The organism is Stenotrophomonas sp. YJH_SMC_6 (assembly GCF_059371335.1).
On record NZ_JCAFUM010000018.1, the window covers coordinates 56,982 to 109,319 of the forward strand.

47 protein-coding genes and 1 riboswitch (1 of these 48 cut by a window edge) are annotated in these 52,338 nt (G+C 67.1%); of the genes, 19 read left to right on the plus strand and 28 right to left on the minus strand.

Translation table 11 applies throughout. The features are described from left to right. Nucleotides 1-90, plus strand: the final stretch of a protein-coding gene (locus tag AC5P9N_RS19520; RefSeq protein ID WP_005410621.1) for a M2 family metallopeptidase. Its footprint begins 1,875 nt before the window's first position; 90 of the gene's 1,965 nt are visible here — the last part of the coding sequence; its start codon lies beyond the left edge, outside the window; it ends in the stop codon at nt 88-90. Between the two features lie 119 nt (nt 91-209). Here the strand turns inward: AC5P9N_RS19520 and AC5P9N_RS19525 are convergent, their stop codons facing one another. From AC5P9N_RS19525 to AC5P9N_RS19535, 3 genes are all read right to left on the minus strand, one after another. Further along, a complete protein-coding gene (locus AC5P9N_RS19525) occupies nt 210-602 on the minus strand; it encodes a hypothetical protein (RefSeq protein ID WP_005410623.1) in 393 nt (130 codons plus the stop codon). A gap of 68 nt (nt 603-670) precedes the next feature. Further along, nucleotides 671-1,567 (minus strand): siderophore-interacting protein, encoded by an 897-nt coding sequence (locus tag AC5P9N_RS19530; protein WP_099484591.1) that lies wholly within the window; start codon nt 1,565-1,567, stop codon nt 671-673. Nucleotides 1,568-1,707: 140 nt separating this feature from the next. Continuing rightward, the gene (locus AC5P9N_RS19535; RefSeq protein WP_060381217.1) at nt 1,708-2,934 is read right to left on the minus strand and encodes a multidrug effflux MFS transporter; all 1,227 of its coding nucleotides are present in this window, start codon (nt 2,932-2,934) and stop codon (nt 1,708-1,710) included. Between the two features lie 299 nt (nt 2,935-3,233). Further along, nucleotides 3,234-3,336, plus strand: a riboswitch (glycine riboswitch). Between the two features lie 62 nt (nt 3,337-3,398). Here AC5P9N_RS19535 and gcvP point away from each other — a divergent pair. Next, on the plus strand, nt 3,399-6,266 hold the full coding sequence (gcvP, locus tag AC5P9N_RS19540) for an aminomethyl-transferring glycine dehydrogenase (protein WP_024956945.1): 2,868 nt from the start codon (nt 3,399-3,401) through the stop codon (nt 6,264-6,266). Between the two features lie 93 nt (nt 6,267-6,359). Here gcvP and AC5P9N_RS19545 read toward each other — a convergent pair whose 3' ends face one another. The 3 genes from AC5P9N_RS19545 to AC5P9N_RS19555 all read right to left on the minus strand — a co-directional run bounded on the left by AC5P9N_RS19545 (nt 6,360) and on the right by AC5P9N_RS19555 (nt 9,046). Continuing rightward, the gene (locus AC5P9N_RS19545; RefSeq protein WP_005410627.1) at nt 6,360-6,770 is read right to left on the minus strand and encodes a VOC family protein; all 411 of its coding nucleotides are present in this window, start codon (nt 6,768-6,770) and stop codon (nt 6,360-6,362) included. 103 nt (nt 6,771-6,873) lie between these two features. Beyond that, nucleotides 6,874-8,241, minus strand: coding sequence for an amino acid permease (locus AC5P9N_RS19550; protein ID WP_005410628.1), 1,368 nt, complete (start codon nt 8,239-8,241; stop codon nt 6,874-6,876). 82 nt (nt 8,242-8,323) lie between these two features. Beyond that, nucleotides 8,324-9,046, minus strand: coding sequence for a helix-turn-helix transcriptional regulator (locus tag AC5P9N_RS19555; RefSeq protein WP_005410629.1), 723 nt, complete (start codon nt 9,044-9,046; stop codon nt 8,324-8,326). Between the two features lie 114 nt (nt 9,047-9,160). Here AC5P9N_RS19555 and AC5P9N_RS19560 point away from each other — a divergent pair, with 114 nt between their 5' ends. Then, complete coding sequence (locus AC5P9N_RS19560; protein ID WP_005414177.1) at nt 9,161-11,251, plus strand: catalase; 2,091 nt, start codon at nt 9,161-9,163, stop codon at nt 11,249-11,251. Nucleotides 11,252-11,273: 22 nt separating this feature from the next. Next, on the plus strand, nt 11,274-11,765 hold the full coding sequence (locus tag AC5P9N_RS19565) for a hypothetical protein (RefSeq protein WP_012480990.1): 492 nt from the start codon (nt 11,274-11,276) through the stop codon (nt 11,763-11,765). A 9-nt stretch (nt 11,766-11,774) separates the two neighbouring features. Here AC5P9N_RS19565 and AC5P9N_RS19570 read toward each other — a convergent pair whose 3' ends face one another. Beyond that, nucleotides 11,775-12,515 carry an alpha/beta fold hydrolase gene (locus AC5P9N_RS19570; protein ID WP_005414175.1) on the minus strand — a complete coding sequence of 247 codons (741 nt, stop codon included), beginning with the start codon at nt 12,513-12,515 and terminating at the stop codon, nt 11,775-11,777. A 140-nt stretch (nt 12,516-12,655) separates the two neighbouring features. Between AC5P9N_RS19570 and AC5P9N_RS19575 the strand changes: the two genes are divergently transcribed. Together AC5P9N_RS19575 and AC5P9N_RS19580 are read left to right on the plus strand one after the other, a co-directional pair. Beyond that, nucleotides 12,656-13,195 (plus strand): hypothetical protein, encoded by a 540-nt coding sequence (locus tag AC5P9N_RS19575; protein ID WP_099484592.1) that lies wholly within the window; start codon nt 12,656-12,658, stop codon nt 13,193-13,195. Between the two features lie 14 nt (nt 13,196-13,209). After that, entirely contained in the window at nt 13,210-13,500 is a 291-nt protein-coding gene (locus AC5P9N_RS19580; RefSeq protein ID WP_044570698.1) for a hypothetical protein, read from the plus strand. Between the two features lie 88 nt (nt 13,501-13,588). On the opposite strand, the gene AC5P9N_RS19585 is transcribed toward AC5P9N_RS19580, so the two are convergent. Continuing rightward, nucleotides 13,589-15,715 (minus strand): methyl-accepting chemotaxis protein, encoded by a 2,127-nt coding sequence (locus tag AC5P9N_RS19585; protein WP_005410635.1) that lies wholly within the window; start codon nt 15,713-15,715, stop codon nt 13,589-13,591. 232 nt (nt 15,716-15,947) lie between these two features. On the opposite strand from AC5P9N_RS19585, the gene AC5P9N_RS19590 reads away from it, so the two are divergent. Beyond that, the gene (locus AC5P9N_RS19590; protein WP_087802785.1) at nt 15,948-16,910 is read left to right on the plus strand and encodes a L,D-transpeptidase family protein; all 963 of its coding nucleotides are present in this window, start codon (nt 15,948-15,950) and stop codon (nt 16,908-16,910) included. A gap of 4 nt (nt 16,911-16,914) precedes the next feature. After that, the gene (locus AC5P9N_RS19595) at nt 16,915-17,592 is read left to right on the plus strand and encodes a M23 family metallopeptidase (RefSeq protein WP_099484593.1); all 678 of its coding nucleotides are present in this window, start codon (nt 16,915-16,917) and stop codon (nt 17,590-17,592) included. Here the strand turns inward: AC5P9N_RS19595 and AC5P9N_RS19600 are convergent. From AC5P9N_RS19600 to hflK, 5 genes are all read right to left on the minus strand, one after another. Then, complete coding sequence (locus tag AC5P9N_RS19600; RefSeq protein WP_099484594.1) at nt 17,528-18,190, minus strand: hypothetical protein; 663 nt, start codon at nt 18,188-18,190, stop codon at nt 17,528-17,530. The two genes, AC5P9N_RS19595 and AC5P9N_RS19600, sit on opposite strands and share 65 nt — an antisense overlap. A gap of 117 nt (nt 18,191-18,307) precedes the next feature. After that, nucleotides 18,308-19,600 (minus strand): adenylosuccinate synthase, encoded by a 1,293-nt coding sequence (locus tag AC5P9N_RS19605; RefSeq protein WP_005410639.1) that lies wholly within the window; start codon nt 19,598-19,600, stop codon nt 18,308-18,310. A 371-nt stretch (nt 19,601-19,971) separates the two neighbouring features. Next, the gene (locus AC5P9N_RS19610; RefSeq protein ID WP_005414170.1) at nt 19,972-20,157 is read right to left on the minus strand and encodes a DUF2065 domain-containing protein; all 186 of its coding nucleotides are present in this window, start codon (nt 20,155-20,157) and stop codon (nt 19,972-19,974) included. Between the two features lie 67 nt (nt 20,158-20,224). Then, entirely contained in the window at nt 20,225-21,088 is an 864-nt protein-coding gene (gene hflC / locus AC5P9N_RS19615; protein ID WP_005414169.1) for a protease modulator HflC, read from the minus strand. Continuing rightward, nucleotides 21,085-22,218 (minus strand): FtsH protease activity modulator HflK, encoded by a 1,134-nt coding sequence (gene hflK, locus AC5P9N_RS19620; RefSeq protein WP_005414168.1) that lies wholly within the window; start codon nt 22,216-22,218, stop codon nt 21,085-21,087. Before hflK ends, hflC begins: the two co-directional genes overlap by 4 nt. Before the next feature lie 153 nt (nt 22,219-22,371). Between hflK and AC5P9N_RS19625 the strand changes: the two genes are divergently transcribed. Together AC5P9N_RS19625 and pilH are read left to right on the plus strand one after the other, a co-directional pair. Continuing rightward, nucleotides 22,372-23,367, plus strand: coding sequence for a YhdH/YhfP family quinone oxidoreductase (locus AC5P9N_RS19625; RefSeq protein ID WP_005410643.1), 996 nt, complete (start codon nt 22,372-22,374; stop codon nt 23,365-23,367). Nucleotides 23,368-23,455: 88 nt separating this feature from the next. Continuing rightward, nucleotides 23,456-23,827, plus strand: coding sequence for a twitching motility response regulator PilH (gene pilH, locus AC5P9N_RS19630; RefSeq protein WP_005410644.1), 372 nt, complete (start codon nt 23,456-23,458; stop codon nt 23,825-23,827). 88 nt (nt 23,828-23,915) lie between these two features. Here the strand turns inward: pilH and AC5P9N_RS19635 are convergent, their stop codons facing one another. Continuing rightward, nucleotides 23,916-24,809, minus strand: a complete 894-nt coding sequence (locus tag AC5P9N_RS19635) for a DnaJ C-terminal domain-containing protein (RefSeq protein ID WP_005410645.1) — start codon at nt 24,807-24,809, stop codon at nt 23,916-23,918. A gap of 260 nt (nt 24,810-25,069) precedes the next feature. On the opposite strand from AC5P9N_RS19635, the gene AC5P9N_RS19640 reads away from it, so the two are divergent. Together AC5P9N_RS19640 and AC5P9N_RS19645 are read left to right on the plus strand one after the other, a co-directional pair. Next, nucleotides 25,070-25,552 (plus strand): peroxiredoxin, encoded by a 483-nt coding sequence (locus AC5P9N_RS19640; protein ID WP_005410646.1) that lies wholly within the window; start codon nt 25,070-25,072, stop codon nt 25,550-25,552. Between the two features lie 29 nt (nt 25,553-25,581). Next, on the plus strand, nt 25,582-26,157 hold the full coding sequence (locus tag AC5P9N_RS19645) for a ferritin-like domain-containing protein (protein WP_005410647.1): 576 nt from the start codon (nt 25,582-25,584) through the stop codon (nt 26,155-26,157). Nucleotides 26,158-26,229: 72 nt separating this feature from the next. Here AC5P9N_RS19645 and pbpC read toward each other — a convergent pair whose 3' ends face one another. The 9 genes from pbpC to prpB form a co-directional block, all read right to left on the minus strand. Then, nucleotides 26,230-28,611 carry a penicillin-binding protein 1C gene (pbpC, locus tag AC5P9N_RS19650; protein WP_495223877.1) on the minus strand — a complete coding sequence of 794 codons (2,382 nt, stop codon included), beginning with the start codon at nt 28,609-28,611 and terminating at the stop codon, nt 26,230-26,232. A gap of 64 nt (nt 28,612-28,675) precedes the next feature. Continuing rightward, nucleotides 28,676-33,583 carry an alpha-2-macroglobulin family protein gene (locus tag AC5P9N_RS19655; RefSeq protein ID WP_208180502.1) on the minus strand — a complete coding sequence of 1,636 codons (4,908 nt, stop codon included), beginning with the start codon at nt 33,581-33,583 and terminating at the stop codon, nt 28,676-28,678. A gap of 162 nt (nt 33,584-33,745) precedes the next feature. Beyond that, the gene (locus tag AC5P9N_RS19660) at nt 33,746-35,206 is read right to left on the minus strand and encodes a bifunctional 2-methylcitrate dehydratase/aconitate hydratase (RefSeq protein WP_099484597.1); all 1,461 of its coding nucleotides are present in this window, start codon (nt 35,204-35,206) and stop codon (nt 33,746-33,748) included. Nucleotides 35,207-35,356: 150 nt separating this feature from the next. Further along, entirely contained in the window at nt 35,357-36,535 is a 1,179-nt protein-coding gene (gene prpF, locus AC5P9N_RS19665) for a 2-methylaconitate cis-trans isomerase PrpF (RefSeq protein ID WP_099484598.1), read from the minus strand. 3 nt (nt 36,536-36,538) lie between these two features. After that, nucleotides 36,539-36,901 carry a type II toxin-antitoxin system RelE/ParE family toxin gene (locus tag AC5P9N_RS19670; protein WP_005414161.1) on the minus strand — a complete coding sequence of 121 codons (363 nt, stop codon included), beginning with the start codon at nt 36,899-36,901 and terminating at the stop codon, nt 36,539-36,541. Continuing rightward, on the minus strand, nt 36,898-37,140 hold the full coding sequence (locus AC5P9N_RS19675) for a type II toxin-antitoxin system ParD family antitoxin (protein WP_005410653.1): 243 nt from the start codon (nt 37,138-37,140) through the stop codon (nt 36,898-36,900). The genes AC5P9N_RS19670 and AC5P9N_RS19675 overlap by 4 nt, the downstream gene beginning before the upstream one ends. Before the next feature lie 100 nt (nt 37,141-37,240). Further along, nucleotides 37,241-39,859: a Fe/S-dependent 2-methylisocitrate dehydratase AcnD gene (acnD, locus tag AC5P9N_RS19680; protein WP_099484599.1), complete on the minus strand. Its 2,619-nt coding sequence runs from the start codon at nt 39,857-39,859 to the stop codon at nt 37,241-37,243. 97 nt (nt 39,860-39,956) lie between these two features. Continuing rightward, a complete protein-coding gene (gene prpC / locus AC5P9N_RS19685; RefSeq protein ID WP_005410655.1) occupies nt 39,957-41,114 on the minus strand; it encodes a bifunctional 2-methylcitrate synthase/citrate synthase in 1,158 nt (385 codons plus the stop codon). 36 nt (nt 41,115-41,150) lie between these two features. After that, the gene (prpB, locus tag AC5P9N_RS19690; protein WP_010482769.1) at nt 41,151-42,044 is read right to left on the minus strand and encodes a methylisocitrate lyase; all 894 of its coding nucleotides are present in this window, start codon (nt 42,042-42,044) and stop codon (nt 41,151-41,153) included. Between the two features lie 154 nt (nt 42,045-42,198). On the opposite strand from prpB, the gene prpR reads away from it, so the two are divergent. Then, complete coding sequence (prpR, locus tag AC5P9N_RS19695) at nt 42,199-43,782, plus strand: propionate catabolism operon regulatory protein PrpR (protein ID WP_088436312.1); 1,584 nt, start codon at nt 42,199-42,201, stop codon at nt 43,780-43,782. 225 nt (nt 43,783-44,007) lie between these two features. Here the strand turns inward: prpR and AC5P9N_RS19700 are convergent, their stop codons facing one another. The 4 genes from AC5P9N_RS19700 to pdxH form a co-directional block, all read right to left on the minus strand. After that, complete coding sequence (locus tag AC5P9N_RS19700) at nt 44,008-44,469, minus strand: DoxX family protein (RefSeq protein ID WP_099484600.1); 462 nt, start codon at nt 44,467-44,469, stop codon at nt 44,008-44,010. A gap of 158 nt (nt 44,470-44,627) precedes the next feature. Beyond that, nucleotides 44,628-44,987: a YqfO family protein gene (locus AC5P9N_RS19705; RefSeq protein ID WP_059035121.1), complete on the minus strand. Its 360-nt coding sequence runs from the start codon at nt 44,985-44,987 to the stop codon at nt 44,628-44,630. Then, a complete protein-coding gene (aac(6')-Iz, locus tag AC5P9N_RS19710) occupies nt 44,984-45,445 on the minus strand; it encodes an aminoglycoside N-acetyltransferase AAC(6')-Iz (protein ID WP_099480907.1) in 462 nt (153 codons plus the stop codon). Before aac(6')-Iz ends, AC5P9N_RS19705 begins: the two co-directional genes overlap by 4 nt. Further along, nucleotides 45,442-46,041, minus strand: a complete 600-nt coding sequence (gene pdxH, locus AC5P9N_RS19715) for a pyridoxamine 5'-phosphate oxidase (protein WP_005414153.1) — start codon at nt 46,039-46,041, stop codon at nt 45,442-45,444. Before pdxH ends, aac(6')-Iz begins: the two co-directional genes overlap by 4 nt. A gap of 40 nt (nt 46,042-46,081) precedes the next feature. On the opposite strand from pdxH, the gene AC5P9N_RS19720 reads away from it, so the two are divergent. Next, the gene (locus AC5P9N_RS19720; protein ID WP_005410662.1) at nt 46,082-46,909 is read left to right on the plus strand and encodes a hypothetical protein; all 828 of its coding nucleotides are present in this window, start codon (nt 46,082-46,084) and stop codon (nt 46,907-46,909) included. A 6-nt stretch (nt 46,910-46,915) separates the two neighbouring features. On the opposite strand, the gene AC5P9N_RS19725 is transcribed toward AC5P9N_RS19720, so the two are convergent. Next, a complete protein-coding gene (locus AC5P9N_RS19725; protein ID WP_005410663.1) occupies nt 46,916-47,119 on the minus strand; it encodes a dodecin family protein in 204 nt (67 codons plus the stop codon). Nucleotides 47,120-47,217: 98 nt separating this feature from the next. Between AC5P9N_RS19725 and AC5P9N_RS19730 the strand changes: the two genes are divergently transcribed. From AC5P9N_RS19730 to mdtD, 5 genes are all read left to right on the plus strand, one after another. Continuing rightward, nucleotides 47,218-47,760 (plus strand): shikimate kinase, encoded by a 543-nt coding sequence (locus AC5P9N_RS19730; protein WP_012481014.1) that lies wholly within the window; start codon nt 47,218-47,220, stop codon nt 47,758-47,760. Next, the gene (gene aroB, locus AC5P9N_RS19735; protein WP_043034513.1) at nt 47,757-48,869 is read left to right on the plus strand and encodes a 3-dehydroquinate synthase; all 1,113 of its coding nucleotides are present in this window, start codon (nt 47,757-47,759) and stop codon (nt 48,867-48,869) included. The genes AC5P9N_RS19730 and aroB overlap by 4 nt, the downstream gene beginning before the upstream one ends. A 101-nt stretch (nt 48,870-48,970) precedes the next feature. Then, nucleotides 48,971-49,210, plus strand: coding sequence for a WGR domain-containing protein (locus AC5P9N_RS19740; protein WP_005410666.1), 240 nt, complete (start codon nt 48,971-48,973; stop codon nt 49,208-49,210). A gap of 26 nt (nt 49,211-49,236) precedes the next feature. After that, nucleotides 49,237-50,319, plus strand: coding sequence for a uroporphyrinogen decarboxylase (gene hemE, locus AC5P9N_RS19745; RefSeq protein WP_012481016.1), 1,083 nt, complete (start codon nt 49,237-49,239; stop codon nt 50,317-50,319). Nucleotides 50,320-50,411: 92 nt separating this feature from the next. Next, complete coding sequence (mdtD, locus tag AC5P9N_RS19750) at nt 50,412-51,821, plus strand: multidrug transporter subunit MdtD (protein ID WP_495223878.1); 1,410 nt, start codon at nt 50,412-50,414, stop codon at nt 51,819-51,821. Nucleotides 51,822-52,338 lie beyond the last annotated feature (517 nt).

The window sequence follows — 52,338 nt, forward strand, 5'->3', positions numbered from 1 at the left end:
TACTTCACCCCGGTCAACGAGTGGCTGAAGCAGCAGAACGAAGGCCAGATGTGCGGCTGGCAGGCCAACGCGGCCCCGGCGGCGAAATGAAAAAAGGGGCGGGTCCGAAAGGATCCGCCCCTTTCCGGTAGTGCCGGCCGCCGGCCGGCAACTGCACGGTGAAAATCCGTCTGGCAGCCAGCCAGCGGCCGGCTCTACCGCAACAGCGGTCAGCTGTTCTTCTTCGCGGCCATCGCTGCGGCCAGCTCGGCCTTGAATTCCTCGAAGGTCTGGCCCTTCTCCCTGGCTTCGGCCTGTGCGGCATCGCGCAGCGCGTCGGAGTACATCAGGCGCACCGGCGTGCCATTGCGTTCGTGCAACTCACCGGCCTGCATGATCAGCGCCAGCACCTGTGCGGCGCTTTCGCTGTGGCCGGCAATGCGGCCATCCATGCCCAGCACCCATTCGCCGTCGCGGCGCACGACACCGGCCAGCAGGGTGCGCTGTGCATCGCGCAGTTCCGCATGCGGCTCCACCGGCGAGGCCTGCGCGGCGGCCTTGTTGGCGGCCTGCTTTTCCTGGCGACGGCGCTGGTCGCGGCGGGTCTTGGAGCTGGTGGACATGGTGCGGTACCGCTGCGAAGGGGGGCGCAAGGATAGCGCACCCCGCCCGCAGCAACGCTTCACACCCCTCAGTCCAGCACTTTGCCGTGCCGCCAGTAGCCCATGAAGGTGATCGCGCGGCGGTCCAGCCCGCAATCACGCACCAGGTGGCGGCGGATCGCCATCACCGCCCCCGCCTCGCCCGCCACCCAGGCATACAGCGGCCCGGCCACACCGGTTTCGGCCTGCTCCCAGAGGATCTGCGTATCGACGTCGATCTCCTCCAGCGCATCGCCGGCAGTCACGCCCGAGGTCGCTGCCAACCGCGCCTGGACCGCCTGCAGCAACCGCTGTCCGTAGGCGGCCTGCCCGCGCGGCAGCCAGACCAGCTCGGCGCTGGAGGGCGCCTTCAGGTGCACCGCATCACCGGCCTGCGCCACCTCCAGCAGCGCCAGCGTGCGCGGTGGGTCGACCATGGCCGCCAGTTCCTCGAGGATGCCGGCCACCGCAGGCAACGCGGTTTCATCGGCCACCAGCAGCACCTGGCCGACACCGGCCGGTGGCTTCCACTCCCAGCCCTCGCTGCTCTCGGCACAGTCGGCGTCCGGGGCCAGCAGCACCACGCGGTCGCCTGGGCGGGCGTGCATGGCCCAGCGCGAGGCGGGGCCGGTTTCGCCATGGATGACGAAATCGACGTCGACCTCGCCCTGCTCCGCGCGCAACTGGCGGATGGTGTAGGTACGCATCGGCGGGCGCTTGTCGTCCGGCAGGGCCCGGTAGCGTGGGTACCAGTCTTCACCGCTGGGGACCTGCGGCACCTCCTGGCCGGGCAAGGGGAAGAACACCTTGATGCGCTGGTCAGGGCCTTCGGTCTTCATCCGCGCCACGTCGGCACCGGTGAACACCATGCGGTCCAGGGAAGGGGAAAGAACGCGGCGCTCCTTCAGCGCCACCTCGAACAGGCGGTAGGTCTGCTGCGCAGCCATGGGGAACCTCATGCAACGACCTCGGATTGGCTGGCTGTCGTGCATCCACGCACCGGCTGGCTGGAGTGCCCAGCCTAGTCCGGTCGTTCCTCTTCGCAAGCGTTGCGGGCAAAGCGGCCGGCCCTACCCCTGCGCGCTGCTCAATGGCCCGTGCAGGCCGCCTGTACCGCGCGTTCACGCTGGTGTTCCCAGTACCAGAACACGAAGCCGGCGGCGAAGAACGCGGCCTGCCCCAGCGCCAGGTGCAGCGGGCTGGCGCTGAGCAGCGGCGACACCACGCCGGCCACCACCGTGCTGATCATCAGCTGCACGAAGGCCTGCAGCGACGAGGCCAGGCCGCGCTGATGCGGGTACATGTCCAGCACCGCCAGCGCCAGGATCGGGAAGATCAATGCCATGCCCATGCCGCCCAGGAAGATCGGCAGCACCGCCCACGGCAGCACGAACTGCGGCGACAGCGCCACGTAGCCGACATTCAGCAGCACCGACAGCGCACACAGGCCGAAACCAATGGACACCTGGCGGGTGGGCGTGGTGTGCCCGGCCATGCGCCCCGACAGGAACGAGCCGGTGGTCATGCCGCCGATGGTGGGGATGAACAGCCAGGCAAAACCACCCTCGCCCAGATGCAGGTGCTGCATCACGAACACCGGCGCCGAGGAGATGTACAGGAAAATGCCGCCGAAACCGATGCTGCCGGCCAGCGCCAGGCGCAGGAACCGCGGGTTGAAACCGATGCGCACGTAATCACGCAGCAGCACGCGCGGCGACAACGGCACCCGTGCCTCCACCGGGTGGGTTTCCGGCAGGTAGCGTGCAGTGGCCGCCAGCAGGAGCAGCGCAAACACCACCAGGAACCAGAAAATCAGTGGCCAGCCGGCGCCGCTGAGCAGGATCCAGCCGCCGATGATCGGTGCGATGGCCGGAGCGATGCCGAACAGCATCGATACCTGGCTCATCAGGCGCTGCGCGTCGTGTCCGTGGTACAGGTCGCGGATCACCGCGCGGCCGACGATCATGCCGACGCCTGCTGACAGGCCCTGCAGCGCACGGAACGCCAGCAGCGTGGTCAGGTCGGTGGACAGCGCGCAGCCGACCGAAGCGCCGACGAACACCACCAGGCCACCGAGGATCACCCGCTTGCGGCCCCAGGCATCGGACAGCGGGCCGTGCGCAAGGCTCATCAGGCCGTAGAACAGCAGGTACACGCTGATGGTCTGCTGCACCGCCACCTCGTCCACCGCCAGGCGCTGGGCCAGCTGCGGGAACGCCGGGAAGATGGTGTCGATCGAGAACGGACCGAACATGGCCAGGCCGGCGAGCAGCAGGGCCATGCGGCGGGTGGAGGGAGCAACAGCGGCGGTCATGGGAAAGGCGTCCGGCAGGGCCATGCGCGGCACGCACGGCGGGCGCCGGTCCCCTGCAGCAGGGACGGCGCCAGATGAATTCGGGTATCCGCCCATCATAGGTGGGGATTGCGCCTGATGCCATGCATCAGTGCACAAAACGCACGGACGGGCCATCGGCCATTCAGGCGCGGCCTCCAGGACCGAAGGCGGCCGCCGCGCCCGCAACGGGCTATAATCGGCGGGCAACACGGTGGGAGAAGCGGAATACCGCTGCCGAAGGCGCAACGCCCGTAATCGCTCAGGCCCGATACCACCCGTAACACAACTCTGGAGAGACCGGTTCGATCCGGCGCCGAAGGGGCACGAAGCTGCGGTCCGCCGCGCTTTTAAACTCTCAGGCAAAAGGACAGAGGGGCGCCCCGCAGACCGCCGACCGGCGGCTTGTGCCCGTGCGTGTGCCCTTTCCTGACGGATCCTTCGCCATGTCCCAGAACACCCCTTCCCTGCGTGAGCTCGAGCACCACAACGCGTTCGTCGAGCGCCACATCGGCCCCAACGACGCCGAGATCGCGCAGATGCTCGACGTCGTCGGCCACGCGTCGCTGGATGCGATGACCGACGCCATCGTGCCGGCCAAGATCAAGTCGCCGGCACCGCTGGCACTGCCGGAGTCGATGACCGAAGTGCAGGCACTGGCGAAGATCCGTGCGATCGCCGACAAGAACACCGTGCTGCGCAGCTTCATCGGCCAGGGTTACTACGGTACCCACACGCCGAACGTGATCCTGCGCAACATCCTGGAAAACCCGGCGTGGTACACCGCCTACACCCCGTACCAGGCGGAAATCTCGCAGGGCCGCATGGAAGCGCTGATCAACTTCCAGACCCTGTGCGCCGACCTGACCGGCATGGAAATCGCCAACGCCTCGCTGCTGGACGAAGCAACCGCCGCCGCCGAAGCGATGACCCTGGCCAAGCGTTCGGCCAAGTCGAAGTCGGACACCTTCTTCGTGCACGACGCCGTGCACCCGCAGACCCTGGAACTGCTGCGTACCCGCGCCGAGCCCATGGGCATCGTGCTGCGCGTCGGCACCCCGGCCGAAGCGCTGGAAGCAGAAGCCTTCGGCCTGCTGCTGCAGTATCCGGACACCTTCGGCCAGGTCGGCGACTACAAGGCGCTGGTCGATGCCGTGCACGCACGCGGCGGCCTGGTGGCCGTGGCCACCGACCTGCTGGCCTTGACCCTGCTGGCTGCCCCGGGCGAATGGGGCGCGGACATCGTGGTCGGCAACAGCCAGCGTTTCGGCGTGCCGTTCGGCTTCGGTGGCCCGCACGCCGCCTTCATGGCCTGCCGTGACGCCTACAAGCGCTCGATGCCGGGCCGCCTGATCGGCGTTTCGATCGATGCCCAGGGCAACCCGGCCTACCGCCTGACCCTGCAGACCCGCGAACAGCACATCCGCCGCGAGAAGGCCACCTCCAACATCTGTACCGCGCAGGTGCTGCTGGCGGTGATGGCCTCGATGTACGCCGTTTACCACGGCCCGGAAGGCCTCACCCGCATTGCCCGCCGCACCCATCGACTGGCCTCGATCCTGGCCGCAGCGCTGCGCAATGCCGGCGTGCAGGTCGGTGGCGACTTCTTCGACACCCTGCACGTCACCGGCGTGCATGCCGATGAAATCCATGCCAAGGCACGCGCCGCCGGTTACAACCTGCGCGCGATCGACAGCGACTCGGTCGGCATCAGCCTGGACGAGACCACCACCCGCGCCGACATCGTCGCCGTGGCTGCGGTGTTCGGTGCCTCGCTGGACGTCGACGCGCTGGATGCCAGCACCGCCGACGCGCTGCCGGCCGGCCTGCTGCGCCAGTCCGCGTTCCTGACCCACCCGGTGTTCAACACCCACCACAGCGAGCACGAGCTGCTGCGCTACCTGCGTTCGCTGGCCGACAAGGACCTGGCGATGGACCGCACGATGATCCCGCTGGGTTCGTGCACCATGAAGCTCAACGCCACCGCCGAGATGATCCCGGTGACCTGGCCGGAGTTCTCGCAGATCCACCCGCTGGTGCCGGCCGACCAGGCGCTGGGCTACAAGGAACTGATCGACACGCTGGAAGCGATGCTGGTCGAATGCACCGGCTACGACGCGGTCAGCCTGCAGCCGAACTCCGGTGCACAGGGCGAGTACGCCGGCCTGCTGGCGATCCGCGCCTACCACCGCTCGCGCGGCGAAGGCCACCGCGACATCTGCCTGATCCCGGATTCGGCGCACGGCACCAACCCGGCCTCGGCGCAGATGTGCGGCATGAAGGTGGTGGTCACCAAGACCGATGCCAACGGCAATGTCGATGTTGAAGACATCCGCCTCAACGCCGAGAAGTACAGCGACCGCCTGGCCGCGATCATGATGACCTACCCGTCCACGCACGGCGTGTTCGAGGAAGAGGTGGTCGAGATCTGCGAGATCATCCACCAGCACGGCGGCCAGGTGTACACCGACGGCGCCAACATGAACGCCCTGGTCGGCGTGGCCAAGCCCGGCAAGTGGGGTTCGGACGTTTCGCACCTGAACCTGCACAAGACCTTCTGCATCCCGCACGGCGGCGGCGGCCCGGGCGTCGGCCCGTGCGCGGTCAAGGAACACCTGGCCCCGTTCCTGCCGGGCAAGCTGGGTGACAACGGCCCGGTCGGCATGGTCAGCGCCGCCAGCTTCGGCAGCGCCTCGATCCTGCCGATCAGCTGGATGTACATCGCGATGATGGGCCGCGAAGGCCTGCGTAAGGCCACCCAGGTCGCGCAGCTCAACGCCAACTACATCGCCAAGCGCCTGGCCCCGCACTTCAAGACCCTGTACACCGGCCGCAACGGCCTGGTGGCACACGAGTGCATCCTAGACGTACGCCCGCTGGAGAAGACCAGCGGCATCGGCGCCGAGGACGTCGCCAAGCGCCTGATCGACTTCGGCTTCCACGCCCCGACCCTGAGCTTCCCGGTGGCCGGCACGCTGATGGTCGAACCGACCGAGAGCGAATCGCTGCACGAGCTGGACCGCTTCATCGACGCGATGATCCAGATCCGCGAGGAGATCACCGCGATCGAAGACGGCCGTCTGGACCGCGAGGACAACCCGCTGAAGAACGCGCCGCACACCGCCACCGCGGTGACCGCCAGCGAGTGGACCCACGCCTACCCGCGCGAACTGGCTGCCTTCCCGCTGGCCAGCCTGAAGCAGAGCAAGTACTGGCCGCCGGTGGCGCGCGTCGACAACGTGTACGGCGACAAGAACGTGATGTGCGCCTGCATCCCGGTCGATGCCTACAAGGATGATGAAGTCGAGGCTTGATTCCTCGCGGCATCGGTAAAGAGAACGGCCCGCGCAAGCGGGCCGTTTTCATGAGGGCGGGTGGACCAGGGTCCACATCCACGGTAATCCCGATCACGGGTCCGGCATCTGCCCCAGGCTCAACTGCCACGACACGCCGAAGCGATCCTGTACCCAGCCGTAGCGGTTGCTGAAGTCATAGTCGCCCACCGGCATCAGCCAGTGGCCGCCCTCGCCCAGCACGCGCGCGGCGCGCTCGAACTGCTCGGCGCCGGAGCACTCGACGAACAGCGAGATCGACGGGCTGAAGGTGAAATCGTGCACGTCCAGGCTGTCAAAGCACAGGTAGTGGGTGCCACCGAGCAGGAAGATGGCCTGTCGGACCTGCCCGGGCACGCCGGCACCGGCGCCGTCCGGATGGCGCTGCATTGCCAGCAGGCGGAAATCGGCGAAGGCCTCGGCGTACAGGGCCAGGGCGGCCTCGGCCTGGCCGGTAAACATCAGGAAGGGGCGACTGCGCAGCATGCGGTACTCCCGGTCGACGGGCCGATGACGGCCCACACGATCAGGATGGCACGGCGGATGTGCAGCCCCCGTGGTAGTGCCGGCCGCTGGCCGGCAGCTTCAGTCACGCCTCGCGCATGCGCCGCGCGATGGCGCTGCCGGCGGCGATCGTGGCGGTCAGCGCCACCATCGACAGGAACTGCAGGCGGGTGTGCGACTCGCTCAGCAGCAGGCCGAAGATCAGCGCCAGGATCGCCAGCGCGCAGCAGGTCAGCCACGGGAAGCCCGCCATGCGGAACGGCAGCCGGGTACCCAGGCGATCCGCGCGGCGCCGCAACACCAGTTGCGAGACCAGCGACAGCGTCCACACCAGCAGGCAGGTGGAACCGACGATGTTCAGCAGCACCGGCAGCACCCGGTCCGGGAACAGCAGTTCCATCACCGTGGCGGCGAAACCGAACAGCACGCTGGCCAGCACGGCAATCACCGGCACCTGGCGCGGATCGGTCCAGCCCAGCACCGCCGGCGCTTCGCGGCGCTGCGCCAGTGAATACATCATGCGCGAGGCGCCGTAGAGGTTGGCATTGAGTGCCGACAGCAGCGCGATCACCGCGATCAGGGTGATGGCGGTGCCGGCGCCCGGAATACGGGCAATGTCCAGCACGGCGGCGAACGGCGACTTCAACGCTTCGCTGGTCCACGGCACGACGGCGATGATCACGCTCAGCGAGCCGATGTAGAACACCAGGATGCGCCACGCCACGGTGCGGATGGCACGGGCGATGCTGCGCTCCGGATCTTCAGTCTCTGCCGCCGCAACGGCGACGATCTCGGTGCCACCGAAGGCAAAAACGACAACCAGCAGTGCAGCGCCAATACCGGCCAGGCCCTTCGGTGCGAAGCCACCATGCTCGGTGAAGTTGCTCAGGCCCGGCGAGGTCACCTGCGGCAGCCAGCCCATCAGCAGCGCCACGCCGATGGCGATGAAGGCCAGGATCGCCGCCACCTTGAGGATGGCGAACCAGAATTCGAACTCGCCGAAGTTCTTCACCCCGAGCAGGTTGATCGCGGTGAAGAACAGCATGAAGGCCAGCGCCGCCATTGGTACAGGTACTGCTGGCCAGACGGTGGCCAGCAGCCCGGCCGCTCCCACCGCCTCGGCGGCGATCACGATCACCAGCTGCACCCACCACAACCAGCCGACGGTGGCACCGGCGGTGGCGCCCATGGCATCGGCGGCATAGACCGAGAACGCGCCGCTGGTCGGTTTGGCCGCCGCCATTTCGCCCAGAGCGTTCATCACGATGATCACCAGCGCGCCGGCGACCAGATACGACACCAGGACCGCCGGACCGGCCGCCTGCACACCCACGCCCGAGCCGAGGAACAGGCCAGCGCCGATGGCGCTGCCCAGGCCCATCATGATCAGCTGGCGGGGCTTGAGCGAATGTCCGAGGCGGGACGGCGAAGCGGTCGGAATCGAGTTGGGCATCGGCAGGGCTGGCGGCGGGCTACAGGGGCGACACCTTACCCTGTCCCATGCCCGCGGGGATAGGCACAGCGCAGCAGGCGGCTCAGGCCAGTGCCGGCTCTCCGACACTGCCACCAATACGGGCGCGGTAGGCACGCGGCGAGAAACCGGTTTCAGCCTTGAACTTGCGGGTAAAGGCGCTCTGGTCGCTGAAACCGCAGGCCTGGCCGATGCTGGCGATGCTCTCGTCACCGTGCAGCAGGTGCATGGCCATCTGGATCCGCAGCCGGGTCAGCACCTGCTGCGGGGTCATCTGGAACACCTTGCGGAAGCTGCGCTCCAGCTTGGACAGCGAGAAGCCGGTGATGTCCAGCAGGGTCTGCATGCGCACGTTCTCGGCGTAGTGCGCGTTGAGGTGGGCCAGCGCCAGCCGCAGCTGCTCGTACTGGGTACCCAGGCTGTCCTTCTGGCCAAGGTCGCGGGAAATGCCGATCAGGCCCTCGATGGCCCCATCGACCACCAGCGGGCGCTTGCAGGTCAGGCACCAGCCCGGTTCGCGGTTGGCGAACAGGTGCAGCTCCATCAGGTTCTCGATCACCTCACCGGCCAGCACGCGGGCGTCCTGGTCCACGTAGTCGGCGCTCAGCCCGGTCGGGTAGATCTCCGCCGCGGTACGCCCGATCACGTCCTTGCGGGCGCGCAGGCCCAGCCGCCGCAGCATGGTCTGGTTGACGTGGGTGTAACGCCCCTGAAGGTCCTTGATGAAGAACAGCACATCCGGGATGGCGTCGAACAGGGCTTCGATGTCGGCGGGCTCGACTCGCATGGAGCAAGCATACCCGAGCCTGCTTTTGCCTGTACGTTCACCTTTGCCGGACCTCGGTTTAACGGGCCCGGTTCCAGTGTCGTGGTTCTCTTTGAGCATCCGGAGCCAACGTCAATGGCCGCCAGCAAGCCGACCGGCAAGCGCGCAACCACCCACGCCGAGAACCACCACCGCGGCAACGGCGATGAACTGCACCAGCAGGCCGGGGGCAGTCATCCGGCGATGACCACCGATCAGGGCATCCCGGTGGCAGACAACCAGAACTCCCTGCGGCAGGGACCTCGGGGGCCTACGCTGCTGGAGGACTTCATCCTGCGCGAGAAGATCACCCACTTCGACCATGAGCGCATTCCCGAGCGCATCGTGCACGCCCGCGGCAGCGCTGCGCATGGCTACTTCGAGTTGACCCGATCACTGAAGGCGCATACCCGCGCGCGCATCCTGACCGAGGTTGGCGTGAAGACACCCGTGTTCACCCGCTTCTCGACCGTGGCCGGTGGCGCAGGTTCGGTGGACACCCCGCGCGACGTGCGCGGCTTCGCGGTGAAGTTCTATACCAGGGAGGGCAACTGGGACCTGGTCGGCAACAACATCCCGGTGTTCTTCATCCAGGACGCCATGAAATTCCCGGACCTGGTGCACGCGGTGAAGATGGAACCGGACCGTGCCTTCCCGCAGGCCGCGTCGGCCCATGACACGTTCTGGGACTTCATTTCGCTGATGCCCGAATCGATGCACATGATCATGTGGGCGATGAGCGACCGCGCCATACCGCGTTCGCTGCGGATGATCGAAGGCTTCGGTGTGCACAGCTTCCGCCTGCTGAACGAGGCCGGCGAGTCAACGTTCGTCAAGTTCCACTGGCGGCCCAAGCTGGGTATCCAGTCCACGGTCTGGGACGAAGCATTGAAACTGCAATCGGCCGACAATGACTTCCATCGCCGCGACCTGTTCGAGGCCATCCAGCGCGGCGACTTCCCGGAATGGGAACTGGCGGTGCAGTTGTTCACCGAAGAAGACGCCGACGCATTCCCGTTCGATCATCTGGACCCCACCAAGATCATTCCCGAATCGCTGGTGCCGTTGCAGGTCATCGGGCGCATGGTGCTGGACCGCTGGCCGGACAACTTCTTCGCCGAGACCGAGCAGGTGGCTTTCTGCCCGGCCAACGTGCCACCGGGCATCGACTTCAGCAACGACCCGCTGCTGCAGGGGCGCCTGTTCTCCTACCTGGACACCCAGCTGCTGCGCCTGGGCGGCCCGAACTTCCACCAGATCCCGGTGAATGCGCCCAAGTGCCCGTTTGCCAATCATCAGCGCGACGGCCACATGCAGATGCAGGTTCCCAAGGGTCGGGTGGCCTACGATCCCAGTTCGCTGCAGGAGGACACCCCGCGCGAGACGCCTGCCGGATTCCGCAGCCATGCCAGCGCCGACGATGGCCGCAAGGGTCGCACCCGCGCGGAGAGTTTCGCCGACCACTACAGCCAGGCCCGCATGTTCTTCCGCAGCCTCGAAAAGCCGGAGCAGGCGCACTTGGCATCGGCGCTGGTGTTCGAGTTGTCCAAGGTGGAAACGCTGAAGGTGCGGGTACGCACCGTCAGCCACCTGCGCAACATCGATGACTCACTGGCGCAGCGCGTGGCCGATGGTCTGGCGTTGCCTGCACTGCCCGACCCGGCGCCGACCGCTACCCCAGTGCGGGACATGCCCCCCGCCCCCGAAGTGCGGGTGATCGGTCGCAACAAACCCACCCTGCAAGGGCGCTGCATCGGCATCCTGTTCGATGAGGGTTCTGATGCCCGGATCATTGCCAGCCTGAGCAAGGCAGCCAGGAAAGCAGGTGCGGATGTGAAGCTGGTCGCCCCCAGAGTGGGTGGCGCCACGCTCAGCGATGGCGCGCTGCAGGCGGCGGATGGGCAACTGGCGGGCACCCCGTCGGCCGTGTTCGATGCAGTAGCCGTGGTGCTCAGCCCGGAAGCGGCGAAGGCCTTGTCGAAAGAGAGTGCAGCCATCGAATTCGTCAGCCAGGCGTGGGCGCACCTGAAGGCCATCGCCAGCGATGCGGGCGGCCAGACGCTGCTGAAGGCGGCAAGGGTCGGCAACGACGCCGGCATCGTCGAAGCGGAAGACGCCAAGGCATTCCTGGCGGCGGCCGCCACCCGCCAGTGGGCGCGCGAACCCAAGCTGCGCCTGCTGGCCTGACTACAACAACAGGAGAACTGTCATGCCCCGTGGTGACAAATCCGCATACTCCGATAAACAGAAGCGCCAGGCCGAGCACATCGAGGAAAGCGAGCGCGAGCGCGGTGCCAGCGAAGGCACGGCCGAGCGCATTGCCTGGGCGACCGTGAACAAGCAGGATGGTGGTGGCAAGCGTAGCGGCAGCGCGCGCAAGGGTACGAAGAAGGCGACCAGCAAGAAGGCTGCCAAGAAGGCGCCTGCCAGGAAGTCGGGCACAAAGAAGGCCACGACCAAGACGACGGCGGCGAAGAAGGCACCTGCGAAGAAGACGACAGCCAGGAAGGCGGCGGCAAAGAAGGCACCGGCTCGCAAGACAGCCACAAAGAAAACCGCAAAGAAGACAGCGGCCAAGAAGGCCGGTACAGCCGCCTCGCGCAGTGCTGCAGCGAAGAAGGCGGCGAAGACACGTGCGGCGAAGAAGACCGTGCGCAAGGTGGCGGCGAAGAAGGCCGCGCGTACCCGCGCGCGCGGCTGAGTCCTTCGATCAGGGCGACAGCGTCCTCATCCACGCGGCAACTTCGGCTGCGGCTGCGTCAGCGCGTGCCTGCAGCAGCAGATGCGGCCCTTCCAGCGAAACATGCCGGGCATCCGGCAAAAGGGCCTGCAGTTCTGCCACGCTGGGCGGCCACAGCAGGCGGTCATGGCACGCGTGCAGGCACAGCGTCGGCACGTCGATTGCCGGCAGCAATGCGCGTACGTCGACGCGCAGGGTCGCTGCGGCGCGTTGCCGCAGTGTGGCCGCCGGAATCCGGGCCAGCGCATCGCGCAGCATCGACAGGTGCTCGCGGGTGCGCCACCGCCCCAGCAGAAGGCGCGCCAGCAACGCCACGGGAGGCAGAGGCCAGGCCGGCGTCAGCAGGGCTGCGCTGGCTGCCGGCAATGGCACCGGCCGACACGCAAAGGTCGCGGCAAGCACCAGTCCGCGCAGCCCGGCGGGCTGTCGCGTGGCCAGTTCAACCGCCAACGGGCCCGAGAAGGACTCGGCAAGCAGGATGAAGGGATGGCCGGGCAGCTGCGACCACAGCCGTTGGGCCAGCGTGGCGTGATCCTGCCCTCCCTGCGCAGGCAGCGTAATCGCCTGCGTCGTCAGCCCATGAGCCTGGAGTGCTGACAGAAACGGGATCGACAGCCTGCCGGAGCCATCCAGCCCGGGCAGCATCAGCACGTGCTGCGGCGTGGGTGATGCTGAATCACAGCCCGGCTTTTCCTCGCTCCCGATTCCCATGTCACCTCCTTTGCTGGCAAGCATCGCCCACATCGGCAGGCAGCGGAACCTCCGCTCCGGCTCTCCTGCTGCTTTGCCGGTCAAGGTTGAGCGATACTGCCCGCTCTGCCGCGGGACGCGGCTGCCAAGGAGAGCCTCTGATGCGATGGACCTACGCGCTGGCCATGATGGCCATGATGCTGCCACTGAACAGTTCCGCCAACGATGGCTGGATAAACGGGGCAGGCAAGGCGATGTCGGAGACCGATGCCATGAAATCCAGCGGTGGCTTTGCGGCATCGCTGCTGGTCACCTCCGATGCCGACTGGCAGGCCAAGTGGGAGACCCCGCCAGAGACCACTCCCGGTTTTACCCAGGCCGACGAAGTCCACCCGGGCGGTGAATTGTTCCTGCTGACATTCCTGTCCAACCCGCAACTGGATGAGAACCGCGTACCCAAGGTGCACTGCGATCTGCGCATGCTGCGCCCGGACGGCACTACCAGCATCGACGAACGCGATGTTCCCTGTTTCACCGCTGCCCTGCCCGGCCCGCCAACCCTGTTGTACATGACCAACCTGCACCTGAAGTTCGTGGCCGAGGCCAGTGATCCGAAAGGCACGTGGACTGCGCAGGTGGTGGTCAGGGATCTGCTGCGGAATGTGAGCCTGCCTCTGCAGGCTCACTTCGACGTCCGTTGAACGGAGGCATGCGGATGAAGATGCGGCGATTACTGAGCTGGACCGGTCTTGCGCTTTGCGTGGTCTACCTGCTGTTGACCGCATGGCTGGTTCACGGCGCGCAGTCGGATGCGGACCCGAAGGGCGCCTATATCCTGATGTCGCTCCCCATCACCCTGCAGTCTGCTGCACTCGATGCCATCGGCGCAGGCAGCCTCCTGTACGGCAAACCCTGGTCGACCGCGTATGCAGTACTGGTTCCGCCAACACTGCTGTTGCTGTACGCAGCTGGCTGGCTGATCGAACGCGCCGCGGGCGGCCGCTAGCCAGCGGCACCGACCGGTTGCGTGCATGCGGTGCCTGCATGCGGGGCATCGCATGCAGGGCGTCATCCAACATCCAGTCGCAGGTTGCTTACGCCGCCTGCGCAGGCACGATGGGCATGCGCGCGCCCTGCTCCACCTTGAACACCGCCACCGACGTGGTCAGCGCATGCGCCTGTTCTTCCAGCGCGCGGCTGGCGGCAGTGGCTTCTTCCACCAGCGCAGCGTTCTGCTGGGTCACCTGGTCCATCTGCACCACCACCTGGTTGACCTGCTCGATACCGGCGGCCTGTTCCTTGCTGGCCGCTGCGATGTCGCTCATCAGCTGCGTGGTGCGCGAGCTGGCCTGGGCCACGCGGGCGATCGCGGCTTCCGATTCAACGGTCACCGCCAGGCCACTCTTCACCTTGGCAGCGGCGTCTTCGATCAGCTCCTTGATTTCCTTGGCGGCGACACCGGCACGCTGTGCGAGCGTGCGTACCTCGCTGGCGACCACGGCAAAACCACGGCCCTGCTCACCTGCACGCGCGGCTTCAACCGCAGCATTCAGCGCCAGGATGTTGGTCTGGAACGCGATGCCGTCGATCACGGTGGAGATTTCCGAGATGCGTGCCGAGGACTGATCGATCTCACCCATCACCGACGCCATCTGCGCCATCGCCTGCTCGGTTTCGCGTACGGCGGCACCGGCGGCATGCGCTTCACTGTCGGCCTGACGAGCGAGCTCGGCATTCTGGCGCACAGTCGAGGTCAGTTCCTCCATCGATGCGGCGGCTTCTTCCAGGTTGGCGGCCTGCTGCTCGGTGCGGCGCGACAGGTCGTTGTTGCCGGCAGCCAGTTCCTGCGCCGCGTTGTTGATGCTGTCGGCGGCCACCTGGATGCCACGCACGATGCCGGTCAGCTGCGCGGTGGTGGTGTTGGCGTCGTCACGCATGCGGGCGAATACACCGTCGTACTCGCCGTCCATGCGTGCAGTCAGGTCGCCGTGCGAGATCGCACGCAGCACATCGGAGACATCAGCGATGCTGGCCTGCGAACTGGCCATCATGCCGTTGAGGTGCTCGACCATCGCCTTGAACTGGAACTGGAACGCAGCGGCATCGCCACGCATGCTGAAATCACCGGCGCGCGCGGCCCGGGCCAGTGCATCGATCTGCGCGTTGATCGCCATCAGGCTCTGCTTCACTGCGGCCAGAGTACGGGTCAGCGTACCCTTCTCGCCCGGGTAGTCCGGCAGGTCGCGGCTGAGGTCACCGATGGCGTAGCGCTGCATCACTTCGGCCATCAGCAGTTCCACCTGCACGTGCGATTCGACCAGGCTGTTGGTGGCCTGCACCATGCGGCCGAAATCGCCGGGGAAGGCGCTGGCGTCCATGCGGTAGCGGATCGCACCGGCCTCGTGCTGTTCGGCCATCTGCAGCTGCGCGCCGATCGCCGCCTGCACACTCTGGCGCACGCTGGCCATCGCCTCACCCAACTGGGTCAGTTCGTCACGGCCGCCGAGGCGGAACTCCTGATCCAGCTGGCCCCTGGACAAGCGCTCGGCCAGGTTCACCGCGCGGGCCAGCGGGCCGGTCAGGCTGCGCCCGATCATCACCGAGGCGGCGATGCCGACCAGCAGTGCAACGCCGCCCAGCACCAGCAACTGCAGCAGGCTACGCTCGCCCAGGCGGATTGCCTCGGCAGCAGCCTCACGGCTTTCCTTCTCCTCGAAGTCCACGCCATCGGACAGCGCCTTGTTCCAGCCGTTGGCGGCTTCCTGCACCGGGCCCAGGGTCAGCGCCACGGCGCCCGGGTAGTCGCCCTGCTCCATCAGTTCGCTGGTCTGCTTGTTGAGCGGACGCGCGATGGCACGCTTGGCGGCGATGGTTTCGGCAATGGCCTTGCCCTCGGCGTCGCTGGGCAGCGCCTGGTAGGCCGTCCAACTGGCCTCATAGCGCTTGACCAGATCGGCGATGCGCTGCTCATCATGGCCACGGTCATCGCCCTGGCGGATCAGCATCTCGCGGCGAACGACCATCATCTGGTTGTTGGCATCGAGCATCTGCGAGAGCAGGCGCACTTTGGCCACGCTGACATCGACCACCTGCTGCATCGCGCGCTTCTGCACGACACTGGCGGTGGCGCCGGTGGCCACCACGGCCGCAACCAACAGCAGCAACAGGCCAAAGCCCAGCCCAAGACGCCAGGCAACCCTGACATTCCTCAAGTAGTTCATCGGTACATCCAAAACGGGGGGATGTGGCGTTATCGGCGGCCCGCCAGGCAATCTTGATCGCCAACCGCCAATGGCGTGGGGCACCATTCACCTTGGTGAGCCCTTGGCCGGCGGCACCCGCGCGGGGACGGTGGCGCAACGACCCGACTGCTCATGCAGACGTCAGATCTCTTTCACGGTGGCTCGGCGCGGCCTGCAGGCAAGGTGGTGGCGTCATCTGCTGGAGTTCCCAATGCCATTACCCGTGTACCGATCCACCCTGCTCGCTCTCTCGCTGCTGGCATCGCCGGCGTTCGCGCAGGCACCGCCCCCTGGACTGCCCGCCCCCATTGCCGAGAAGGCCGGACCGGACACCGCAGCACGTTCCGCCCTGCATGCCCAGGTGCTGCTGGATCGTGCGAATTTCTCGCCCGGCCAGATCGACGGTGAAGTGGGCAGCAACCAGCGGCGCGCGGTGTCGGGTTTCCAGGCGGCGCACGGCCTGACCGTCACCGGTGAACTGGACGACGCGACCTGGCAGGCCCTGCGGGCCGATACGGTCCCCCCCCTGGCCAGCTACACGCTGACCGGCGAGGATGTCGCCGGGCCGTTCCAGGCGGTGCCAAAGGGCCCCGCCGCACAGGCCAAACTGAAATCGCTGGGCTTCAACAACGTCGAAGAGTCGCTGGGCGAACGCTTCCACGCATCCCCTGAGCTGTTGAAGCTGCTCAATCCGGGCGTGGATCTGAGCAAGGCGGGCAACCGCATCCAGGTGCCCAATGTCGCACCATCGCCGCTGCCGAAGGCGGCCAAGGTGGTCGTCGACAAGTCCGATTCCAGCCTGCAGCTGCTGGATGCGCAGGGCAAGGTGATCGCTCAGGTGCCGGTTTCCTCCGGCAGCCAGCATGATCCGCTGCCGATTGGCGAATGGAAGATCCTGGGCGTGTATCGCGACCCGCCGTTCCACTACAACCCCAAGCTGTTCTGGGATGCGCGCAAGGGCGAAAAGAAGGCGACACTGCCGCCGGGCCCGAACAATCCGGTCGGCCGGGTCTGGATCGACCTGTCCAAGCCACACTACGGCCTGCATGGCACGCCCGAGCCCGGCCATGTCGGCAAGACCGAGTCACATGGTTGCGTGCGCATGACCAACTGGGATGCGCTGCGCGTGGCCGATGCGGTGGATACCTCCGTCCCCGTGGTGATGCAGGAGTGAGCGGATGCGTCTTTCGCAGCTGATCGTGCTGGGTGTTCTGCTGGGACTGGGGGCAGGCTGGTGGCTGCGCCGCGATGCAGGCGAGCCGGTAGCCGCCTCGCTGCCGGAAGCACAACCGGCAGCAGCTGTGTCGCCGGCCAAGGGATCCCTAGCGCCGCTCGACACGGCCCCTGCCCCCGCCGCCACCGCACCGTCAGCCGCGCGGACTGCGGATGCGCCGTCGGGTCTGCTGCTGCCGGTACAGGGCGTCCTGGCCTCCCAGCTGCGCGACACGTTCACCGATGCGCGCAGCGAAGGCCGCGTGCACGATGCCATCGACATCATGGCCGATGCCGGTACGCCGGTGCTGGCAGTGGCCGATGGCACGGTGGAAAAACTGTTCGACAGCGAGCGCGGTGGACTGACGGTCTACCAGTTCGAGCCCAGCGGACGCTGGTGCTACTACTACGCGCACCTGCAGCGCTATGCCGACGGCCTGACCGAAAAGCAGGTGATCAGGCGCGGGGAGGTGATCGGTTACGTGGGCAGTACCGGCAACGCCAACGCTGAGGCTCCGCATCTGCACTTTGAAGTGCACGTGCTGGGGCCGGAGAAGCAGTGGTGGAAGGGGGAATCGATCAATCCGTATCCACTGCTGAATCCGCCTGCTTCGAAGCCCGGTGCTGCCAGCGCCGCAAAGTGAACGTGAACACCGCCAAGGCAGCTCCTGGAATCAGCAGGAGCAGTGCCGCCACTTTCCAGAAGAAGAACGGCCACAACCAGACATAATCCAGGTCAGTCAGCTTCAACAGGTCCAGTGGCGGCTGCAGCTCGACGGTGGCCGCGCGATCGGCCAGCGCCGGGTCCACCTCCAGCACGGTTAGCCGCACCCATGAGCGGCCGCGTGGCAATGCATCGCCGCGACCATAGCCGAAGTAGGACGCCATGAGGCCGCTGGACTCAACCGAAGCCAGCCCACGATTGATGCCCTGTCCGGCCACTCCCGAACGCTCCCCTGCGCGGAAGTCTCCATGATCGGTCGGAGTTTCGATGCGCAGCAGCACCTCGGGGTCAGCGTCCGTACCGTCCGCGGCATAGCGCAGGCGCAGCCGCAGTTGATCATCGATGAGGCGGTAGACGGTGATCTGGGCGGTTGCGCCAGGGCTCAGCACCAACGGCACCGTCTGCGTGCGCGAAGCCAGGGTATTGGCTGCCGCGCCCAGCACCAGTACCAGGCAGGCGATGCCCCACAGGCTCCACAACACCCACAGGGTGATCCGCACGACCGTTTCGTCCTTCACGCTGACATCCTGGTCATCGCTTTGCTTCCTCGCCGACCCCGCTGACACAGTAACGAAAAAGCCCCGCTTGCGCGGGGCTTTTCCTGTCACCTACGCCGGGCAGCGCCCGGCGTTACCTCAGGCAAACGGATCCTGCAGGACCATGGTGTGGTCGCGGTCCGGGCCGGTGGAGACGATGCTGATCGGGCAGCCGGCCAGCTCTTCCAGCGAACGCAGGTAGGCGCGCGCAGCCGGCGGCAGGTCGTCCCAGTTGGTGATGCCGTGGGTGTTCTCGCTCCAGCCCGGGAACTCCAGGTACACCGGCGTGCACTCTTCCCAGCCCTGCGCGTCCAGCGGCGCGTACTCGGTGCGCTTGCCGTTGTATTCGTAGGCGATGCAGACCTTCAGCTTTTCCATGCCGTCCAGCACGTCCAGCTTGGTGATGCACAGGCCGCTGATGCCGTTGATGGCCACGGCACGCTTCAGCGCGACGATGTCCATCCAGCCGCAACGACGCGGACGGCCGGTCGACGCACCGTACTCGGCGCCGCGGTCACGGATGCCCTGGCCGACTTCGTCGTCCAGCTCGGTCGGGAACGGGCCACCGCCGACGCGGGTGGCGTAGGCCTTGGCGATGCCCAGCACGTAGTCGATCGAATCGGCGCCGACGCCGGAACCGGCCAGCGCGCCACCGACGGTGGTGTTGGAGCTGGTGACGTACGGGTAGGTGCCGTGGTCGATGTCCAGCAGCGCGCCCTGCGCGCCTTCGAACAGCACGCGCTTACCCTGCTTGCGCAGGTCGTGCAGGATGCCGGCCACGTCGGACTTCATCGGCTGCACGTATTCGCCGAAGGCCAGCGCTTCGTCGAAGGTCTTCTGGAAGTCGACCGCATCGGTGTTCAGATACTTGGTCAGCACGAAGTTGTGGTAATCCAGGGCGGTGCGCAGCAGCTCTTCCAGCTGCTTCGGGTAATGCAGGTCGGCGATTCGGATGCCGCGACGCGCCACCTTGTCTTCGTAGGCCGGGCCGATGCCACGGCCGGTGGTGCCGATCGCCTTGCCACCGGCAGCGCGCTCGCGCGCCTGGTCCAGGGCGATGTGGTACGGCATGATCAGCGGCGCGGCCGGGGAGATCTTCAGGCGCGACCGCACTTCGACGCCGGAGGCTTCCAGCTCGGCGATTTCCTTCTGCAGCGCGGCCGGCGAGATCACCACGCCGTTGCCGATCAGGCACAGCGCGTCGTCACGCAGGATGCCCGACGGGATCAGGTGCAGGACGGTCTTCTTGCCGTTGATGACCAGGGTGTGGCCGGCGTTGTGGCCGCCCTGGAAGCGCACGACGGCGCCGATTTCCTCAGTGAGCAGATCGACGATCTTGCCCTTGCCTTCATCGCCCCACTGGGCACCCAACACTACGACAGACTGACCCATGACGGGCTCCTCGATTTGTTGCGGCCATCGGGGCCGCGGACGGGTAAACCGTGGCGGGGCTGGCCAGCACCTGCAAGGCGGCTCCAAACGGGGAGCGGCCGGCGATGGAAGGCCCAGACACGGAAAAAGCCGAACGGGGAGGCCCGTCCGGCTTTTGTGCATTATCCGGGTTTCCGGGGTCGGGTGCCACCTTTCCGACGGGTGGCTTTACCGGCCGGTCAGCCGCCCCGCCCGGTCGTGCCGGCCACTGGCCGGCAACGCCAACCAAGGTTGGCATCCACCAGAGCCTGGCCACGCATGTGAACGCAGGCGGTAGTGCCGGCCGCTGGCCGGCAATCCCGGGTTGCCGGCCAGCGGCCGGCACTACCCTTTCAATGCCGCACCCACCACAGCAGGCTCAGGCCGGCCAGCAGCACCAGCCCGCCGAAGCTGCGCAGGGCCGGGCTGGGCAGGTCCAGCAGGCGCTCGGCCATGCGCTTCCAGGCGAACGGGGCGACGAACAGGAACAGGCCTTCCAGCACCGCGACCAGGCAGACAGCGGCAAACAGATCTTTCATGGGGGACTCCGGAAAAAGCACGGGGCCCGGCATATGGCCGGGCCCCGTGGGGTACTACCCTGCGACCTCAGCGGTCGTTCTTCAGGTACTGCAGGAACGGGTCGTTCTTGTCGAGCACGATCACGCCGTTGCCGTCGGTCATGGAGCCACGGTAGGCCTCCAGGCTGCGGTAGAACGCATAGAACGACGGATCGGCCGAACCGGCCTTGCCGTAGATGCGGGCCGCCTCGGCATCGCCTTCACCGCGCAGGCGCTGGGCATCACGCTCGGCCTCGGCGATCAGCACGGTGCTGTCACGGTCGGCCTGGGCGCGGATGGTCAGCGACTGCTCCTCGCCCTCCGCGCGCAGCTTTGCGGCTTCCTGCTTGCGCTGGGCTCGCATGCGCTCGTACACATCGTTGATCACCTGGCTGTCGGTCGGCAGGTCCACCTGCTTGATGCGCAGGTCGATCATCTGCATGCCCAGGCCGGCCACCGCTTCGTTGATCCCCTTCAGCTGCTCGGCGATCAGCTCGCTGCGGTCGCCGGAGACCAGCTGCTGCAGGGTGCGCGAGTTGATCTGGTTGCGCAGCGAGTCGGTGATGATCGGTGCCAGGCGGGCGTTGGCGATGCGCGGATCGCCGCCGGTGGCACGGAAGTAGTCACCCACGTTGGAAATGTAGCCGATGGCGAAGAAGTCGACGCTGACGTCCTTCTGCTCGGCGGTGAAGTAGCGCGCCGGCGCGGTGTCGAGCACCTGGAAGCGGCGGTCGAAGACCTTCACCGTTTCCACCACCGGCACCTTGAAGTGCAGGCCCGGCTTGATGTCCGAACGCACCACCTTGCCCAGGTTCAGCACCATGGCGGTCTGGTCCTCACGGACCACGTACACCGAGCCGAGCAGGCCCAGCACCACCGCCACGATCACGGCGATCCAGATAGGACTCTTCATCGGCTGCCCTCCTCACGGCCGCTCGGTCGCCCGGTCGGGCGGCCCACCGGCCGGCCCGGATCACGGGAAGCTTCCGTCGCTGCACCCGGCAGCGACGGCATCACCACGTCCGGGTTGGCCACTGCGGCCGGAGCCGACGTGCTCGGACGGGTATCGCCGGTCATCGGCACGTAGATCAGCTGGCGGCCATCGCCACCGATCACCTTGCGGTTCTCGCTCAGCACCTGCTGCACGGTCTCCAGCCACAGGCGCTTGCGGGTCACTTCCGGAGCGTCCTTGTACTGGGCCTGCAACAGGCTGAAGCGCTGCGCGTCACCCTCGGCCTTGGACACCACGGCCTGCTTGTAGCCTTCGGCGGTGGTACGGGCGCGCGAGGCCTGGCCCCGGGCTTCCGGCACGACCTTGGCGGCGTAGGCCTGGGCTTCGTTGATCAGGCGTTCCTTGACCTGCTGGGCACCGTTGACCTCGTCGAAAGCCGGCTTCACTTCTTCCGGCGGACGGGCATCCTGCAGGGTCAGGCCAGTCACGGTCAGGCCGGTCTTGAACGCCTTCAGCAGCGCCTGCAGGCGCTCCTCGGCGGCCACGGCCAGCGGGCCACGGTTGTTCAGCACGGCGTTGAGATCGGCGCGGCCGACTTCCTCGCGTACGGCGCTCTGCGCCGACTGCTCCAGCACCTGGTTGGCATCGACGGTGCCGAACAGGTACTGCTGCGGGTCATCGATGCGGTACTGGACGTTCAGCGAGACGTTGACGATGTTCTCGTCGCGGGTCAGCACCGGCACCTGGATCGAGAAGGTCTTGATCTCGGTGGCGTTGACCTTGGTGACCGATTCGATCGGCCACGGCAGCTTGAAGTTCGGGCCGGGCTGCAGGATGCGCGAGAACTGGCCGAAGCGCAGCACCACGCCACGCTGCTGTTCGCCGATCAGCTGGAAGCTGGAGAACAGCACCAGCAGCACCACGGCTGCCACCACCCAACGCACGATGCCGCCGTCGAACAGGTCCTTCAGCGGCCCGGGCAAACCGCCCCAGCCACCACCATTGCCACCGCCGCGTGACCCGAACGGCCCGCGTCGATTGTCCTCGGGGCCTTGTCCGCCCTTGTTGCCGCCGGGTGTATTCCAGGCCATGCACGCTCCATCAAGATTTGGGCTGCGGCGCGGGCCCTTCCCGCACCGCCAGCCGTGAAACCATCACCGATCATACAAGATGGGGCGGATCGGCAGGATCGAAAGGGGGGCAACGGGGTAAGGTGGCGTTTTCCTCGAAGTCAGGCAACGCCGATGGCCCCCACCACCCCGTTCACCGCCTTCCGCATCGAAAACGACGACGCCGGCTACCGCAGCGGCCTGGTCCGGCTCGGGGTCGACGACCTCAACCCCGGCCAGGTGCTGATCCGCGCCCACTGGTCCTCGGTCAACTACAAGGACGCGCTGGCCGGTACTGGAAAAGGGAAGATCCTGCGCCGCTTCCCGCTGGTGGGCGGCATCGATGTGGCCGGCACCGTGGTCGCCAGCACCGACCCGGACTGGCGTGAAGGCGACGCGGTGCTGGCCACCGGCTGCGGCCTCAGCGAGACCCGCGACGGCGGCTACAGCCAGTACGTGCGGCTGGAATCGCGCGCGGTGATCGCCCAGCCGGCCGGGCTGACCCCACGCGAGGCGATGGTGCTGGGCACCGCCGGCTTCACTGCGGCGCTGGCCCTGCTGCGCATGCAGGACAACCGCCAGACCCCGGAACTCGGCCCGCTGGCGGTCACCGGTGCCAGCGGCGGTGTCGGTGCGCTGGCACTGTCCATCTTCAGCCGTGCCGGCTACAGCGTGCACGCGGTCAGCGGCAAGCCGGACCAGGCAGGATTCCTGCGCAGCATCGGCGCCACCGAGGTACTGCCGCGCGACGCGCTGGCCGACACCGGCGCGCTGCAGTCGGCCCGCTTCGGGGGTGGCCTCGATAATGCCGGAGGTGACATGCTGGCCAGCCTGCTGGCGCAGACCGTGCCCTACGGCAGCGTGGTCAGTGCCGGCCTGGCAGCCAGTCCGACGCTGGACATGACGGTGATGCCGTTCATCCTGCGCGGTGTCTCGCTGCTGGGCGTGTCCTCGGCCAATGCGCCACGCGGACTGCGTGAGGAAGTGTGGTCGCGGCTGGGGAGTGACTGGAAGCCGCAGCACCTGGACCGCATCTGCACCGCCGAAGTCGGCCTCGATGGCCTTCCTGCCGTGTTCGAACGGATGCTGGCGGGCGGTTCGCTGGGTCGCACCGTGGTACGGATCGACTGAACGTCGCAGGCAGGCGACGGACGGCAGACGCGGCCCTCCCGCCGGTAATGGGCCCGCACTACACTGCGGGCATTACATGGGGAACAACATGGCACGCATTCTGATCGTCGACGACTCACCGTCGCAGCTGTTGGGGATACAGCGCATCGTCGAGAAGCTCGGGCACCAGATCCTGACCGCCACCGATGGCGCCGCCGGGGTCGAAACCGCCAAGGCCGAGCTGCCCGACCTGGTCCTGATGGACGTGGTGATGCCCAACCTCAACGGCTTCCAGGCCACCCGTACCCTCGCCCGCGACGAGGCGACCCGGCATATTCCGGTGATCCTGGTGACCACCAAGGACCAGGACACCGACCGCATGTGGGGCATGCGCCAGGGCGCCAAGGCCTACATCACCAAGCCGTTCTCGGAGGACGAGCTGTCCGAGGTGCTGGAGCGCGTGTTCGCGGGCCAGGGCTGAGACGCGCGCGGTAGTGCCGGCCGCTGGCCGGCAACCACGCATCACCGTCCAGGGCAATGAAGTTGCCGGCCAGCGGCCGGCAGTACCTTCAAATGGTCTCGCCGAACGCCTTGGCCAGATTGCGGTACGCCTTCTTCTGCGCCTCATCGGTCGCAGCCGGGGCCACGATCTCGATCTCGACGATCTGGTCGCCATCCGGGTTGCCCGGCAGGCCACGCCCGCGCAGGCGCAGCTTGCGGCCGGCATCGGAATCGGCCGGAATCTTCAGTTCCACCGCGCCGCCCAGGGTCGGCACGCTGATGCTGGTGCCCAGCGCGGCCTGCCACGGCGTGAGCGGCAGCGTATAGAGGATGTTGCGGCCATCGACCTCGAACTGCGGGTGGGCGGCGTATTCCACTTCCAGCAGCAGGTTGCCGCCATGGTTGCCCTGCCCTGCCAGGCGGATCACCTGGCCCGGGCGGATGCCCTTGGGCACGCGCACGTCCAGCTGCTTGCCGTTGACGGTGATGCGCAGGCTGTCGCCGCTGTAGGCCGCTTCCAGTGGCACCGACAGCTTGGCGCGGGTATCGCGGTTGGGCGCATGGCCCTGGCTGCTGAAGCCCGGACCGGCCCCCGCGCCCGCTCCACCGCGCTGGCGCGCGAACAGGCTTTCGAAGAAGTCGCTGAAGCCGCCGTTGGGGCCGCCGCCACCGAACACTTCCTCGAAATTGAAACCACCGGCGCCGCCGTAGTTCGGCGGCACATTGAACTCCTCGCCCGGGCGATAGCCCTGCGCGCGCAGCTGGTCGTAGGCCGCGCGCTTTTCCGGATCACGCAGCGCCTCGTAGGCCTCGTTGACCGCCTTGAACTTGTCTTCGGCCCCAGCCTCCTTGCTGACGTCCGGGTGGTACTTGCGTGCCAGCCGGCGGTAGGCGGTCTTGATCTCCGCCTCGCCCGCGCTCGGTTCCACCCCCAGGGTGGCGTAGTAATCCTTGAATTCCATCCAGCTACCTCGATTCGCTTCGGCCGCGCCGGTGGCGCCGCCCCGGGTTCATTCTACGCGCCTGCGAGGCTACGCCGCCCCTCGTGCGGCCCCGGTGAGGCCGACTGATCCTGCGCAATGCGGCTGCCATCCCCGTGCGCCACGCTGTGGCTGGAAGCCCCTGCCACAACGCCGGAAGATGGGGCCTGCACACCGGGTTTCCAATGTCTTGACGCCCCTGTCCCATCCGGCCCACTAGCCTGCCCCAGCAAGGAGTTCCCATGACCATCCATGTCGGCGACCGCATTCCGGAAGTGACCCTCAAGCGCATCCGCGAGGGCATTGAAACGCTTGATACGCATTCGTTGTTCGATGCGCGCAAGGTGGTGCTGTTCGCCGTGCCCGGCGCGTTCACCCCGACGTGCTCGGCACGTCACCTTCCCGGCTACGTCGAAAAGTTCGAGGCCTTCCGCCAGCGCGGCATCGACGTCTACTGCATGGCCGTCAACGACCCGTTCGTGATGAAGGCCTGGGCCGCCGACCAGAGCGTGCCCGACGGCCTTCTGATGCTGTCCGACGGCAATGCCGAGCTGACCCGCGCCCTGGGTCTGGAGCTTGATGCGAGCGCGTCGGGCATGGGAATCCGCTCGCGTCGTTTTGCCCTGTACGTCGACGACGGCGTAGTTCGAGAGGCCTGGGTTGAACAGCCCGGCCAGTTCGAAGTGTCTTCGGCCGAGTACGTGCTGGAGCATCTCCCCACCTGATTCCCCACCGCAGAAGGAAACGGCCAGCCATGTCCAGCAAGCCAGCCAAAGCCAGCAAGCCCGCCGCGAACGTTCCTGGCATCAGCGATCGCGCAACCCTGCGCGAGCGCGCCCGGCGCAACCTCGAAGACGGCGCGATCACAGACAGCTACAGCGCTGACCGCGAGGTGGTGATCAAGCTGCTCAACGACGCACTGGCCACCGAGTACGTCTGCGTTCTGCGCTACTACCGGCACTACTTCATGGCCAAGGGCATGCTGGCCGACGCGGTCAAGGCCGAGTTCCTGGAACATGCACAGCAGGAACAGGCGCATGCCGGCAAGCTGGCCGAGCGCATCGTCCAGCTGGGCGGCGAGCCGGATCTCAACCCGGATACGCTGACCGCGCGTTCGCACGCCGAATACAAGGAAGGCAGCGACCTGCGCGACATGGTGCGCGAGAACCTGGTGGCCGAGCGCATCGCCATCGACAGCTATCGCGAGATGATCAACTTCATCGGCGACCGCGATACCACCACCAAGCGCATCCTTGAAGAGATCCTGGCGCAGGAAGAAGAGCACGCCGACGAGTTCGCCGACCTGCTGGATGGGTGGATCGGGGAATAGCGGCCCCGCATACGCCGTGGTAGATGCCCACCCTGGTGGGCGCATGTGTCGCGTGCCAACCAAGGTTGGCACCTACCGCAGGACGTTGAACCTTACCTGTGTCCACGCGCCATCTGCCGCCAGCGCGGTCAAGGTGTGCGCGCCCGGCTCGACGAACTCGCGCTGCATCAGCTGCGCGCCGTGCGTCTGTGCGATCCAGCGTCCATCGAGCAACCAGTCCACCGCCTGCTCGCTGCCCAGCGCGCGCAGCTGCAGACGTACGCCATGTTCCGAATTCGGCGCGCGCGCCAGCGTGGCGCCATCGTTGAGCCCATCGATGTGCAGCGCAACGCTGGCCTCGCGGCCATCATCACGGCAGTCCGGCGACAGCGCCGGCAGCTGCGAGGCTTCGCGCGTGGCCTTGGACAGCCACGGCGACAGCAACGCTGGCCAGCGCGCGATCTCGCGCGCGACTTCTTCGTGCGGCAAGCGGCAATCGGCTGACACGCGCAGACCGGTACGCGCATCGGCAAGGTAGCGCTGCCGACCTGGTTGCCAGCGCCGTGCCTCGCGTTCGGGGAAGGTCGGTGGTGCTGCCCCTTCCAGCAGATAGGCTGGCATCAGCCGCTGGCAGAGCGCAGCAGGCAGGCCTTCGGCACGCTCACCGGTCGGCCAGCAGATGTCTTCCTGGCTGACGCTGGCCGGCATCGGCGCAGCGGCCGAGTCACCGCGCTGGCGCGGCAGGCTGTCCACCACCTCGAACATCAGCGGCAACGCGGTCACCGCGCCGTACTGGCCCGGTAGCGGTGTGCCGTCCGGTCGACCCACCCACACGCCCACGGTGTAGTGGCGGGTGCTGCCGATCGCCCACGCATCGCGGTACCCGTAACTGGTGCCGGTCTTCCACGCCACGCGCGGGCGGCCACCGACATCGAACGTCCCGACGCTATACCCCGGCCGCGGATTCGATTCCAGCATCTCGCGCACGATCCAGCTGGCGCCTGGCGAGGCCAGGCGCCGCTCGATCATCGGTTCTTCATCGGTGTAGCGCACGCGCCCGGCGATGCCGTTGCGGTTGAGCGCTGCGAACGCACCGACCAGATCTTCCAGCCGCGCACCGGTGCCGCCCAGGATCAGTGACAGGTTGGGCGTGCTGCCCGGCGGGAAGCGCAGCTGGATGCCGGAGTGCGACAGGCGCGCAGCAAAGCGCGCCGGACCGACCCGCTGCAACAGGTCCACCGAGGGCACGTTGAGTGACAGCCGCAGCGCGCTGGAGGCGCCGATCGGTCCATTGAAGGCCATGTCGAGGTTGCCGGGGCGGTAGCTGCCGAAACTCTGCGGCGCATCGACCAGCAGGCTTTCCGAATGGATCAGGCCATCGTCCAGCGCCATTGCATACAGGAACGGCTTGAGCGTGGAGCCCGGCGAACGCCAGGCCTGCACCATGTCCACGTGGCCGAGCCGCTGGCGGTCACCGAACGCCAGCGTGCCGACATAGGCACGCGCCTGCAGGGTCTGGTTATCGACCACCAGCAGGGCCGCCGAGGTGCGCTCGGGCAGCGTGGAGAAGTAGCTGGCCACGCGCTCTTCCAGGGTGCGCTGCAGGCCGATGTCGATACTGCTCTGGATGCGTGCCTGGCCCGGATGCGCCGAGTGCAGGCGCTGTGCCAGCAACGCGGCATGCAGCGGCGGCCGCAGCGAGCGTGCGACCACGTTCTCGATGCGCGCATCTTCCACTTCTTCCGCTGTCCACGCGCCCAGCTCGGCCATGCGTGACAGCACCTTGTCGCGCGCCTTCTGCGCCGCTTCCGGATGGCGGTCCGGGCGCAGCCGGCTCGGCGCCTGTGGCAGCACCGCCAGCAACGCCGCCTCGGCATGCGACAGCTGCGCCGCCGGCTTGCCCAGGTAGGCCCAGCTGGCCGCTTCCACGCCCTCGATGGTGCCGCCGTAGGGTGCGCGTTCCAGGTACAGGGCCAGGATCTGCTGCTTGCTCAGGTGCACTTCCAGCTGCACCGCGCGCAGCATCTGCTTGAGCTTGCCCCAGGGCGTGCGCGTATGCGGATCGAGGATGCGTGCGACCTGCATGGTCAGGGTCGAGCCACCGGACACGATGCGACCACCGCGCAGCAGCTGGCCACTGGCACGCAGCATCGCCAGCGGGTTGATGCCCGGATGGCGCCAGAACCAGCGGTCTTCGTAGGTCAGCAGCGCCTGCAGGTACAGCGGCGAGACGCTGTCGGTCGATGCCGGATAACGCCACACGCCCTCGGCGTCGGCGAACGCACGCAGCGGCGTGCCATCGGCAGCCACCACCAGAGTGCTGGTATCGCGTTGCTTCGGCAGCGGCGGCGGGAAGGCGAAATCCAGCACCAGCAGCAGTGCCAGCGTGGCCGCCGTACCCCAGCGCAGCCACGGCCACAGCGGCTGCAGCCGGCGGCGCAGGGCCGCCCGCCGGGTCGTCATCGTGTTCGTCATTGCAGCGTGCCGCATTGGAGCTTGCCAGCTGGACGGGCCGCGCCGTCGCGGCCCGTCCGCGCGGTCACGGCTGTACCACCGTGATCGTGGTCGGGTTGCTGCGGCCGACGCCGCGCAGCTGCGGCCGGTACATGTCCTCCACCAGCGGCGGCGGCACCGAGTAGGTACCCGGGGTCACCGCGCGCACCAGGTAGAACACGTTGGCCTTGCTGCCACGCGAGAGCTTCAGCGCGGCCACGTAGCGGTCGTCGCGGAATTCCTCGTGCTTGGTATCGGCCGCTTCACCCCGGTCGCTGATGGTGATTCCATCGACCACCACGTCGGCCCACTGCTTGGCATCGCCCAGGTTGAAGTTCTCGATCTCCAGGCCGGCCGGCAGCAGGTCGGTCAGCAGTGCATCGGGCATCGTGGTGTCGGCAGTGACGGTGACGCGCACGATCAGGGCTTCGCCTTCCTTCAGCGGCCGCGGCGACCACGGCTTGCCATCGGTGCCGTAGTAGCTGCGCTCGACACCCAGCACGCTGTTATCCGGTGCCGGCGCGCTGCGCGGGATACCGGCCACGTCGATGCTGGCGAACATCGGCGGCTGGCCCTGCGGGGTGAAGCGCACGCCGCTGGCGAGTTCATTTGCACTGAAGTTGCGGCCGAACAGCTTGCGTTCGCCGATGGCTTCGGTGTTGCCACCGATCACCAGTTCACCGGCCACCAGCGCCTTCTGGTTGGCGGCCAGTGCCTTGCCAAGGCGGGCAATCGCTACCTGTTCCTGCGTGCTCAGCCACATCCAGCCGGCATTGCGGCGCGCATCCAGGCCGCGGCCGAGATCGACCGCACGCGCATCCCAAGCCGGCTTGGCCAGCTTGTTTTCATGGGTCAGCGCAATCATCAGCGCGTCATCACGGATCGCACTGCCGTAGTCGCCGAAGTACGACGGGCGTTCGCTGCTGGACTTGGCGAAGGCCGCGGCCAGCGCCGCCTGGCCGCGCTTGGCATCACCCTGCAGCGACAGCGCCACACCCAGGTGGACCAGCGACAGGCCACCGACCGCCTTGCTGCGCTCGTTGTCGTACAGCGTGCGCAGGGTACCCAGCGGCGCACGGTTGACCCTGGCCAGCACGTAGCCCGAGTACGCCTGGTTGGCGAACTTCAGCTTCTCGCGGTCGTCCTGGCCATAGAACTGGTTGCCACCGGACAGCAGATCCTCGCTGAGGCGGTTGAGTGCCTTCTGCAGCACGTTGTCGGGCACGGCGAAGCCGGCGTCCTTGGCATCGAGCAGGAACTCGGTGATGTACGGGGTCAGCCACGGGTTCACGTAGCCGTCGTCACCCCACATCGAGAAGTTGCCATTGGCCACCTGCATCGACGCCAGGCGGCCAAACGCACCTTCCATGCGCTCGCGGCGGGTCTTGGCATCCAGCCCGTCGGCACCGAGCATCGACGATGTCGCCTGGTCCAGGATCAGCGCGGCGTAACCCTTGCTGGTGGTCTGCTCGGCACAGCCGTACGGGTAGTTCAGCGCGCCCTGCAGCGCACTGGCGAACGGGATCGGCGGCAGCGGGCTGACCAGCAGGCGGGCATTCACCGACTCGGCCATCAGGCCATCGGTCAGGCTGTTGTCGAGGCTGACCGCGGCCAACGGATCAAGCGTGCGCACCTGCGAACGCAGCACCTGCGGCCACGCCGCACGCACCGGCAGGTCGTAACGGCGATCGGCCTTGAAGCCGTTGCCGTCCACCCGCACCCGCACCTTGGCCACGCTGTGGCCCTCGCGTGCCGAAAGCGGGAAGCTCAACGTGGTCTTGGCGTCGGCATTCAACTGCAAGCTGCGGCTGCCTTCGCCCAGGTTCAGCGGGCCCTCGCTTTCCACCTTCACGTTGAACTGGCCCGGCTTGCCGGTGAAGTTCTGCACATCCAGGGTCACGGTGCTGCGGTCGCCCGGAGCGAGCACGCGCGGCATGCTGGCTTCAGCCAGGATCGGCGCGCGCACCACGGTTTCCACGTCGCGCTTGCCGTACTGGTCATCGCTGTAGACCAGTGCCGACACCCGCAGGGTACCGTTGAAGTCCGGCACCTTCAGGCGGATGCGGGCGATGCCCTTGGCATCGAGCTGCACCGGGCCAGAGAACAGGTCCACGGTCTGCACGCGCGCGGTCGGGCGCTTGGCCTGCGGCAACGCCTGCAGCGCCATGTCGCCACCGAACTTCAGCTTGCCGGCACCGCCGTCAAAGCTCTCGATCACCCGGCTGTAGATGTCGTAGGCATCGATGCCGAGGCGACGCTGGGCGAAGAAGTGCGCACCGGCATCGGGCACCGGGAAGCGGGTGATGTTGAGGATGCCCACGTCCACCGCCGAGACCGTGACGTGCGCCATTTTGCCGGCCAGCTGCGGTGCGCTGACCGTCACCGGCAGGTCCTGTTCCGGTCGCATCTGCTTGGGCGCTGCCAGGCCGACGGCCACGGTGCGGGCCTTGCGGTCCATCGGTACGTGCACCACGCCCACCGCACGGGCCGGGGTGATCTTGCTCGGCGCACTGCCGCCGCGGAACACCAGCGCGGTGATGTAGACGTCGTGGCGCTCCCAGTCAGCGGTGACCGGAATCTTGAAGGTCGAACCCGGCTTGGCGTCGATGTCCTGCACGTAGAGCATGCGGTCGGTCTCGACCATCAGGATGCCCTTGCCCGCGTGCGGCGGGGTCACCGTCACCTCAAGCGTGTCGCCTGCCTTGTAGCCGGTCTTGTCCAGGCCCAGCTTGATCTTGTCCGGGCGCGCGTCCAGGCCGCGGTTGTCATCACCCCAGCTCCAGCCGGCGCGGAACGGGTAACGGCTGGTCAAGCCGGTGGACGGGTCGAACACGTCCACCCGGTACTCGCCCCACTCCACCGGGAAATCGAAGGCGACCGCACTGCTGCCGGCATCGACGGTGCGGGTTTCCTTGTTCTCGAAACGGCGGGTGAAATCGTAGTCCCAGCGGTTGTCGTTGAAAGTCCAGTGGTAGTCGCGCAGCTCGCGCACCAGAGTGATCTTCAGGCCCTTGGCCGGCTGCGGTGTACCAGCAGCATCCACGCGCATCAATTCGAAGCGCGCGTTGCCGTTGGAATCGGCACCGTCCTCCGGGTTGAACAGCGGGCGTACACCGACCAGGGCGTTGGCCGGCCACATCACCCGCTTCAGGGTACGGGTGACCGTGCGACCACCGGTTTCATACAGGCTGCCGGACAGCACCACGGCAATCGGCGCCTTGGCCTTGGCTGCCTCTTCCGGCAACGCGACGTCCTCACGCAGCTGGCCGTTGCCCGGCAGCGTGGTATCGATCACGTCCTTGGCCTCGCGCGGCAGCTGCAGGGTCGGGTCACCGAAGAAATAGCCCGGCAGGCCCTCCACCGGCTTCTGTTCGGCGGCCACCGCCATACGTGCCGTGAAGCGGTTGCCATCGGCCGGTGCCCCGTACAGATAGGCACCATTGGCCTGCAGGCGCAGGTCCTCACCCGGCTTCAGCGTCTTCTGCGCGCTGTCCAGGTCCAGCTTCATGCGTTCCGGCAGGAACTCCTCGATGCGCAGGGTCATGCCCTGGATCGCTTCCTTGCTGGCCGGGTCGGTGCGGAACTCGATCTGCCAGCGCCCGGTCGGCGCCTCGGCGGGAATGACCTGCTCGAAGTTGATGTAGCCCTGGTCGCCCGGCTGCAGGCGGGTCTCGCGGAAAGTCTTGCCGTCGGGCTGCTTCAGGCGCAGGAATACCGGCTGCGCCTTGACCGGCTTGCCGTCGTTGTCGCGCAGCAGGGCGGACAGGCGCACGGTCTCGCCCGGGCGGTACAGGTCGCGGCCGGACCAGGCGTAGACGTCGAACCAGGCATTGTCACGGCCGGCCACGGCGAATTCGCTCAGATCCAGCGCCGGCTGGTTGAACGGCAGGAAGCTGGTGTCCTTGCCGGTGCTGGCGACCAGCACGTGGGTGGCATCCAGGGCGTAGTTCAACAGCGCGTTGCCATTGCCATCGGTGCTGCCCTTCAGCACCACCTCGCCCTTGGCATCGAGCACGCGCAGGTCGATGCCCTTCAGCGGCGCGCCGTCCTTGAGGCCGGCGGTATGGACGAACAGCTTGTCCTTGTAGGCGCGGGTATGCAGGCCGATGTCGCTGACCGAGAAGAACGCGGTATCGAACTCGCCTTCGTAGTCACCGGTGCGCTTGAGCAGGGCGAAGTACAGGCCCGGCTCCTGCAGTTCCTTGATGTCCTGGGTCGGCAGGTAGGTCAGCACCCGCTCGTTCTTCTTGCCCCCCAGGATGAAGCGGTTGACGTAGACCGGCTCTGCCAGCTTGTTGATCGGGCTGCGCTCGTAGTCGCTGCTCAGCTCCCAGCTGCCACGGCGGCCGCCGCGCTGGTACTGGCTGAAGAAGGTCGGCAGGTCCTTCTCGCGCACGCGCAGGAACTCGACATCGACCTCCGGCACGTTCACCGAGACCACCGGCAGGCCGCGGCTGTCCTTGGCCGGCAGCACGCTGCCCTGCGAGGCGAAGCCGACCACCGGTTTCAGCTCGCCGCTGAACACCTTCTGTTTCAGCTCCTTGCCCAGGCGGCTGCCATCGGCGGCCAGCAGGTCCGGCGAGACCACCAGGCTGAACTCCTTGCCGGCCTCGACGAACGGGTAGCGCAGGGTCAGGCCGTCATCGGACAGCGTCCAGCTGCTGTCGTCGGTGCCGACCTTCTCTTCGAAGCGCACCAGCCTGTCGAAATCCTGGGTACCGACCAGCGGGCGCGAGAACTCCAGCGCCAGCGACAGGCCGTCATTCTTCTGGTCCGGGTAGGCACGCAGCAGGGTGAATTCCTTCACCTGCTCGGCCTTGGTGGTGATGGCTTCACCGCTGGCCTTGGGCAGCTGCCCGCTGTCATTGCGGCAGCCGGCCAGGCCCAGCAACAGGCCTCCTGCCAGTACCGCCGCCGCCCATCCCCACCGCTTCCGCCGTGCCGGACCGCTCATGTCGTCACTCCTTGATCGAGGCGGCCATTATAGGCAGGCCGCGTCAAGGTGTTGGCGCGAATTCGGCAATTGCCGCGGTGCGGGTAGTGCCGGCCGCTGGCCGGCAACCGGCATGGCAGGTTGGATGGAATCGCCGGCCAGCGGCCGGCACTACCGATCGCCCTAGCCCGGCAGGTACAGGTCCACGTAGTCGGTCACCGGCATTGCCGCCAGGGCCACCGGGTCCAGCGATGTGGCCAGGATGCGCTGCTGCTGGCTGGTCGGGAAGCGGTGGGCCAAGTGCCGGCGGAACTTGTCCATCAGCAGCGGAATGCCTTCCTCGCGACGGCGGGCATGGCCGAGCGGGTACTCCACCAGCACCTCGGGCAGCTCGGTGCCATCGGTGAAGCGCACGCTCAGGCCGTTGGCGATGCTGCGCTTGTCAGGTTCCAGGTAATCGGCGCTGAGCTGCGGGTCTTCATGGCAGGTCATCTTCGCGCGCAGCGCATCGATGCGCGGATCCGCCGCCACATCGTCCTCGTAGTCCTCTGCCACCAGCCGCCCATGCAGCAATGCGATGGCGACCATGTACTGCACGCAGTGGTCGCGGTCGGCCGGGTTATGCAGTGGGCCCCGCTTGTCGATGATGCGGATGCAGGCTTCCTGGGTCCGGATCGCGATGTGCGCGATGTCCTCGACCCGCCGCCCCATCGCACGCAGCTGCTGGTGCAGCGCGACCGCCGCCTCCACCGCCGTCTGGCCGTGGAACTCGGCCGGGTAGCTGATCTTGAACAGCACGTTCTCCATCACGTAGCTGCCCAGCGGTCGCCCCAGCGTCAGTGCCTGACCGCGCATGGACACGGCCTCGAAGCCCCAGGTTGGCGCGCTGAGCACGCTGGGATAGCCCATCTCACCACTGGCCGCCATCAAGGCCAGGCGCACGCCACGGCTGGTCGCATCGCCGGCCGCCCAGCTCTTGCGCGAGCCGGTGTTGGGAGCGTGCCGGTAGGTGCGCAGCGCTTGGCCATCGACCCAGGCCAGTGACAGCGCATTGAGCATGCGCTCGCGGTCCAGCCCGAGCAGTTGGGCGACCACGGCCGTGGTGGCCACCTTGACCAGCACCACGTGGTCCAGCCCCACCCGGTTGAAGGAGTTCTGCAGCGCCAGCACGCCCTGGATCTCGTGCGCCTTGATCATCGCCAGCAGCACATCGTGCACGGTGGGCGGCGGACGACGCAGGGCCTGCGCGTTGCGCCCCAGCCAGTCGCAAATAGCCAAGATGCCGCCGAGATTGTCGGAAGGATGGCCCCACTCGGCAGCCAGCCAGGTGTCGTTGAAATCCAGCCAGCGCACCATTGCGCCGAGATTGAAGGCGGCCTGCACCGGGTCCAGCACGTAGTGCGTGCCCGGCACGCGCGCGCCGTTGACCACGCTGATGCCCGGCACCAGTGGACCGAGCAGCTTGCTGCAGGCCGGGAAAGAAAGTGCCTCCAGTCCGCACCCAAGCGTATCGAGCAGGCAGTGGTGCGCGGTCTGGAACGCCAGCGGTGAGTCGATGCGCGCGTCGCGCACGTAATCGACGATGTCCACCAGCAGCGCATCCCAGGCTGCACGCTCGTTGGATGGGGTGTGGCTGTCGGACATCGTCGATCTCCTCTTCAGAAGCAGGTCAGGCCGCGCCTCCCGGTAATCGCCAACCCAGGTTGGCGCTGGACCGTACCCGGGCGGTGCCAATGCAATGCCAACCAAGGCTGGCATCCACCAGAGCATGTGATGCCGGCGCCGTTCGGCTGGTTACTCGGCCGGTACCCGCACCTTGCCTTCCATCAATACGCGGGCGCTGCGGCTCATGATGGCCTTGGTCACTGTCCACTGGCCGTCAACGAGACCTGCCTGCGCACCCACGCGCAACGTGCCCGAGGGATGACCGAACGTCACCGCTTCGCGTTCGCCGCCACCGGCGGCGCGATTGACCAGCGTGCCCGGGATCGCCGCCGCAGTGCCGATCGCTACGGCGGCGGTACCCATCATCGCGTGGTGCAGCTTGCCCATCGACAACGCGCGCGCATGCAGGTCGATCGCCGAGGCCGGGATGGCCTTGCCACTGGACGACACATAGTCCTGAGCCGGTGCAACGAACGCCACCTTCGGCGTGTGCTGGCGCGTCGCCGCGTCCTCCAGGTTCTTGATCAGACCCATGCGCAAGGCGCCGTAGGCGCGGACCTTCTCGAAGCGCTCCAGCGCTCCCTTGTCCTCGTTGATCGCCGGTTGCAGCTCGATACCGGTGTAGCCGAGGTCGGCGGCGTTGAGGAAGATGGTCGGGATGCCGGCGGTGATCATGGTCACCTCGAAGCTGCCCACGCCGGGCACGTCCAATGTATCGACCAGATTGCCGGTCGGGAACATCGCGCCCGCATCACCGTCATCGGACGGATCGATGAATTCCAGCTGGATCTCGGCCGCCGGGAAGGTCACGCCATCCAGCTCGAAATCGCCGGTCTCCTGCACTTCGCCATCGCGCATCGGCACGTGGGCGATGATGGTCTTGCCGATGTTGGCCTGCCAGATGCGTACGGTGCACAGGCCATCGCGCGGCACCCGGGCCGGATCGATCAGCCCATGGGCGATCGCGAACGGACCCACCGCGGTGCTGAGGTTGCCGCAATTGCCGCTCCAGTCGACGAAGGCGGTATCGATCGAGACCTGGCCGTACAGGTAGTCCACATCGTGGTCCGGCACAGAAGCAGTGGAGATGATCACGCATTTGCTGGTGCTGGACGTTGCACCGCCCATACCATCGGTCTGCTTGCCATACGGATCGGGCGAGCCGATCACGCGCATCAGCAGCGCATCGCGTGCGGCGCCCGGCACCTGCGCGGCCTCGGGCAGGTCCTGCAGGCGGAAGAACACGCCCTTGCTGGTGCCACCGCGCATGTAGGTGGCGGGAATACGGAGTTGCGGGAGGAAGGTCATGGATCAGTATCCTGGATGCGACGAACCAATATCGGGGTTGAGCTTCTCGTCTTCGAACAGTGCTTCCATGCCCCGCGAAGCATTCCAGATGCGCACGATGGAAACGTGCGCAGGTAGCTCCACGTAGTAGATCAGGTAGCCGTTGAAGCGACGAACCGGATGAAAACGCAACGGCGCTGGCAGCGAGGGCAATAGACCCGCATGCAGTGCGGAACCAGCACCCGGGTGGGCCTCGATCAGCTTTACAACGGATTCCACCGCATCGATGAAGCCGATTTCCAGCACTTCTCCGCCTTGATCTGCATACCAGCCTGCTGCCTGGTCAAGATCTCGAACCGCTGCGGGGGACCAGTGCGAGGGCTTCACTTGCGGTTCCGTGCACGCTCACGCAGCTTGTCGAAGTGATCCGGCGCCAGAGGCGCCGAAGGTCCCGACGCCAGCCCCTCGGCAATCAGCTGCTTGAGCAGTTCTTCGGCCTTGCTGCGCTGGCGCTGGCGGATCAGGTCACGCACATAGTCCGACGTACTGGAGTAGCCGCCTTCGCGCACTTCTTCGTCCACGAACTGCTTGAGCGGATCGGTCAGCGAAATGTTCATGGTGGCCATGAAACTCTCCTTTGGCAGTTTTTGCCAAGCCAGTGTGCGCCCTGCCCTGGGGTCGGACAAGCCCGCCCCCGGCCTCCGGGGGCGGGCATTCAGCCGGCTATCACGCCACCTTGGCGCCTTCCAGGAAGTCCTGGGCGAAGCGCTGCAGCACGCCGCCGGCCTCGTAGATCGCCACTTCCTCGTCGCTGTCCAGGCGGCAGGTGACCGGCACCACCACGTCCTGGCCGTCACGGCGGTGGATGACCAGGGTCAGCTCGGCACGCGGGGTACGCTCGCCGATCACGTCAAAGGTCTCGGTGCCATCGATCCCCAGGGTCAGCCGGGTGGTGCCCGGCTTGAACTCCAGCGGCAGCACGCCCATGCCGATCAGGTTGGTGCGGTGGATGCGCTCGAAGCCCTCGGCCACGATCGCCTCCACGCCGGCTAGGCGCACGCCCTTGGCGGCCCAGTCACGCGAGCTGCCCTGGCCGTAGTCGGCACCGGCGATGATGATCAGCGGCTGCTTGCGCTGCATGTAGGTCTCGATCGCCTCCCACATGCGCATCACCTTGCCTTCCGGCTCCACGCGCGCCAGCGAACCCTGCTTCACGCTGCCGTCGTCATTGCGCACCATCTCGTTGAACAGCTTCGGATTGGCGAAGGTGGCGCGCTGCGCGGTCAGGTGGTCACCGCGATGCGTGGCGTAGGAATTGAAGTCCTCTTCCGGCAGGCCCATCTTCGCCAGGTATTCGCCGGCGGCACTGGACGCCAGGATCGCGTTGGACGGCGACAGGTGGTCGGTGGTGATGTTGTCCGGCAGCACCGCCAGCGCGCGCATGCCTGCCAGCGTGCGCTCGCCGGCCAGTGCGCCCTCCCAGTACGGAGGACGGCGGATGTAGGTGCTCTGCGGGCGCCAGTCGTACAGCGGGCTGACCGCGGCGCCGTGCTCCACGCGCACGTTGAACATCGGGTTGTAGACCTTGCGGAACTGCTCGGGCTTCACCGAGGCCTTCACCACCGCGTCGATCTCGGCATCGCTGGGCCAGATGTCCTTCAGGCGCACTTCGTTGCCGTCGGCGTCCACGCCCAGCACGTCCTTCTCGATATCGAAGCGGACGGTGCCGGCGATGGCATAGGCGATCACCAGCGGCGGCGAGGCCAGGAAGGCCTGCTTGGCGTACGGATGGATGCGGCCATCGAAGTTGCGGTTACCCGACAGCACGGCCGTGGAATACAGGTCACGGTCGATGATTTCCTGCTGGATCTTCGGATCCAGCGCACCACTCATGCCATTGCAGGTAGTGCAGGCGAAGGCGACGATGCCGAAGCCGAGCTGCTCCAGGTCCGGCAGCAGGCCGGATTCTTCCAGGTACAGCTGGACGGCCTTGGAACCCGGCGCCAGCGACGACTTCACCCACGGCTTGCGCTGCAGGCCACGTGCGTTGGCGTTGCGCGCCAGCAGTGCGGCGGCGATCACGTTGCGCGGATTGGAGGTGTTGGTGCAGCTGGTGATGGCCGCGATGATCACCGCGCCATCGGGCATCAGGCCCTGCGCCTGCTCGGCCTTGCCCGCTTCCAGCTTGGCCTCGTCGGCGATGCCGCGCTCGGCCAGCTCGGCAGTGGCCACGCGCTTGTGCGGGTTGGACGGGCCAGCCATGTTGCGCACCACGCTGGACAGGTCGAAGCGCAGCACGCGCTCGTACTGCGCGGTCGCCAGATCGTCGGCCCACAGACCGGTGGTGCGTGCGTAGTTTTCCACCAGCGCTACCTGCGACTCCTCGCGCCCGGTCAGGCGCAGGTAATCGGTGGTCTGCGCGTCGATGTAGAACATCGCGGCGGTGGCCCCGTATTCGGGGCACATGTTGGAGATGGTGGCACGGTCACCGATGGTCAGTGCCGCGGCACCCTCGCCGAAGAATTCAAGCCACGCGCCGACCACGCGTTCCTTGCGCAGGAACTCGGTCAGCGCCAGCACCACGTCGGTGGCGGTGATGCCCGGCTGCGGGCGGCCAGTCAGTTCGACACCGACGGTGTCGGGCAGGCGCATCCACGACGCGCGGCCCAGCATCACGTTCTCCGCTTCCAGACCACCCACACCAATGGCGATCACACCCAGCGCATCCACGTGCGGGGTGTGGCTGTCGGTGCCCACGCAGGTATCCGGGAAGGCCACGCCGTCCTGCACGTAGATCACCGGAGACATCTTCTCCAGGTTGATCTGGTGCATGATGCCGTTGCCCGGCGGAATCACATCCACGTTCTGGAATGCCTGCTTGGTCCAGTCGATGAAGTGGAAACGGTCTTCATTGCGACGATCTTCGATCGCGCGGTTCTTCTCGAACGCCTGCGGATCGAAACCACCGCACTCCACCGCCAGCGAGTGATCGACGATCAGCTGCACCGGCACAACCGGGTTGACCTTGGCCGGGTCGCCACCCTTGTCGGCGATCGCATCACGCAGGCCGGCCAGGTCCACCAGCGCGGTCTGGCCGAGGATGTCGTGGCAGACCACGCGCGCCGGGAACCACGGGAAATCGAGGTCGCGACGGCGCTCGATCAGCTGCTTCAGCGAATCGCCGAGCGTGGCCGGATCGCAGCGACGCACCAGGTTCTCGGCCAGCACGCGCGAGGTGTACGGCAGGGTGGCGTAGGCGCCGGGCTGGATCGCATCGACAGCGGCACGCGCGTCGAAATAATCCAGCGCGCTGCCGGGGAGGTTCTTGCGGTAATCGGTATTCATGGGCTGGCGGAGTACTTGGGGCGGGCCGGGTGCCGGCGGTGCGGCGGCGAAAGCACCCGGCCGGCACGCGGCCGGCCGGATGGGTACGGCAGGTGGATCAGACGCGCTTGTCGATGGCGACGAAGTCGCGGTCTTCCGGACCGATGTAGTTGGCGCTCGGGCGGATGATCTTGCCGTCGATACGCTGCTCGACGATGTGCGCGCTCCAGCCGGCGGTGCGAGCGATCACGAACAGGGGAGTGAACATCGCGGTCGGCACGCCCATCATGTGGTAGCTGACGGCGCTGAACCAGTCCAGGTTCGGGAACATCTTTTTGATGTCCCACATCACCGATTCCAGGCGCTCGGCGATGTTGTACATCTTCATGCTCGACTGCTCTTCGGACAGCTCGCGGGCCACGTCCTTGATCACCTTGTTGCGCGGATCGGAGACGGTGTAGACCGGGTGGCCGAAACCGATCACCACTTCCTTGCGCTCGACGCGGGCCTTGATGTCTTCCTCGGCCTCATCGGGACTGTCGTAGCGCTTCTGCACTTCGAACGCCACTTCGTTGGCGCCGCCGTGCTTCGGACCGCGCAGCGCGCCGATGCCACCGCAGATCGCGCTGTACATGTCGCTGCCGGTGCCGGCGATGACGCGGCAGGTGAATGTCGAGGCGTTGAACTCGTGCTCCGCGTACAGGATCAGCGAGGTGTGCATCGCCTTCACCCACGATTCCTGCGGCTTCTCGCCGTGCAGCAGGTGCAGGAAGTGGCCGCCGATCGAGTCATCGTCGGTTTCCACGTCGATGGCACGGCCGTTGTGGCTCCAGTGGTACCAGTACAGCAGCATCGAACCGAGGCAGGCCATCAGCTTGTCGGCGATGTCACGCGCGCCCGGATGGTTGTGGTCGTCCTTCTCCGGCGCCACGCAGCCGAGCACGGACACGCCGGTACGCATCACGTCCATCGGGTGTGCCGACGGCGGAAGCTCTTCCAGCGCCGCCTTCACCGCAGCAGGAATGCCACGCAGCGACTTCAGTTTCGCCTTGTACGAAACCAGCTCGGCGCGGGTCGGCAGCTTGCCGTGCACCAGCAGGTAGGCGATTTCCTCGAACTCGCTGGTGTTGGCCAGGTCCAGGATGTCGTAGCCACGGTAGTGCAGGTCGTTGCCACTACGGCCCACGCTGCACAGCGCGGTGTTGCCGGCAGCGGTGCCGGACAGGGCGACGGACTTCTTCGGCTTGAAGGTCGGGGTTGCGGTCGTGTCGTTCATGTTTCCCTCCGAAAACTTGATGGTGCAGGGTACTGTTTATTTCTTGGCGGCGAACAGTGCATCGAGCTGCTGCTCGAAGGCGTGGTAGCCGATGCGGTCGTAGAGTTCTTCGCGGGTCTGCATGGTCTCCACCACATTGCGCTGGTGGCCATCGCGGCGCACCGCCTGGTAGACGTTCTCGGCGGCCTTGTTGGCCGCACGGAAGGCCGACAGCGGGAACAGCTGGATCGCAACGCCGGCAGAAGCCAGTTCATCGCGGCTGAACAGCGGGGTGGCGCCGAATTCGGTGATGTTGGCCAGCACCGGCACCTTCACCGCGTCGACGAAGCGGCGATAGGTGTCCAGGTCGTAGGCCGCCTCGGCGAAGATGCCGTCCGCACCGGCCTCGACACAGGCGATGGCGCGCTCGATGGCCTTGTCCACGCCGTCCACCTGGATGGCATCGGTACGCGCGATCAGGAAGAAGTCCGGATCGGTCTTGGCATCGGCAGCCGCCTTCACGCGGTCGACCATTTCACCCTGCGAGACGATTTCCTTGCCCGGGCGGTGACCGCAGCGCTTGGCGCCGACCTGGTCTTCGATGTGGCAGGCGGCCGCGCCGGCCTTGATCAGCGACTTCACGGTGCGCGCGATGTTGAACGCGCTCGGGCCGAAGCCGGTGTCGATGTCGACCATCAACGGCAGGTCGCAGACATCAGTGATGCGGCGCACGTCCACCAGCACGTCTTCCAGGGTGTTGATGCCCAGGTCCGGCAGGCCCAGCGAGCCCGCGGCAACACCGCCGCCGGACAGGTAGATGGCGCGGAAGCCGGCGCGCTTGGCCAGCAGGGCGTGGTTGGCGTTGATCGCGCCGATCACCTGCAGCGGCGATTCGGCAGCCAGCGCCTCACGGAAGCGGGCACCGGCGGAGAAAGGAGTGGAAGCGGTCATGCGGCAATCCAGGTTGAAGTACGGGAAAGAGAGCGCAAGCACCATGCCAAGCTGCAAGCCGTTGATTTCACGGGAATGACGCCCATGCAACAGTGAAACATATGAAACATTGAAACAGATGTATCATGAAACACCCCATCCAACGCGCGCCGCCATGTACCTGCCCCGCTCGCCCCTGCGCCACGCCGATGCCGACCCCAGTCGGCCGGTGATCTGGACCGTCAGCGTCTCGCGGCTGACCGGTCTTCTCGGCGACGTCATTCCCGAGTTCGATCGCCGCGCGCGTATCGAGCAGATCAACCTCGGCTTCGAGGAAGCGGTGGACGTGATCGGCCAACGACTGCGCCGCGAGCACTGCGACGTGGTCATCGCCGGCGGCTCCAACGCGGCCTGGCTGCGCAGCCGGCTGGAGCTGCCGCTGGTGCCGATCCAGGCCAACGGCTTCGACCTGATGGAAGCCTTGGCGCGCGCACGGCGGATCGCCGGCCGTATCGGCCTGGTCACCCACGCCAGCGACGTGCCGGTGTTCAGCAACTTCCAGCAGAGCTTCGGCCTGGACATCGAGCATCGCCGCTTCGTCACCCGCGAGGACGCCCGCGACTGCATCGCCGACCTGCGCGCCAACGGCATCGAGGTGATCGTCGGCACTGGCATGGCCATCGACCACGCCGAACAGGCCGGACTGCCCGGCGTGCTGCTGTACTCGGCAGATTCGGTACGGCAAGCGTTCGAGCACGCGTTGGAACTGACCCAGACCCTGGCCCGCTCCGGCGGCAGCCGGCCCGCGCCGCGCCGCCGTGCCGCACCGCGCAGCGATGCCCACGACCTGCTCGGCGACAGCGAGGCCATGGCACAGGTGCGCGCACAGATCGCGCTGTACGCCCCGCATGACAGCACCGTACTGGTCACCGGCGAAACCGGCACCGGCAAGGAACTGGTGGCGCGCCAGCTGCACGCCGCCAGCGGACGCCGTGGCCGCTTCGTCGCGCTGAACTGTGGCGCGATCAGCGAATCGCTGCTGGAAGCGGAGCTGTTCGGCTACAGCGATGGCGCCTTCACCGGCGCACGGCGTGGCGGCCGCGTCGGCCTGGTCGAGGCCGCTGACGGCGGCACCCTGTTCCTGGATGAAATCGGCGAACTGCCGCTGCCACTGCAGACCCGCCTGCTGCGGGTGCTGGAAGAACGCGAGGTACTGCGTGTCGGTGCCACCGAACCGACCCCGGTCGACCTTCGCGTGGTGGCCGCGACCCTGCAGTCGCTCGAGCAGCGCGTGGCGGCCGGCAGCTTCCGCCGCGACCTGTATTACCGCCTGGCCGCGCTGCGCATCGCCCTGCCCGCGCTGCGTGCCCGGCGCGGTGACATCCCGCTGCTGGCGCAGCATTTCTTCCGCCAGCTGCGTGGTATCGACGCGCCACTGGATGCGGAGGCACTGGCGGTGCTGACCACCGCCGAGTGGCCCGGAAATGTGCGCGAATTGCGCAATCTGGTGGATCGGCTGCGCATCCATTGGCAACCTGGTGAGGGGCTGATTGATGCCGCGCGACTGCTGCAGCTGGCACCCGAGCTGGTGAATGAGGGCGCCGCTGCGCTACCGGTGGAAAGCAACGGCAAGCGGCCGCCGCGTGCGCAGTTGGAAACGCTGTTGCAGGAACACCGCAATGACCGCGAGGGCATGGCGCAGGCGCTGGGCGTCTCACGCACCACACTCTGGCGCTGGCTGCGCGCGGCGGGATTGTAACGTCCTGCCATCTGGCTGGTGCACACCGATCTCTGGCCGGGGCGAACCGATGCCGATGTCTGTTGAGGGCAACCCGATGCCTGGGCGGTGCGAAGCGATCCCCGGTGGGTGCGAACCTTGGTTCGCACCGCTTTTCCCAATCACCCCATCCACGCACGGCGTGGATCTACTGGAGCGTCCAGGCGCTACAGCACGCTCGTCGGCCGGGCGCGGAATAAAGTGCAATCAGCGTGCCCAACGCGCTTCGATCGCGAACCGTCCACTCCCCACTGCGGCAATCCATAACAGCAACACACCCAGCGGCACTTCGCTCAGGTAGAAAAACCAGCTCAACCAATCCGGCACGCTCAGTCCCGCAGGAATGCGCGCGATGCCATCGGTCAGCGCCGCCACCGCACAGATCCCCGCCAGCAGCAGGGCCGAAGGCCGGCTGAGCAGGCCCACCACCAGCAGGCCGCCCGCAATCCATTCAATGCAGCCGAGTACCGGCGCACTGAACACCGGGAACGGGATCCCCGCATCAACCAGCGTATGCACCATGCGTTCGCGGCCCGCATCGGTGAACACCTTGTTCCAACCGGACACGCAGAACATCACCCCGGCGACGATGCGGGCGATCAACAGCAGGAACGCTTCCACGCCGTGACGCGGCGGCGGCACCGCAAACAGGCAACGCCAGGAGGGCATGGCAACTCCGGAAGTCGAGATCATCCATCGGAGTGTGCCGGTTATGGGCCTGCTCACAGATGAAGCAAGCCGGTCCATTTGCGACAGCCTGCTCTTGTGGAGTCGAGCCCTGCTCGACTGCCTCATGCGTCGGAGCAGCAGCCGAGCATGGCACGGCTCTACAACCGCCGTGCGTCGGCCAGCAGAAGCTCGATCTCCTCCACCTGCACCACCGGCACCTGCCACGGATGATGCGGCACGATGCCCTGTTCGAAGATGCGCTGCAGCCGCTGCGGATCGCGCGGCAGGCAGAATTCCAGGCGTACGCTGTCGACCACTTCGGTGCGCCCCGCCTCACCCTGCACGGGCGACGCACCCACGCGCGGGCGGAACTGTTCGAACCCCGGCGCCGACCACCACATACCGTGCTCGTAGTCGCCGGCCGCCAGCGCATCCACCGCCAGGATGCCCTGCTTCACAGCGCCCAGTGCTGCCGACGGCACGAACACCACTACGCGGTACAGCGCCACGCGATTCACGCCGATGGCTCCAGCGGCATGCGGAAATAGACGACCCGTTCGGTCTCTTCGAAGCCGCAGGCCCGATGCGCGGCGTGAGCCTGCACGTCTTCCACGCGACTGTCCGAAGCCAGTTCGCGGCAGCCCGCATCGCGCGTCCACGCCTGCACCGCCGCCAGCAGGGCGCGACCGACGCCGCGGCCTTGCCACTGCGGCTGCACGTACCAGCCCTCCAGGAACCCCACCGGCGAAGACTCGGTGCCGTTCACGTAGTCATGGCGCAGGCGCACTTCAGCGAAACCAACCGCCTCGCCATCCGCCGCACAGGCCAAGAACACAGCACCTTCGGCATCTGCCAGCGACTGCGCCAGTTCCTCCAGCGGATCATCGGCATCAGGCCACAGGCCGAGACGCAACTGCGCCCACGCGGCCGCATCGGCCGGCGTGGCCTGGCGGATCGTGGGCGCACTGTCGATCACGGGTACAGCAGGCGCTTGCTCCAGCGCCCTTCGGCACCGGCTTCATAGCACCAGCGTTCGTGCAGGCGGAACTGCGCGCCGTACCAGAACTCGATGCGGTCGGGCACCACGCGCAGGCCGCTCCAGCCCTCCGGGCGCGGCACGTCCTTGCCCTCGAAGCGGGCTTCGACCTCGGCCACGCGCGCATCGAATTCCTCGCGCGTTGCCAGCGTCTTCGACTGCTGCGAGGCCCACGCGCCGATCTGGCTCATGCGCGGGCGGCTGGCGAAATAGGCATCGGCTTCGGCGTCGGCGACCTGCTCGACACGGCCTTCAATGCGCACCTGGATACCGGCCTCGCGCAGGCTGCGCCACAGGAACAACAGCGCGGCCTGCGGATTGGCCTGCAGCTCCTGGCCCTTGTGGCTGTCCAGGTGGGTGTAGAACACGAAACCACGCTCATCGAACGCCTTTAGCAGCACGGTACGTGCAGAGGGACGGCCGTGCGTATCGGCGGTGGCCACGGTCATCGCGTTCGGCTCGACCTCGCGGCTCTGTTTGGCCTCTTCGAACAGGCCGGCAAACGTGGACAGGGCTTCGGCGTACAGGTCGCTCATGATTGCGTTCTTCTCACACGGATTGGGCTATTGTGGCTGCATGGCCGCTGCTGCGTATATGCCCCAGGTGAAAGGATTCCCCGAAACATTGGCCGAACAGGTGCTGGACGATGCACTGGGCAACGCTGCAGCGGTTCCAGTATTGGCGATCAGCGGCCTGCAGGGGAGCGGCAAATCGACGCTGGCCGCGCAGGTGGTGGCGCGCGCCCAGTCGCGCGGCCTGAACGCCGCCACGCTGTCCATCGATGATGTCTACCTGACCCGCGCACAGCGGCAGCGGCTGGCCCGCCAGGTGCACCCGCTGCTGATCACGCGCGGCCCGCCGGGCACCCATGACCTGCCGTTGGCCCATGCAGTGCTGGACGCCGTGGCCACACGCCAGCCCTTCGCGATGCCACGCTTCGACAAGCTGGCCGATGAACGCCTGCCCGAAGCGCACTGGCCGCAGCTGCAACGACCGCTGGACCTGCTGGTCTTCGAAGGCTGGTTCCTGGGCACCCCCGCGCAGGATGAGGACGCGCTGGACAGCCCGTTGAACGCACTGGAGCGCGAAGCCGACGCCGATGGTCGCTGGCGGCGCTGGTGCAACCAGGCGCTGGCCCGCGACTACCCGGCGCTGTGGCAGCGCTGCGACCGCCTGTGGTTCCTGCAGCCACCGGATTTCTCGGTGGTACCGCGCTGGCGCTGGCAGCAGGAGCAGAACCTGCAGGCCGCGCAGCCGGGCCGGCACGGCATGAGCCGGCCACAGCTGGAGCGCTTCGTGCAGTACTACGAGCGGGTCAGCCGCCAGGCGCTGCATGCCCTGCCCGCCCTGGCCGACCACGTGGTGGTGCTGGACGGCCAGCGACAGGTGCAGGACGTGCGCTGAGCGCGCCTATTCCACCAGGAAGGTCACCCGCAGGTTGACCCGCCATTCGGTGATTTCGCCGCTGCCATTGGTCACCACCTTGGTCTCGTTCACCCAGGCGCCCTGGATGCCCTTGACCGTCTCGGAGACCTTCTTCAGACCGCTGCGCACGGCGTCCTCCACGCTCTTCGGCGAGGAGGCGGTGATTTCGATGACCTTGGCGACCGTCATGGCCTGTACTCCGGTTGGCGCGGGAAACCCCGCAGGAACGCCTACCCTGACGTGAAGGACGTAAAGGCCAGGGCACGGAGGTGTTAGCATCACAGGGCATGAATCCTGCTCCGAACCTGATCCTGATCGGCCCGATGGGCGCCGGCAAAACCTGCATCGGCCGCCGCCTGGCCGAGCGCTTCACGCTGGACTTCGTCGATGTCGACCAGGCCATCGTCGATGCCGCCGGCGCCAGCATCCCGACCATTTTCGAGCACTCCGGCGAAGCCGGCTTCCGCAGCCATGAACGCGAGGCGCTTGCCCGCGTGCTGGAAGGTCGCGGCCAGCTGGTCTCCACCGGCGGCGGCGCGGTGCTGGATCCTGGCAACCGTGCGTTGATCGCCCAGCGCGGCTTCGTGGTCTACCTGCGGGTCAGCGTGAACGCGCAGCTGGAACGCCTGGCCCGCGACAAAGGCAGGCCGCTGCTGCAGCGCCCGGACCGTGAGCAGGTGCTGCACGATCTGGCCGCGCACCGCGACCCGCTGTACCGCGAACTGGCCGACATCACCCTTGATACCGACCCGTACACCGCTGCCGACGCGACCGCCCACCTGGTGGTCAAGCTGGCCACGCAATGGCAGCGCCAGGACCTGACCCCATGACTTCCCCCGCCCTGCTGCAGGTCGCCGTCGGCGGCGACCGCCCTTACTCCATCACCATCGGCGCCGGTGCGCAGGCAGACGGCATCGCGCTGGCCTCGCATGTGCGTGGCCGCCACGTGCTTTTGCTCAGCGACAGCGAAGTGGCCCCGCGCTATCTGGATGCCGTGAAGCAGACCCTTCTGACCGCACGCCCCGACCTGATCGTCGGCGAGCATGTGCTGGCCGCGGGCGAAGCCTCCAAGACGCTGGCCGAATTCGGCCGTGCCATCGAAGCGCTGGCCGCGCTTGGCGCCACCCGCGACGCCTGCGTGTTCGCCCTCGGCGGCGGCGTGGTCGGTGATCTCGCCGGCTTCGCCGCGGCCTGCTGGATGCGCGGCGTGGACTGCGTGCAGCTGCCGACCACCCTGTTGGCGATGGTCGATTCGTCGGTGGGCGGCAAGACTGCGGTCGACATCCCGGCCGGCAAGAACCTGGTCGGCGCGTTCCATCCGCCGCGCGCGGTGATCGCCGATACCCGTGTGCTGGCCACCCTGCCGCCGCGCGAGCTGCGTGCCGGCCTGGCCGAAGTGGTGAAGTACGGCGCGCTGGGTGATGCCGTGTTCTTCGAATGGCTGCAGCAGCATGCCGATGCGCTGCTGGCCGGCGAGGATGCGGTACTGGCCGAAGCCATCGCGCGCAGCTGCCGGCACAAGGCTGCCATCGTCGAGCGTGATCCGTTCGAGAAGGGCGAGCGCGCCCTGCTCAACCTCGGCCATACCTTCGGCCATGCCATCGAGACCGAGCAGGGCTACTCGGCCCCGGGCCGCGATGCACTGAACCACGGCGAAGCGGTCGCGGTGGGCATGGTACTGGCCGCGAAGCTGTCCACTCACCTGGGCCTGGCCGACGATGCCGATCGCGCACGCCTGCAGGCGCTGCTGGAACGGCTCGGCCTGCCGGTGTCGATCCCGGCCGGGCTGGACCCGCAGGCCCTGCTCGGCCGCATGCGGCTGGACAAGAAGAATGTGGCCGGCCGCCTGCGCCTGGTGCTGTGGCGCGGCATGGGCCGCGCCGAAGTGGTGCCGGACGTGGATGAGGCGGCGGTGCTGAAGGTGCTGTCGGCCCGGTAGTGCCGGCCGCTGGCCGGCAACGTCAGCAACGAGGAAGCCGGCCAGCGGCCGGCACGACCGCGTTGCGGCCGGGGTCACCCTGGCCCCGCTACAATCGGCCCATGCACGTCTACCTGCAACATCCCGACGCCGGTGCGCAGGCACCGCGCTTCCTGCGCCTGAGCCTGCAGCCGGACCTGTTCGGCGGCTGGGAGCTGCTGCGCGAGAGCGGCCGCGTCGGCAACCGCTCGCAGCTGCGGCGCGAGCTGTTCCTGCAGGCCGACGAAGCCCGTCATGCCTTCGAGAAGGCCCGCGATGCCGAACTGCATCGCGGCTTCCAGATCCTCTCGCACGGCGACTGACGCCGCTGCCAACTTTCGTCCAAGGAATGCCTATCGTGACCAGCCCTCTCCGCAACGATCGCCTGCTGCGCGCCCTGCGCCGCGAACCGGTGGACTGCACCCCCGTCTGGCTGATGCGCCAGGCCGGCCGCTACCTGCCGGAGTACCGCGCAACCCGGGCCAAGGCCGGCAGCTTCCTGGCCATGGCCAAGAACCCGGAGATCGCCTGCGAAGTCACGCTGCAGCCGCTGCGCCGATTCCCGCTGGACGCAGCCATCCTGTTCTCGGACATCCTCACCATTCCCGATGCGATGGGCCTGGAGCTCTACTTTGTTGAAGGCGAAGGCCCGAAATTCCGTCATCCGGTGCGTGACGAAGCGGCCATCGCCCGGCTGGCGGTACCGGACATGGAGCAGGACCTGGGCTACGTGATGGACGCGGTACGCCTGATCCGCCGCGAGCTGGACGGCCAGGTACCGTTGATCGGCTTCTCCGGCAGCCCCTGGACACTGGCCTGCTACATGGTGGAAGGCGGCGGCAGCAAGGATTTCGCGCGCATCAAGGCAATGGCACTGAACCATCCGCAGGCCCTGCACCGCCTGCTGGAGGTCACCACCGACGCGGTGATTGCGTACCTGGGCGCGCAGCGCGCGGCCGGTGCGCAGGCGCTGCAGGTGTTCGACACCTGGGGCGGCGTGCTGTCGCCGGCCATGTACCGCGAGTTCTCGCTGCGCTACCTGCAGCGCATCGCCGAGGGCCTGGAGCGCGGCGAAGGCAGCGAGCGCACGCCGCTGATCCTGTTCGGCAAGGGTACCGGCCTGCACCTGGAAGCGCTGTCGCAGACCGGCGCCGATGCACTGGGCCTGGACTGGACGCTGGACCTGGACGAGGCGATGCGCCGCACCGGTGGCCGCGTCGCGCTGCAGGGCAACCTCGACCCGACCACGCTGTACGCCTCGCCGGATGCGATTGCCGCAGCCGCAGCGCGGGTGCTCGACACCTACGCCGCCGGCAATGGCGGTTCGCGCGAGGGCCACGTGTTCAACCTCGGCCACGGCATGTCGCCGGACATGGACCCGGCCCACGTGCAGGTGCTGGTCGACGCGGTGCACGCGCACAGCCAGCGCTGAGCATTCGGCATACGGTTGCGGCGCGATGTTGATCGCGCCGTGACCCACAGTGCGCGATCATGGCATCCCCCACGCTGCACCGGCCGCACCCCATGTCCACATCGCCATCGACCTACAACCGCCAGCGCCCCCTGCTGTGGCTGGTGTCCTTGGCGATCTTCATGCAGATGCTGGACTCGACCATCGTCAACACGGCATTGCCGGCGATGGCGGCCAGCTTGGGCGAAAGCCCGCTGCAGATGCAGTCGGTGGTGTTCAGCTACGCGCTGGCGGTGGCCACCTTCATTCCCGCCTCGGGCTGGATCGCTGACCGCTACGGCACCCGTCGCACCTTCCTGGTGGCGATCATTCTGTTCACCCTCGGCTCGCTGGCCTGCGCGCTGGCCCAGCACCTGCACCAGCTGGTCGGTGCGCGCGTGCTGCAGGGCATCGGCGGCGCAATGCTGTTGCCGGTCGGCCGGCTGGCAGTGATGCGATCAGTGCCGCGCGAGGATTTCCTGCGCGCGATGAGCTTCATTGCCATCCCGGCCCTAGTCGGCCCGCTGATCGGCCCCACGCTGGGCGGCTGGCTGGTGGAGATCGCCTCGTGGCACTGGGTGTTCCTGATCAACCTGCCGATCGGCGTGATCGGATTCATCGCCGCGATGAGGATCATGCCCGACCACTACGCCAGCCATCGCACCCGTTTCGACCTGCGTGGCTACATCATGCTGGCCTTCGCGATGGTGGTGCTGTCACTGGCGCTGGACGGCATCTCCGGACTGGGCACGCCACACGCGCTGGTGATGCTGATGACCGTTGCAGGGCTGGCGGCGCTGGTGGGTTACTGGCTGCACGCTGCCAATTCGACGGCGCCGTTGTTCTCGCTGGCGCTGTTCCGCGTACCCAGCTACCGCATCGGCATTCTCGGCAATCTTTTCTCGCGCATCGGCAGCAGCGCCATGCCGATGCTGAGCCCGTTGCTGCTGCAGGTCGGCCTGGGCCTGGGCCCGATGAACGCCGGCCTGATGATGGTGCCGGTGGCAGCCGCCGGCATGGTCTCAAAGAAACTGGCGGTGAAGCTGGTGGAGCGCTACGGCTACCGCCGCGTGCTGATGGTCAACACCGTGCTGGTGGGCCTGGCGATGGCCAGCTTCATCCTGATGACACCCGGCCAGCACTTGGCCTGGCGCCTGTTGCAGCTTGCGTTCTTCGGCGCGGTCAATTCGCTGCAGTTCACCGTGATGAACACCGTGACCCTGCGTGACCTGGACCGCGAGTTCGCCAGTTCCGGCAACAGCCTGTTGTCGATGGTGATGATGCTCGCGGCTGGCTTCGGTGCTGCTGCGGCCGGCAGCCTGCTGGCCGCGTTCGGCAACCACCTGGACGGCAACAGCGCGACTGCCGCGTTGCACGCCACCTTCCTGTGCGTCGGCGCGATCACCCTGACCTCGACGATGATCTTCTGGCAGCTGCCCGATACCAAGCCGGAGCCACGGCAGGTCGAGCACGTTGCGGAGTGAGGGTGGTTCGGCAGGGCCTGCGGCCCTGCACCTGCAGAGGCTTCAAGCCAAGGCAACAGCCGAAGCAAAAGCTGGCGTCCTAAGGGATGGCGGGGTGGATCCGGTTGCGGGAGACGCAGTAAACCCATCCCTGGGGGCTTGGCCGCGGCATCCATGCCGCGGACACTCCCGCAACCGGACCCACCCCGCCTTCGACAGAATTCTGCGATCTGCAGTAGATCCACGCCATGCGTGGATGCCTTTCGATCTCAATTCGACATATTCGATCTCGATAGAGATTCATCCACGCATGGCGTGGATCTACCCGATCGCGAAAATCTGTCAGAGGTGGGGCGGTGTGGGCGCAGGACCGTTGGCGCCATGGATGGCGCCATCGAGCCCCCATGGTGAAGTGACCCCCGGGAGTTGGACGTCAGATCCAACCCCGAGGGATACATGAACAGATATGACGCACGTTTCAAACTGCAGGTCGCCAAAGAGGCCTGCAAGACCTCCACATCGGTCAAAGCCATTGCCC

Coding starts and splice junctions, on each gene's coding strand:
- AC5P9N_RS19525 (WP_005410623.1), bottom strand. CDS start 602: ATGTCCACCAGCTCCAAGACCCGCCGCGACCAGCGCCGTCGCCAGGAA.
- AC5P9N_RS19530 (WP_099484591.1), bottom strand. CDS start 1,567: ATGGCTGCGCAGCAGACCTACCGCCTGTTCGAGGTGGCGCTGAAGGAG.
- AC5P9N_RS19535 (WP_060381217.1), bottom strand. CDS start 2,934: ATGACCGCCGCTGTTGCTCCCTCCACCCGCCGCATGGCCCTGCTGCTC.
- gcvP (WP_024956945.1), top strand. CDS start 3,399: ATGTCCCAGAACACCCCTTCCCTGCGTGAGCTCGAGCACCACAACGCG.
- AC5P9N_RS19545 (WP_005410627.1), bottom strand. CDS start 6,770: ATGCTGCGCAGTCGCCCCTTCCTGATGTTTACCGGCCAGGCCGAGGCC.
- AC5P9N_RS19550 (WP_005410628.1), bottom strand. CDS start 8,241: ATGCCCAACTCGATTCCGACCGCTTCGCCGTCCCGCCTCGGACATTCG.
- AC5P9N_RS19555 (WP_005410629.1), bottom strand. CDS start 9,046: ATGCGAGTCGAGCCCGCCGACATCGAAGCCCTGTTCGACGCCATCCCG.
- AC5P9N_RS19560 (WP_005414177.1), top strand. CDS start 9,161: ATGGCCGCCAGCAAGCCGACCGGCAAGCGCGCAACCACCCACGCCGAG.
- AC5P9N_RS19565 (WP_012480990.1), top strand. CDS start 11,274: ATGCCCCGTGGTGACAAATCCGCATACTCCGATAAACAGAAGCGCCAG.
- AC5P9N_RS19570 (WP_005414175.1), bottom strand. CDS start 12,515: ATGGGAATCGGGAGCGAGGAAAAGCCGGGCTGTGATTCAGCATCACCC.
- AC5P9N_RS19575 (WP_099484592.1), top strand. CDS start 12,656: ATGCGATGGACCTACGCGCTGGCCATGATGGCCATGATGCTGCCACTG.
- AC5P9N_RS19580 (WP_044570698.1), top strand. CDS start 13,210: ATGAAGATGCGGCGATTACTGAGCTGGACCGGTCTTGCGCTTTGCGTG.
- AC5P9N_RS19585 (WP_005410635.1), bottom strand. CDS start 15,715: ATGAACTACTTGAGGAATGTCAGGGTTGCCTGGCGTCTTGGGCTGGGC.
- AC5P9N_RS19590 (WP_087802785.1), top strand. CDS start 15,948: ATGCCATTACCCGTGTACCGATCCACCCTGCTCGCTCTCTCGCTGCTG.
- AC5P9N_RS19595 (WP_099484593.1), top strand. CDS start 16,915: ATGCGTCTTTCGCAGCTGATCGTGCTGGGTGTTCTGCTGGGACTGGGG.
- AC5P9N_RS19605 (WP_005410639.1), bottom strand. CDS start 19,600: ATGGGTCAGTCTGTCGTAGTGTTGGGTGCCCAGTGGGGCGATGAAGGC.
- AC5P9N_RS19610 (WP_005414170.1), bottom strand. CDS start 20,157: ATGAAAGATCTGTTTGCCGCTGTCTGCCTGGTCGCGGTGCTGGAAGGC.
- hflC (WP_005414169.1), bottom strand. CDS start 21,088: ATGAAGAGTCCTATCTGGATCGCCGTGATCGTGGCGGTGGTGCTGGGC.
- hflK (WP_005414168.1), bottom strand. CDS start 22,218: ATGGCCTGGAATACACCCGGCGGCAACAAGGGCGGACAAGGCCCCGAG.
- AC5P9N_RS19625 (WP_005410643.1), top strand. CDS start 22,372: ATGGCCCCCACCACCCCGTTCACCGCCTTCCGCATCGAAAACGACGAC.
- pilH (WP_005410644.1), top strand. CDS start 23,456: ATGGCACGCATTCTGATCGTCGACGACTCACCGTCGCAGCTGTTGGGG.
- AC5P9N_RS19635 (WP_005410645.1), bottom strand. CDS start 24,809: ATGGAATTCAAGGATTACTACGCCACCCTGGGGGTGGAACCGAGCGCG.
- AC5P9N_RS19640 (WP_005410646.1), top strand. CDS start 25,070: ATGACCATCCATGTCGGCGACCGCATTCCGGAAGTGACCCTCAAGCGC.
- AC5P9N_RS19645 (WP_005410647.1), top strand. CDS start 25,582: ATGTCCAGCAAGCCAGCCAAAGCCAGCAAGCCCGCCGCGAACGTTCCT.
- pbpC (WP_495223877.1), bottom strand. CDS start 28,611: ATGACGAACACGATGACGACCCGGCGGGCGGCCCTGCGCCGCCGGCTG.
- AC5P9N_RS19655 (WP_208180502.1), bottom strand. CDS start 33,583: ATGAGCGGTCCGGCACGGCGGAAGCGGTGGGGATGGGCGGCGGCGGTA.
- AC5P9N_RS19660 (WP_099484597.1), bottom strand. CDS start 35,206: ATGTCCGACAGCCACACCCCATCCAACGAGCGTGCAGCCTGGGATGCG.
- prpF (WP_099484598.1), bottom strand. CDS start 36,535: ATGACCTTCCTCCCGCAACTCCGTATTCCCGCCACCTACATGCGCGGT.
- AC5P9N_RS19675 (WP_005410653.1), bottom strand. CDS start 37,140: ATGGCCACCATGAACATTTCGCTGACCGATCCGCTCAAGCAGTTCGTG.
- acnD (WP_099484599.1), bottom strand. CDS start 39,859: ATGAATACCGATTACCGCAAGAACCTCCCCGGCAGCGCGCTGGATTAT.
- prpC (WP_005410655.1), bottom strand. CDS start 41,114: ATGAACGACACGACCGCAACCCCGACCTTCAAGCCGAAGAAGTCCGTC.
- prpB (WP_010482769.1), bottom strand. CDS start 42,044: ATGACCGCTTCCACTCCTTTCTCCGCCGGTGCCCGCTTCCGTGAGGCG.
- prpR (WP_088436312.1), top strand. CDS start 42,199: ATGTACCTGCCCCGCTCGCCCCTGCGCCACGCCGATGCCGACCCCAGT.
- AC5P9N_RS19700 (WP_099484600.1), bottom strand. CDS start 44,469: ATGCCCTCCTGGCGTTGCCTGTTTGCGGTGCCGCCGCCGCGTCACGGC.
- pdxH (WP_005414153.1), bottom strand. CDS start 46,041: ATGAGCGACCTGTACGCCGAAGCCCTGTCCACGTTTGCCGGCCTGTTC.
- AC5P9N_RS19720 (WP_005410662.1), top strand. CDS start 46,082: ATGGCCGCTGCTGCGTATATGCCCCAGGTGAAAGGATTCCCCGAAACA.
- AC5P9N_RS19725 (WP_005410663.1), bottom strand. CDS start 47,119: ATGACGGTCGCCAAGGTCATCGAAATCACCGCCTCCTCGCCGAAGAGC.
- AC5P9N_RS19730 (WP_012481014.1), top strand. CDS start 47,218: ATGAATCCTGCTCCGAACCTGATCCTGATCGGCCCGATGGGCGCCGGC.
- aroB (WP_043034513.1), top strand. CDS start 47,757: ATGACTTCCCCCGCCCTGCTGCAGGTCGCCGTCGGCGGCGACCGCCCT.
- AC5P9N_RS19740 (WP_005410666.1), top strand. CDS start 48,971: ATGCACGTCTACCTGCAACATCCCGACGCCGGTGCGCAGGCACCGCGC.
- hemE (WP_012481016.1), top strand. CDS start 49,237: ATGCCTATCGTGACCAGCCCTCTCCGCAACGATCGCCTGCTGCGCGCC.
- mdtD (WP_495223878.1), top strand. CDS start 50,412: ATGTCCACATCGCCATCGACCTACAACCGCCAGCGCCCCCTGCTGTGG.